Origin of the sequence: Hymenobacter montanus (genome assembly GCF_014699115.1) — a bacterium.
In the GTDB taxonomy this organism is placed as follows: domain Bacteria; phylum Bacteroidota; class Bacteroidia; order Cytophagales; family Hymenobacteraceae; genus Hymenobacter; species Hymenobacter montanus.
On record NZ_JACXAD010000032.1, the window covers coordinates 1 to 52,692 of the forward strand.

The window sequence follows — 52,692 nt, forward strand, 5'->3', positions numbered from 1 at the left end:
ACGGCCACCAGCTTCTTGGGAATGGTGCATTTCGTCTCAGCCCTGTTATGGCTTCGTTAATTGTCCGTACAACCTAACCAAACTGCATGTTCTGCATGGCTCTTGTCGCAAGCCACATGGCGGCGAGGGTGAAACCGATGCGTTGCCTTATGCGGATAACATCTTGCAGAATCAAAGTTGCTACGCCGATCCTGATGCACGTCCCCATCTGTTTTTGCACACGGGTGACCAAATTTATGCCGATGATGTAGCCAGCATTCTGCTACATATGCTTGATGATGCAGGAAAAGCACTTTTTAACTGGGTAGAAGACTTGGGGTCGTTACCATCCGCTATTCTGCCAGACCCTGACCCCCAACTCTATCCTACTCTTGACCCCGATCCACTTTCAGCTTTAACGTTCGCTAGCGAAACTACTGAGGCTCCTCTTCCCGAAGACCCCAGCTTCAAATTTGACCGGGATGCTAATTATAGTATTCAGCCAGGACAACGGCTGAAAACAGTACAGAAACTAGCTGGTTTTTCGCTAGATGTGGCCGGGGATAGCCACCTGATGCGTTTTTCTGAATACGCATGCATGTATCTATTTGCATGGTCAGATGTGCTCTGGCCAACTAATACAAACAATTTATTTCCATTCGATGGCGATGCGTACAACCGTCTCTCAAAAGACGATTTTCCTTCTTTTGAAGAAGTCTTGCCTTGGGCTGTACAGCGCAAAAGTGAGACCTTAGGTGGAGGTGTTACAGTTGAGGTAACTGTTGGTGATGAAAATGATAAGAGAGAGTCCTTTGAAGATGAGCGGAATCATATTTTTAAGTTTAGGGGAAGGTTATCTAACGCCCGCCGTGTATTAGCGAACGTACCTTCATATATGATGTGCGACGACCATGAGGTAACTGATGACTGGTTTATCAGCAATCGGTGGACTAAGCGTGTCTACAGTACAGCTTTGGGATGTCGAATTCTGCAAAATGGAATGTCTGCCTTTGCTTTATTTCAGGGTTGGGGTAATAAGCCAGCGGATTTTATAGGAGCGAATACTTTGGGTAGCGCTTTGCTAACTCAGTTCGGGACGCTAGCAAACGAGCACGGTAGCCAACAATCAACATGGCAGGCGATCCGCAGTAAAATAATGCCTGCTTTACGTACTAGCACGACCCAAGAACAAGGAAATATCAATGGAATCCCGACAACGGAGTTAGATGCATCCAATACCCTGTATTATGACTTTCGCATCTTATTCAGCAACTTCGCTTTACTGGCTATTAACAGCCGTACTGAACGCGGCTTGCCCCAGTATACTGTGCCACGATTGGGGCCTGCTCTGCTACACCCCGAGGCCCTACGCCGCCAAGTAAAACAACAGGTGAATAACCTGCCTAGCAATATTCTAGTTACCCTCGTTATCTGCCCAGCCCCTGTCATTGGACATGCAATTGTTGAGGGTTTCTTGCAGACTAAATTGCAACGCGGTCTTGATAACTACATTGCGGAGCGTGCTACGGGTTCAAACCTGTCTCCATTGCCTCCTGGGCTAATGCCGCCCACGTTCCAACCTTTCACAGTACCAAATCCTTATCGAAGGTTACCTCTACCAGTAGATTACCTGCAGCCTATAGCTAGTCTCAGCGACGAGGGCGACCGCGAAGGTTGGTCTTTCCACCCAGAGTGCATGCAAAGCTTATTGAAAGAGTTATCGGTTTGCAAGAAAGTGATTTTATTCTCAGGAGATGTTCATTATGGCTTCTCAGTAGCAGTGAATTATGAGCGTCCTGCTAACAACTCAACACCAGGGTACCCTGAGCATGCCTCCTTTACACAACTAGTGTGCAGTTCCATGAAAAATGCTGCATTAAAGACCTTAGCAGCTGGCAGTGCGAGTTCAGTGGTTATGCCTTTAGAAGCGCATTATGCTGGTTGGAATACTCCCGGTTTACATTACATAGATTGGCATTACTCAATATTAGGGTCAACCTTAGATTTTCCCTTACTCCCTCGTCAAGGCAACTTTCATTTTTTAGAACTGACTTATCCTTCATTACAAATAATTGATCCGCCTCAATGGAGGTATGATATTCATTTTGCCAAGGATAATCGTTCAGCTGCGGACCGTTTTAACTATTCATCATCTGGAGTCTCCTCTGGATACAATCCACCTAGTAATGTTCTTCTAAAGAGGCTCTATGACATGCAGTATGAGCGGCACTTACTGATGCAAAATATTGCTATTGGACGTACACAAATAGGTCAGGTAAGGCTGAATTTAAATACGAATAAAGTCTATCACAACTTTTGGTTTAAAATACCTACGCAGCAAGACGCTGCTCCTCCCGGCCCAATCACTAAGCACGAACTGGATATTGCTTCCGTATAGATATGAGCTATTCAAACATGATTGGCCTGCTGTTGCTTGATGAGACATCTCCTATAAGGTTCGGAGTACTTCTATTCGGTTTCCCACTTCTTATAATGTACATAGCAGCATTGGTGCTTCTACTAAATCGCAAATAGTACGCGGGACGTGTGGCTGCTTTTGTATTCGCTATTCTTTTAGCAATGTTAGGGAAACAAGAAATGCAACTTGCTGATAGTCCACTAGGGAAGTTCATTGTTCTATTTTTTATTCCAATTATAGTCGGATTATGCTCCCTGTATTTTTTTTCTCTAAAACCGCCTAAATAAATAGCCAGATGCTCTACTATCAATCAGCAGTACAATAATTTCTTCGACAATATTTTAACTTAAAATACCTACTCCATTGTTACTGAACGAAGAATCTCCGATAACATTTGGCCTGTGGCTATTTGGAATTCCAGCTCTCGGACTATACATCGGCTTTCTAACTTTATTAGTAAACCGTAAATCGTTCGGTTGGCGTGTAATTGGTTTTATAATGGCCATTGCAATAGCCCTGTTTGGACTGTTTTTATTTGAGGACTTAAGATGGTGGAGCGCCATTCTTGTCTTCACCCCATTGCTATTCGGTATCTACGGCGTGTACTTTCTGCCTAGGAAGCAGCTTAATCAATAGTATTTGCATCATGCCATGAAAAAAAATCTGCAAAAATCCTTGTTGCAAGCAATTCTGGAAGTAGTTCGTCCACTGACCGTACTTGGCTCCAACCAAGAAACCGTACGAGAATTTTTTCACGGCTTAGGGTGGGACGTTGCAGAGCTACTAGGTACAGGCCTATCGCCTCTCATGACGGTGCTAAACAATGTGAGCCAAGAACTCACAGGTACTGAACAAGCGTTAGCGCTCAGCAGGACAACATCTATAACAAATTTCTCATCGCTACGTGCTGCTCTGCGATCGACGGGAACATTGTTGGATTCGGTGAAACAATTGAGCAATTTAGCGCTTCGTGGCAATATAGGTAACCAGTTCTATACTGATGTTTTACAAAAACTCGCAACTATTTACTTACTCAATAACGCCGGAGGGTTTTATTGTATATGTGCAATAGCTGGGATCATTAAACCTGATACAGTTAGTATTACTCAGAATGGTAAACTAATCAAGTATGTCAGTTCTATCCCGGTTTTCTCCTTTGATAAACTGCTGGATTTTCTAAATGATCCTTCCCAACGAATGGCAACTGAATACTGGCCAAACGGGGACAGTGACTTCGCAACTATTTCTAGTACCAGCGCAATTGCGCAGAAGCTTTTACCTCATATAGTTGGTTTATTCAATGCGCTAGGGATACCTGCTTGGCAGGGAGGAAGCAGCGCGACTTCGCCTTTATCTGCTGATGCTACCGCCACACTTGCCAGTACTATGCATGTGGCAACGAATATTCGAGCGCCAGGGGGAAGTGTAGAGCTTGGTTTAGGAGCGGGTCTGTTAGCAGTTGAACAGCAAGGCCCAGGCATCTATGTTGCGCCCTATGGAGCTGCAAATTTAGATGCCCACGTACATGCTTGGCTGCTCCAACTGGCCGTATCAGCTGAAGTGGAGGGCATTATGATTACAAGAAATGGAACTCAAATCATAAGTGATAGTACACTGACAGAGGTTCATATGGCTTTGAGAGCCACTCAGCCTATAGATCGTAGCCAGGTATTAGGCAACCAAACTGGTACTGGCCTGCATCTAGGCAGCCTGCAGGTAGGAGTAAGTTTTGATATTGTGGCGAGCGCGCGGTCGGTTGAGGCATACGTCAGCTTGATTGACTCATCACTCATTTTGGCACCGGATGAAGGCGACAGCTTTCTAAAGCAAATAGTCCCAACTAGCGGCATAGATATAAAGTTTAACGCACTTCTAGGTTGGTCAAGTACCAAAGGCATCTATTTCGGCGGCAGAGCAGGATTAAAAAACACGACGCAGGTAAATGCAAAGGGTGACAATCACTTTCTTAAAATTACCTCGATTGACACTGCTCTGCTGCTTACTGACAAGCTCGCCGTCAGCATAGCAATTTCAGGTAATGTGACGTTAGGACCCGTTAAAGTAACAATAGGCGAAACGGGACTACAAATGAGTTTGGCTTCGGTGCCAACAGGAGGCAATGCAGGGCCGTTTGACGTGAGCGTAGGCTTTGTAGCTCCCACAAGCTTTGGCATCGAAGTCACATCCGACACGCTCAGTGGCGGGGGCTACCTCTTGCTCGACCCGGCCCACCACCAGTACGCCGGGGTAGCCAACCTCAAGCTCAAGCTAGGCCAGGAAATCAACCTCACTGCCCTGGGCCTGCTCCAGACCGAACTGCCTGGCAACCCCGATGCCTACTCGCTACTGCTGCTGATTACGGCCACCTTCCAGCCCCTGCAGCTCGGGCTCGGGTTTACCCTGAACGGCCTGGGCGGCCTGCTGGGCGTGAACCGCGCTACCAACACCGACTTCCTGCGCGGGCTGGTGCGCGGCGGCCAGCTCGACCGACTGCTGTTTCCCCCCAACGTCCTCGACAACCCCGCCGCGGCCCTGGCCCTGGTCGACGCGGCTTTCCCCGCCACGGAAGGCCGCTACGTCATCGGCCTGCTTGCCCGCCTGGGCTGGGGTACGCCCGCCTCCCTGCTCCGGCTCGATGTGGCCCTGCTCGTCGAGCTGCCCGCCCCCGTGCGCCTGGCCATTCTGGGCGTGCTCGAGGCCACCTTGCCCAGCAAAGACCGCGACCTGCTCAAACTGCGGGCCGACTTCCTCGGCACGGTGGACTTTGGCGCGAAGCGGGTGGCCTTTGATGCCACGCTCAGCGACTCCCACCTGCTGGCCTTCGCCCTGAGCGGCGACCTGGCGTTTCGCTTCTACCAGGGCAAAAACCCCCTTTTCCTCGTCTCGGCCGGGGGCTTCCACCCCGCCTTTCAGCCCCCGGCCGGCGCGGGCCTGGCCGGGCTGCGCCGGCTTACCCTGGCCCTGGCCCGTGGCGACTTGCGCGTGACGCTCACCAGCTACTTTGCCGTCACCTCCAATACGGTGCAGTTCGGCGCCCGCCTGGAGCTGTACTGCCGCATTGCCAAGGGCCTGCACGTGGAAGGCTACTTCGGCTTCGACGTGCTGTTTGCCTTCAACCCCTTCCACGTGCAAGCTCACGTCGAGGCCGGCGTCGCCATTAAAGCCGGCAGCTACGAGCTGCTAAGCCTGCACCTCTCACTTGACGTGACCGGCCCCGGTCCCTGGCACCTGTGGGGCAGTGCCAGCTTCAAAATCTGGTTCGTGCGCATCCACGTCGACGTGGACGCCACCATCGGCAGTGGGCAGCCCGAGCCCACGCTGCCCCCTGCCGACGTGCGAACCCTGCTGGTGACAGCCCTGAACGGGGCGGCCAGTTGGGAAGTGGAGGCCCCGAAAACGGCCCTGCCCGGCGGCGTGGTGCTGCGCCCGGTGGGCTCCACGGCCGCCCCGTTCTTCCTCGACCTGCGCGGGGCGCTGGTGCTGCGCCAGCGCGTGCTGCCGCTGGGCGTGGTGCTCAGCCACTACGGCCGCAGCCCGATTACGCCCGCCACGGGCCGGCGCTTCGACCTCACGGCGCTGGTGGTGGGCACCACCCCGTATCTGTTCGCCACCGACAAGGCCGTGGAAACGGTCCGCGATTTCTTCGCTCCCGACCAGTTTCAGCAGCTCACTGACGCCCAGAAGCTCTCGGTGCCCTCCTTCCAACTGCTTCCGTGCGGCTTGCGCCTGACCAACCTGGCCGGGCTGGTGGCCGACCTCCGGACCACGCGCCGGGTGGTGGAGTATGAGCACCAGCTGCTGGACGGCACGAGTGGGGGAGCCACCCGCCACAAGCGCTCCCTCAGCCCGGCGGCCTACCAGCAGTTGGCCCGGGGCGGGGCCCTGGGCCAGGAAGTATGGGCGGCGCGGCCCTCGGCCCGGGCACCCCAGCCCGTGAGCTGGGCCGAGGATACCTACGTGCTGATGCACGCCGCCACCCTGGAGGTCTACGACCCGGTGGGGCACGCCCGCTTCGCCACCCAGGTGGAGGCCGAGCAGTATCGCCAGGCCCTGGTGGCCGCTGCGCCCGCCCTGGCCGAGGAGGTGCTGGTGGTGCCCGAGTATCAGTTGGCGCTGGCCTAGGCTATCTAATGGGCGATATGCCAGTCACGCTTCTTCCGAACGTGTCCAGAATTAGCGGCCATCCCCTGATCAACACACTTACCAATTAACCTCTACTCTATGCCTTTTTACATTTCCGGGGGTGGCCCTGTTAAGTTGGCTTCCGGCCACAACAGTGGTAATGGATACTATAGTGTATGGTACGACCGCCTGCATACTTCCTATGCGACCGAGTTAAACAACTGCTACACGGTTTATGACAATGATCCCACCATCTGGCACCATGCAGATGGACTAGTTGACACGTACAATGATCCTGATTCGCCGGACATCGTGGTATCGTGGGATTACAATTTCGGCGGATCGGTATTAGCGACCCGAACCAGAGGAGGAGGGAATCCTACAAGATGCACCCTGGGCATTGCTGTTGTTTATTATCTCAGCCCCGGCACTTTGCGGATGTATGCGAATGGAGCTGTAGGGCAGCTTTACCTTCGAATAGATAGTGGCCCTTTCTCACCCATCACGCTAGTCCGAGATGAGCAAGGTACTAAATATGATATTACCGGGCTAAGCCAAGGCACCCATGAAATTCAGCTAAAAGACAGCTCCACACCTGCTTGTTATGCTTCCAGGTCCGCAGATGTGACGGTGGGCGTCCCCCCTGCACTATGCGTGCTGGCTATCTCAGATGTACGTACCACGCCCCCAACCGCTATCGGAGCAACGGACGGCACCGTGGAGGGCATAGTTAGCGGTACGCAAGGAAGTGCTGTGCTAGCGGAATTATGGCAGGATGGAACGTCGATTTATTCGTTAAATCTGCTAAACAGCGATTTAGTGAGAAATAATTATCGCTTCAGATTTACGGGAGTGGCGTCTGGCCTCTACAGTTTGACTGCCAGGACCAGTTCAGCTTGTATATTCCCCCGGAGTGATGCCAACAGCTTGGATCTAACAGTGCCCCCGCCTGACCTTAGCATAGGCGACCAGCTCACGTTCCTGCCCTGGGTGCAGCCCGCGCTACTCAACGGGATACTTGCACAGAACACACAATCAGCCAACCGCCGCCCGACCCTAGATCTGAAAGCCACGCTGGCCGTTGACAACAGCGCACAAAATACGCTAACCGTAGCCGAGACCACGGCCGAGATTTACGGGCCCGGCGATGTGCTGGGCATCAACCAGCGAGCTATTTTAGCTACCGTGCCCCAACCCGGGGCGGAGGGTTTCTCGCCCCTGCAACTGGCCGCCATTGACTTTAAGGAAGAAGACCTGCCCTGGCGCTACAGTATGCTCATGGCGCCGGCCGTGGCTGCCACCGCTACCACCGATGCGGTCGCCGCCGCGCCCCTGCCCTGGTGCATGCTGCTGGTGCTGCGCGCCGACGAGTTTGAAAGCCTGCCCTTGGACGGCCGGCCCTTGCCCAGCATCAAGGTGAAGGCCAGTGCCCGGGCCGTTACCCACGTGTATCCCAGCACCGATCCCCAGCAACAGAAGCTCTGGGCTCATGTGCAAGCTAATGCCAGCTTGGGCGCTCCCGGTACGCCCGCCACCGGCACCACGCCGGCCCTGCCTCCCACGCTCCCCACGGCCACGGAAATCGATGAGTTCCTGAACCGGACCCTGCTCCGGCAGCCCGACCTGGCCTACTCGCGGGTGCTGTGCCCCCGGCGGCTGGAAGCCAACACTGCTTACCAAGCCTTCCTGGTGCCCGCCCTGGAAGCGGGCCGCCGGGCCGGCTTGGGGGGGGAATTCGATGCTATCCACCTGCGAACCTCCGCCATCCCGGCCACGCCGGCCACCACGGACGCCACCTTTCCGGTGTACTTTCAATGGAAGTTCACCACGGGTGCCGAGGAGGACTTTGAGTCGCTGGTGACGCAGCTGCACCCGGCGAATGGGGTAACCAGCGCCGCCACTGCTCCCAGCATAGGCGTGCGCACGCCCACTAACAGCTACGTGCTGACCATGCCGGCGCTGCTCGTGGATGAGGATGCGCCCCCACCTCCCCTTCCCGCGGCTGCCCAGCAGCTGGCCGTGGCTCAGTACCTGTACAGCCAGCTCGTGACCGGCCGCCGGGTTGGTGGCCGCCCGGTGCTGACGCCCCCGCTCTACGGCCGGGCGTACATGGTAACCCCCGGTCTGATTCCACCTACCACGGCCGTTGCCCCCAGCTGGAAGCACACCCTCAACCTCGACCCGCGCTACCGGGCCCTGGCCGCGCTGGGGGTTCAGGTGGTGCAGGACAACCAGGAAGAATACGTGCGCCGGGCCTGGGAGCAGGTGCAGGACCTGCTACTGGCCAACTACAAGCTGCGCGGTGCCCAGTACGGCCTGCGCACCACTGCCGGCCTGCGCGAGCAGCACTTGCCCCTGGATGCGGCGGCATCGAGCAGCAGCGGGGCCACCAGCTCGGCCCGCCCCTCACCCACGGCCGTTGCCGACAGCAGTACTAGCTTTCCAGACACCCCATCCGAGCCCGGGTCTGGGATGCGCTTGGCCGATTACGGCCTGCACCTGACCGGCCTGGCCTTAAGCCGGGTGCGGATAAGCGCGGCTACCATGGCCGCGGCGGCAGCGGCCAACCCGCTGGCTCCCCTTCCGACGAAAGTAACGGTACGCGAAGCCATCCGGCGCAGCAGTACGCCGCTGGCGGCCTTCAGCCCCACGTTTCGGCGCATCATGAAGCCCTTCGGCAACTACCTGGCGGGGGAGGCTGGCCGGCCCCTGCGCCCCACCCAGAACGCGCCCGCCGTTTTACCAGCCGACTTGTGGAAGCCCGGCACCGGCCTGGGCCAGCGCGACGCAATGCTCAGCCAGCTGGCCACGGGGCAACTCACGGCTGCCCCGGCGCGCGCCGAGCAGGTGCGGGCCTACCAGTTTCTGGATGATAAAGTAGACGCCTTGTTGGCCAGTGGCCGGTCCCCGTCGGCGCCAGCCCTTGATGGCCCGGCCAATGAGCGTTTCAGGCAAGCCTTCGCCAGGTTTCGAACCCGGAACCCGGCCGCGCCATTGAACCCGAACGAGGTGGTCCACTTCCACAAGCCCCAGTACGTCCGTCCCACGCTGCCGCTTGATGCCATTAAGGAAGATGTAGTGGCGGGTACGCAGCCCGGCCCCGTGTTTCAGGCCAGAATCAAGCAGGCCAGCCCGGTTGTGGCTGTTCCTTCCGTCAAGGTGGACGGGGATTTTGCCGCGCCGGACTTTGATGCCGACGACTTCTACGTGAATGCGGCCGCGGGGCGCGTCGATTCTGGGGCCGCTGGCTTGCTGGCCGACGATTCGCCGCCCGCCCCCGTCCCAGCGGGGCTGCCCGTCATCAAGCAAGCCAAAGTGACGCCGGTATTCCGCGATGCAATGGGGGAAGCCCTGCGGCAGCGGCACCCGGAGCTGTTTGTGCCTGGCCTGGGCGATTTCCCAGCCGGGGGCGTGGCGGTGCTCAACGTAAACCAAGCGTTTATCGAAGCCTACATGGTGGGTCTCAACCACGCGTTGGGGTCGGAGCTCCTCTGGCGCGGCTTTCCGGTTGACCTGCGCGGCACGTTTTTTCAGCAGTTCTGGGACGTGAGCGAGCACTTCAACACCACGTTGGCGCCCAACCAGGTTCCCGGCGCCGCGCAGGAAGCGGCAATGCTGGACATCAAGCCCCTGGACCTATGGATTAGCAACGACTTGGGTACTAATGCCCCCGCGCCCCGAACTGGGGCCGCGACTTCCACGCCACTGCGAATAGCCGTGCGCTCGGAGCTGCTGCGCCGCTACCCCAACCTGGTGCTGGCCTTGCAGCTGAAAACGGAGCTGACAGCCGATCCCGCCCTGATGCGGTACCCGCTACAGCGCCTGTTGGTGGGCCAGGACATTGCCGTCGTAGCCTTCGATGTTGATCAGGCCACGGCCGAAGCAAGTTATTACCTCGTGCTGATGGAACGGCCCGGCCAGCCCAAGTTTGGCCTGGATGAGCTGGCTCCGACCGCCGACCGGCCGAGGCCACCCCAGGTTCTTATTAGTAACCCGTTGATTTGGAATGACTTTTCGTGGGAGTACCTCGGCACGGCACCCGGCCAGATCGTGGCCATCAGCCCCACCGGCCGGCCCCACGCGACGGCGGAGCCCAGACCGGTCGCTTACCTCAATGATAGCGCGACGGTCGCCTACGCCTTGTTCCAGGAGCCGATTATGGCGACCATCCCCTTGAGTGGCCTGGTGGACTAAGCCCAGCCAGCAATATCTCTTCCCCTTCGTTAACCGCTTTAACCTCCGTTCGCTCTCCAATGCCGGTCCCGACCCTTCCCGCGCTGCCTGGCAGCCTCGATGCCCACTTTCCCATTCTACTGCTGCCGGTAAGCGTCCAGGTGAAGTTCGTAGAGCCCGCGCCCGGCACGTATGAGCTGCGGGTGCGCATCTACCCCGACCAGCTGGGCATCAGCACGCACGAGGCGGCCCTCACGCCGGCCGAGCAGCAGGCCGGCGTGCAGTATTGGAGCCTGGCCCCCGCCGCCGATACGGCCCCGGGCCTGCACGACCTCGCCCATTGGCGGGCGCTGGTGGCACGCTTTGGGGCGCCCCGCTCGCAGTGGATCCTGCGACAGACCGTGCCGGCCAGCTACCGCCATCAGGTGCCCAACCTACCGATGGAGCCTATTCCGGACTTAGCCGAGGCGCGCTGGACGCGCCCCGCCGAGGCGCGCGGGCTGCCCCACCACTTTTCGGTGCTGCTCTATACCCAGGCTACGTCTTTAGCCCAGGTGGCCGAGGGGCCGGTAAAGGACTTGCTATATCCCGCCCCCCGGACCTACGACCCCCAGGCTGTACCGCGCCCTACTACCGAGTTTTTACAACTGGCTAAGGTCGTGGAAGGCAGCGCCCTGGTAAACCCAAGGCTGGCCGTTGGGCTGGACCCCCAGGCGGCGGCCGACCCCGCGGGTTTGCGCGGAGTGGATGCGGGCAATAAATGGACGGTTAATTTTGAGGAGGCCGTGGCCAAGGGCATGGCGGTGCGTGTAGCACTAACGGCGGAGGAATATGCCCAAGGCTTTGCCCGCCTGGTGGTACTGGGTGTCCGCGCCGATGGCGCGGCCGCCGGGCAGCAGGAGTTGGAAGCCCTGCTTACCGAGCATTACTACACTGATGGCCTCCGGCTGGTGCCGCAGGGTACCCCCACCAACAACACCGACGCAGTGGTGGCGGATAGCCCACAGGAGCGTAGCGATGCCGTTCACATGCATCGAGTCGAGGGGCGAGAAGGCACTGGCTACAGCTCACAGGAGCGCAGCGATGCCGAGTTAACCTTCGACCTGCTAACCCAGCCGGCCCGCTTCGCGGCCGCCACGCCCTGGGCGGCCCGCCCCGACGGCCAGCACCTGGCCCGAACCCTGGGCCTGGGCGACGGGGCCCTACCCCCATTGATGGGGGCCCTGGCCCACGACACCGGCGAAGCCCTGACCATGAACCGCGCTCTGTGGCCGGCTACGTATGGGTATTTCCTGGAAGAGATGCTGCGCCCCCTGCTTTCGCCCGCGGCGATGGCCTGGACCCGCACCTTCTTTGAAACCTACGTGCTGGCCCGCGGTGGGGCACCGGCTCTGCGGGTGGGCCCGCAGCCTTACGGCGTGCTGCCCACCACCCGGTTTTCGGCCTGGGAGGTGGAAGCGGACCGCCCCGACCATGCCTATGCGGCGCAGTTGCAGCAGGTGCTCGCGCAGTTCGATGCGGCCTGGACCGAGCGCCTGAATCCGCAAACCGGCCTTTACCCCGCGCGAGTAACGGCCGGTAGCGCAGCCGCCAACTTTCCGGCACCACCACCCGCGGGCCGTAACGTGCTCACGGCGCTCGGCCTTGACGCTACCTCTACGGAATATTACCAGCGCTACCTCATCGGCCCCATCATGGCCGAGGCCCTGAATGCCGACGCGCAGGCGAATGGCACCAGCCCGGATAGTCCCAACAGAGACCAGATCTGGGCGGACGCGGCCCGCACGAACGGCCATTACGACGCCACCCAGAACCCACTCTACCAGGAGTTCGCTCGCCTGCTGGACCCCACCAACGCGGCGGGCCTGCAACGCACGGCGGCCGGCGACCCCGTGGCGGCCCCGCCCATCTTTGGCTATACCATGCAGAGCACGTTCATGAAGCTGGCCGATGCCTTTGCCGATGAGCCGGGCCCCCGCCGCGGCGAAGGCGTGCTATTCGATCATGAGCCGTTGTCGGAAACAGCCCCGGTGGCGGCCTTCGCCGGGGTGGTCTCGGCGCATCAGGGCCACAACTACATCCACTGGCTGGCGACGGCCTCGTTCGACGAAATTCGTCTGGAAAACTTCACCAGCTGGGTGGATGCCAATGGCGGTAATGATGCCTTTACCCCGCCCCGGGCCTTGTTCTACTACCTGCTCCGGCAGGCCGTATTGCTCGAATACTGGGCTGCGGCCAAAGTGGCGCTCGGGTTGCCAAACGCGAATACCCCAGCTAACTCTCTTGCCGATGACGAGCTGTTCAACATTCTAACTACTAACGAGAAACCGCGGTGGGCGTGGCTTTACGATCCCGCGCCGAATAGCACGAGTCCCCTATACACTGTGCTACGCACTACCGGCTCGAACCTCGACCGCTACCTTACGGAGATAGCCCAATTGGCCACCGTGCCGACCGCCCGCCTGGAGCGCCTGCTCGCCGAGCACCTCGACCTGGGCAGCTACCGCCTCGATGCCTGGCGCCTGGCCCCAGTAACCGAGCGCTTGGACGCGCTGCGCCAGACTTCGCCCACCGGCAGCCACCTCGGCGCCTTTGGCTGGCTGGAAGACCTCCGGCCGGGCGACCACTCGGTGGCCAACGCCGCCGGTGACCGTAACGACCCCGACAACCTGGGCTACATCCACGCACCCAGCCTGACGCACGGCACCACCGCCGCCATTCTGCGCCAGGGATATAAGTCGCGCCAGAGCACGGCTAACGCCACCGACCCCGCGGCCCGGCGCATGGCCGTGGATTTATCGTCGCGCCGGGTACGAGCAGCCGTGGCGCTGCTCGATGGGCTACGCGCCGGCCTTTCGCTAAGTACGCTGCTGGGGCAGAGCTTCGAGCGGGCCCTGCAGCAGCACGACGGCCTGGCCAGTAACGGCCAGCGCTACGGCAGCTTCGTGGAGCAGTTCCGTACGGCCTTTCCGCTCGCCGACGAACACGCTTCGGCGCTGGGGGCGGGCCAGAGTGTCCCGCAGGGCCTGCCTCCGGAGCAGGCCGCCCATCAGGTAACGGATGGTGTGGCGCTGCTGCGGGCGGCAACGGCTCTCCAAACCTATCCTTATGGAGTGGCCGTCCCCAGCCAGGTGGCTGACCCCAACTTCGCGGCTTTCGTGGTAGCCCAGGTTACCCGACTCACCGATGACCTCGATGCGCTGGGCGACCTGGCCGTGAGCGAGGGCATTTACCAGGCGGCGCGGGGCAACACCGGGGGGGCCGCGGCCGTGCTCGAAAGCATAGCCAAGGGCCAGTTCCCCTTACAGCCCGATATCGTCCACCCCCCGCAACGGGGCCTCACGCTGACCCAGCGGGTGCTGGTGCAGTTGCCCGCCGCGGCTACTTTGGCTAATTGGCCCAGCTCGCTCACGCCCCGGGCGGCGGCGGCCCCCCGGCTCAATGCCTGGCTGGCGCAGTTTTTTCCGAATCCGACGCAGCTAACCTTTGGCGTGGGCTACCGGAGTGCCGGCGAATGGGTAGCACCAAGCATCGTGTCGGTGGAACTGTCCGCCATGCAGCTGCAACCGTTGGATTTGCTGTACCTGCTGGATGAGAAAGCCTTGCGGGAAGATTCGTCCCTGGACCGGCTGCTGGTTTACGCAACCAGCCAATCTATGGCGCTGCCGAACCCGGGAGCCCTGCCACCCGATGCCCGCCTGGCCATTAACTATACCATTGGTACGGCTGAGCCAGCCCTGCGCCGGCTGCTGCCGCTGCTGGCCCGGCTGCGCCAGCTGGTTGGCAGTACCCGCCCGGCCCGGCCCCGCGACCTGCTGGCGCCTGGTACCCTGGTGGCCCTCAACGAGGAAGCCGGCATCGACATGATTGGCTTAGGAACCCGGCTAACCGCCAGCCAGACCGCCCTGGCTGCGCTGGTCCCTCCGACCAACACCAGCACCCTTCTTACGGTAGCCGAATTCTATCGGGCCGCTTTATTTGGCGTAACGGAAGCCCTGCCGGCCCTGACGCCCAACGCTAATTTAAGCACCGCGACCCTGGTGGTGCGCCAAGCGGTCCGTACGCGCTTGGCCGCCGCAGACGCTGCGTTGAGTTCCGCGGCTCCCGCGCCCCCCATTACCGTGGCGGCCCGCTTGGAACAAGCCGCGGCGCTGTTTGGTCCCGCTTTTCGCCCCGATGTAGAGTTTGCGCTGAGCGATGCCGACGCCCGACAGGCTTTCGACGACGGCACTACGGCCGCAGCGGCCACCAGTCTGTTGCGACATCACTCCGATAAGCCACTGGCTTTGGTAGAGTGGCTGCACGGGCTGGGAGCCGTGCGCGAGCCCCTGAACCAGCTGGATAAAGTGCTGCTGATTCAAAGCTTGCTGCACCCCGACGCCGCGCCCGGGCTACCGTTGCGGCCCGCGCAGTTTTTGACCGTAGCACCCGCGGCCAACCAGCCCGACTACTGGCTGGGGCTGCGCTGGCCCGATACGTACGCGCCCCCCGGCGATGCGCTGTCGCTGGTGCAATGGCTGCCGGATGCCTACGACGCCTTGGGTACCCAGTGCGCGCTCTGGCTCGACGAATGGACCGAAACCCTGCCTCAGGCTACGCAGTCCACGGCGCTTACGTTTCACTACGACCAGCCCAATTCCGAAGCCCCGCAAACCATGCTGCTGGTCGTGTCGCCCCGTCGCAACCCCGGCACTTGGTCAACCGATGACCTCCTCGGGGCCGTCAACGAGACCCTGGACCTCGCCAAGAAGCGTACGGTGGAACCCGATGCGCTGGTCTTTACGCCCCTGGCCACCGTGCTGCCCGCCGTAGTAGCTCCCGTAGCCCAGCAGGCCGTTACGTTTACCCTCGACCTGGGCCGCACCAACAATACAGCGCGTTTCTCGGAAGAGCCCTTGACGGTAACCGCATAAGCAATAATATCCTGGCAAGGAGTTCAGGGCATTGCGTCTTTTTTCTACAATCGTATTTCCTATGGCTTATTCTTTTGTTCCACCCCAGAGCGCGGCGGGGGTGCACGCGCTGCTGGCGACTAATCGCCTCGAAACCCGGCCCCGCAGCCCCGAATTCAACCGGGCGTTGCGGGCCGAGATTCGCGACCCAGCCTGGTTGCTGGCCCGGCAGTGGCAGCTCCACGAATTCCAAGCCGAAGACCGGGGAACTCCGGCCTTCACCGAGGTAGTCCTGAATGAGTTGCCGCTGAGCCGGCTGGCGCTGCCGGGCCGCCCCTCCCGCCCCTATTCGCCCCGGAACCAGCCCCTGGAAGCCGCCGTCGAAGCCCAGCCCCGGGTAGTTGGGCTGGGGCTGTGCCTGCAAATGGGCCAGTACTGGCTACGCCAATTACGGATGTTGCCCGCGCTGGTCGCCGCTACCCCGGCCGGCCGGGCCGCCGCGCTGGCCGTTTTCCCGCAGCTCTATCCATTGCGCGCTTCAGCAGCCGACGCGGCCCCGGTAGCCTATGCCCAGGAGGCCACCACCAGCGAGGCCCTGGCCCTGCTTCAACTAGCCGGTGACGCCGCGCTGGATGGCTACGCATTGTACCAGGCCCTGCTGGCCCCCCACCGGGCGGTGCTAGCGCCGGCCCTCGGCGATAACGAACTCCTGGCCGTGGCCATCGCGGCTTTGCCGCTAACGCAGGCATTGCCAACGGCCGCCCTAGCGCCGCTCACTGCGGTTGTGAGCCCGGCGGCGCTTGACGAGCAGGCCCGCCAGTTTGTGCTGGCCTTCCACCGCTTGTACTTGCTGGGCGAGGGCAGCACCAGTTGGTCGACCGAAAACATGGCTTACGACTTTGCCGTGGGCACCACCGGCGCGACCGGCTTGGGGACCAGCAACTACCCCGGTGGAGGAACGCTGCCCTGGTATTCGGCCGACCAGCAACCGGCGCTGGCGGGCTCACCCGCTACTCCGGCCGCACCCATCACCCGCACGTTTTTGCCCACCGAAGTGCAGTTCCCAGGCGCGCCGGCGGCTCGTTGGTGGGAGTTTGAAGACCGACGCGTAGACTTCGGGCAGGTGACCGGCGACCCCTCAGACTGGGGCCGGATGCTGCTGCAGGAGTTTATGTTTCTCTACCAGAACGACTGGTTTTCAGTACCCTTTTCCGCACAGACCGGATCGGTTTGCGCCGTACAAAGCATTAAGGTAACCGACGTGTTTGGCCGGCGCTACGCGATTCAGCCCGCCGGCGCGGGCCAACTCGCCGAACAATCCGGTGGCAGCCGCATCGACAACGACGAAGGCCGCTGGTCCTTGTTTGCCCAAACCGACCCCGCCCGTTCGGGCCCCGCGACCGCCCCGACGCTCTACCTGCCAGCCGCCGCGCTGGCCCCGTTGGTGAGCCGGCCGGTGGAGCAGGTGAGCTTCTGCCGCGAGGAAGCCACTAACCTGGTCTGGGCCGTGGAGAGCATTGTGCCGGATGGCTTCGCCGGGGGAGTCGACGGCAACGCGGCCGCCGCCCAGGTAGCCGAGACGCTCAGACGTCTGGCACCCACAGCACCTCCTGCTCCCGACGCGGCGGCCCCGGCTTACACCTACCAACTGGCTGGCTCGGTACCCGAGAACTGGCTGCCCTTTGTGCCCACATTTGACGTGGCCTCGGGCCTGACCGTGCTGGAACAGGGTGTGCTGCCGCGCCAGGGCTTAAGCCTGAACCCAGCGGCCCCCGAGGCCGTGGTGCAGCCACGCACCGCGTTGCTGCAACTGCACCCCAATGAGCGGTACCAGCTTCACGAACACGAAATCCCTCCTACTGGTGTGCGGGTAGACGGCAGCTGCTACCGCGTGCGCTGGTACGATGGCCGCACCGTGCTCTGGTTCGGCCGGCACCGGGGACCTGCTCAGCCGGGTGGGGGCTCCGGCTTGGTGTTCGACCAGCTCAAACCGGGACCACGATAGGCTTTTATTTTCTGTTCCTTCGTTTCACTCAACTACTTCGCAAAATGGCTCTCAAAGACTTCGACCAACTTGTCACTGAAATCAACACGGCAGTGCATCCCAATGGGCCACAGGGAAAAACCACGGCTCTCAGCCTCGGCACCGTGCTCAAAAGCCTGGCCAAGGAGCTGACGACCTTGCCGCAGGAAACCGCGTTGGCCGCCACTCACAAAGCGGACCTCGACGCCAGCGGCCGGGTGCCGGCCAGCCAGCTCCCTAGCTTCGTGGATGATGTGGTAGAAGCGGCCAGCGTCGCCACTTTGCCCAGCGTGGGGGAGGCTGGCAAAATATATGTGGTGCTCGACACCAACAGGGTATATCGTTGGTCGGGCACGCAATACGTGGCGGTTGCGGCGGGTGATGGGGTGCAAAGCGTGGGCGGCCTGACTGGAGTAGTAACGCTGGCACAACTGGGCCTAAACCTGGTGGACAACACGCGGGACTTAGCCAAGCCCTTATCGGAGGCGACTTTAGCCGCGCTAGCTGGTAAAGCCGACACCAATGACCCCCGCCTGCTAAGCATCCAGGCCGTAGTTAATTGCCTGGCCGTGCGCATCAGCACCAACGCCACGCGCACGCGGACCTACTACACGGGCGTTGGGAGCGCCGCCGCCGAGAATGCCGACGACGGGCTGGTGCGAGCTCTGGCTGCTGCGCTGCCGGGGGAGACCGTACAGGTAACCACGCCCATTGTCATGCCTTATGCGAACATCTACAATGCCGTGCTCAGAATGCAGCCGGGCACTATTCTTGACCTGGGCGGCTTTGATGTGACGACGGTGCAGCGGCAGGATGGCGTGGGGTTTGGTGCCGGTAGTTACACCGTGTACGGCCGCAATGCTACCATCTACAGCACCGGAGCTGGTTCGGCGGGCTTCACTTGGCCTGATGGCTCAGCTCCTACCATCCGGACCTACGAGGTACACCTCGTCAATACCGGTACGGCTAGTGCCATCCTGATGCGCTCGGGCAACCTGTTTCACCGCGGCAGCGTGGTCGTCAACTCAGATACAACGGGGGCAATCGGTGTTAACCTCTACAGCCAGGCGGCCCGCTACGAGCTGGTCGGCGACATAACGGTATCCAAGGCCTGCTGGGGCATGGCGTTGGTAGAGGGCTGCGAAGGTCTGATGCGCGGAGGTCGTTTCGTAATGACCACCCCCACGGCTTGCCTGGCTACCCTCTACAATGGTGGTAAACTCGAGCTGATGCAGTGCGTGGTGGACGTGACAGCCGGCCCTACTACCAGCGGCGCCCGTCTTCAATCAGCCACTGCCACTTTGGTGCTGACGGACGTGACCGTACTGGGCGGCAGCGTGGTGGCCAACAGCACCACGGGACGGGTAGTGTTACGTGGCAGCACCGTGCTACCTGCTGCCTACGGGGCCGACTACCTGCGTGGACTGGGCCTGACCGTAGTAGACGAGCGCCCGGCCACTGGCGTAGCACACCGCAGCGGCACGGTTCTCACATTTGAGCAAAACGCCGAATACGACCCCATCTCCACTGGCACATTCAGCGTCGATGACAGCACCAAACGCATTGGGACCGTGGTAACGGCTTACTTAACGCCTACGGCCACCGCGCCTACCCTATCCGCCCCCAGATTTCAGTCGAAAGACAGCTTCGTAGCCGGCAAAAACCTAATGTATCACTTCAAGGTCGGAGCCAACGGCTCGATTCAATATACCATCACTGTTTTGGACTAACGAGCCTTTAGACTGACCACCACGTTCTAACTGGCTTGACGGCCCGGGTATTGGCCTCTGCTCCCCCAGCGCATGCTCAGAGCATGTTCTGGCGGATGACGGCAGCCTGCTCGCGGCGCGCCTAAAGCCCTGCTTGATCTTTTTGTGGCAGCGGGGGATAGAATTGCCCTAAGCTCGTACCCCAGGGTTAATTAAGAACCGGTAGGATGAGAACGGCCCGGGCGCGGTTAAGACGCGCGGCTGCCTAGTTTCGCAGCTGTGATGTACGCCAGTGCCACTTTCCCTACCCCTTCTGAGAGCATATCGCGTTGAACGTATCTGAAGCATCTGGACCACGTATCGCTATTTGATACGCCATTGGTAGAGATCATTCAGCACGCTCAATACGATGTGCTCTTTTTACTTAGTGCCCGCTTCGATTGCTCATGAGCCGCTACGCTACTACCGATCTGCACGGCTGCCTGCACACTTTTCGCTACTTGGTAGAAGAAGAGTTGCGTCTGACCACTACCGACGAGCTGTACGTGCTGGGCGACTACGTGAATAAGGGGCCCGACAGCCGCGGCGTGCTTGACTACCTTATGCAATTGCAAGCCCTGGGCTACCAGGTACACTGCCTACGCGGCAACCACGACCAGGCGCTACTCGATTCGGCGCGCCACCGCTGGCGCTGGGATTGGCTGGGGCCGCGGGGCCGGCTCCCCACCCTACGCAGCTTTGGGGTGCAGCGCCTGGCCGACATTCCGGCGCGCTACCTGGACTGGCTGGCCGCGCTGCCCTATGAAATCGAGCTGCCCGATTTTCTGCTCGTGCACGCCGGGTATGACTTCGCGCTGCCGGCAGCCGACATGCGCCGCGACCATGCTACCATGCTCAACATCAAAAAGTTTGTGTTTGACGCTTCGCGACTGGCGGGCAAACGGCTGCTGCACGGCCATGTGCCCACCCCCACCGCCCAAGTGCGCAGCAAGGCTGCGGCCCGCCCCGGAGCGCTGGGCCTAGATACCGGCTGTGTTTACCGCCACAACCCGGAATTAGGCCATCTCGCCGCCCTTGATCTGGATACCTGGGAGTTGGCGTTGGTCGCCAACCGGGAGCCCGCCTACCCAATCGGCAAGCGTTAAACCAGCAAGCGGACCCGAAAGCGGCCGGCCTTTGAGCTTAAAGCAGTTTTCGGAAAGGAATTAAAAATGTGCTGGTCCATTTTTTAATTCTTCATTTTTAATTCCTAAAAAACCGTACCCCGACTGGGAAATTGCTCTAACCACCATATATTCAGCGACTACCGCCCGCCGCACGAAAGCCTGATAAAGGTTATCGGGCCATACCCTAAGCGTGGATTCGCAGGTCGGCAGGCAGCAGTGGGAGCCGGTTATCGGCCGCTTGGTCGTAAAAACATCGAGTGGGTGCCGTGTAACAACCCGTGCGCTTACGCGGCGGGCAGTTGATGCTGGCGCTCAGCCCAAGGAGGGAACGATAGTTGGCTGCTCTGGTAAAATTCAATCAGAAACTCTGGTTACCAAGCCGCAACTGGGGAAGACTGCGGCGGTAGGTGGGGATACGGCAGCCAAACTAATGGGGCGGGCAATTAACGAAAATAGCGGCAGAAGTAGCCGAGCCGAAGCAGCGGCAAGTTGAACGGCCGGAACCTTCCTTTAATGACTAAACAAGGACGGAAACTGCCCACTCGGCTGCTCATAGTTCGCTGATTTATCATTCTGCTAAGCCATCAACTCCCGTTGATTGTTACCTTTGGGCTTATGCAAACAGCCGCCCCCGCCCGCCTTCTCGACACCGCCGTTTTCGACCTCATTGCTCAGGAGAAAACCCGCCAGACGCACGGCCTGGAACTCATTGCCTCCGAAAACTACGTTTCCGAACAGGTGATGGCCGCCCAAGGCTCGGTCCTCACCAATAAGTACGCCGAGGGCTTGCCCGGCAAGCGCTACTATGGGGGCTGCGAAATTGTAGATCAGGTAGAACAGTTGGCTATTGACCGGGTGAAAGAGCTGTTTGGGGTGGCCTGGGCCAACGTGCAGCCCCACTCCGGCGCCCAGGCCAATGCGGCCGTAATGCTGGCCTGCCTGCGGCCCGGCGACAAAATTCTGGGCTTCGACCTAAGCCACGGCGGCCACCTTACCCACGGGTCGTCGGTTAACTTTTCCGGCAAGCTCTACCAGCCCAGCTTTTACGGGGTGGAGCGCGAAACGGGCCTCATCGACTGGTCGAAAATCAAAGACATCGCGCGCCACGAGCGGCCCAAAATGATTATCTGCGGGGCCTCGGCTTACTCGCGCGACTGGAACTACGCGGCCCTGCGCGAAGCCGCCGACGAAGTCGGTGCCCTGCTGCTGGCCGACATCTCACACCCTTCGGCGCTCATTGCTACCGGCTTGCTGAACTCGCCGTTCGAGCACTGCCACATCGTCACCACAACCACCCACAAAACCCTGCGTGGCCCTCGCGGCGGCCTCATCATGCTGGGCCAGGACTTTGACAATCCGTTCGGCCTGAAGACGCCCAAGGGCGAAATCCGGCCCATGTCGGCCGTGCTCGATGGAGCGGTGTTTCCCGGCACCCAGGGCGGACCGCTCGAGCACGTCATTGCCGCCAAAGCCGTGGCGTTTGGGGAGGCGCTGAACGACGACTTTAAAGCCTATACCCAGCAGGTGGCGCGCAACGCCCAGGCCCTGGCGGCTGGTTTCGTGGGCTTAGGCTACGACATCATCTCGGGCGGCACCGACAACCACCTCATGCTGATAGACCTGCGCTCAAAAGGCATCAGCGGCAAGCTGGCCGAGAACACCCTGGTACGGGCCGACATCACCATCAACAAAAACATGGTGCCGTTCGACGACAAGTCGCCGTTCGTGACCAGTGGAATCCGCATTGGCTCGGCCGCCGTAACTACCCGGGGCTTGGGCGAAGCCGACATGGCTCGCATTGTGGAGCTGATTGACGAAACCCTCACCCACCACGACAATGAAACCCGCATCGGGCAAGTCCGGCAGCGAGTAAATACCTGGTTGCAGGACTATCCGCTATTCGCGTAGCCGCCGGAAGGAATGGCCGATGGAGAAAATAAGGGAATGAAAACGTTGGTCTCCTCGCCAACCGGCCATTACCCCGTACTTGGTTGTTCCGCTTTTTCAGCCCTTCGCTCATCATTCCTTTACCTCGACCTGTAGTGCAACCGCAACCAAACAAACCGCTGGGCGAACAGCATGAGATGTCCTTCATCGACCACTTGGAGGCGTTGCGGTGGCATATTATTCGCGCTGCTATTTCGGTAGTGGTGTTTGCCACCGGAGCTTTTTTCGCCAAAGACTTCTTGTTTCACGACCTGATTCTGGGCCCATCCCGACCCGATTTCTGGACGTACCGCATGTTTTGCAAGTTTGGCGAGCTGGTGCACGCGCCGGACTTGTGCATCAACAAAATCGGCTTTGTCATTCAGAACCGCGAGATGAGCGGGCAGCTCACCATGCACATCAGCACCTCGTTTATGGTAGGCATCGTGCTTGCCTTTCCGTACCTGTTCTGGGAGCTCTGGCGCTTCGTCAAGCCCGGCCTCTACCCCCACGAGCGGGAGAACTCCCGGGGCGCCGTGTTCTTCGTGTCGGTACTGTTCATGGTGGGCCTGCTGTTCGGCTATTACATCGCGGCGCCCTTGAGCATCAACTTCCTGGCGGGCTACGTGGTGGACCCCACTATCGAAAACCAGATCGACATGCAGAGCTACCTGAGCACGCTCACTACCATGAGCCTGTCGTGCGCCTTCGTGTTCGAGCTACCCATGATTGTGTTCTTCCTGGCCAAAGCCGGACTGGTGTCGCCCGAACTCATGCAGATGTACCGCAAGCACGCCATCGTAGTCATCCTGATTATAGCCGCGGTGATTACTCCGCCCGACATCTCGGCCCAGATTATTGTTACCATTCCCGTTCTGCTGCTCTATGAGCTGAGCATTCACATTGCCCGCGTGGTACGGCGCGGTGATACCGCCCGCCTCAACGCCAAGTTGGCCCGGCAATCCGGCAATGACGGAGCCGTGCTGACGCGATAAGTGCTTATTCAACCCTGCTTTCGACTAAATAAAACACGCTCGGTTCCCGCCTGGTACGTCCACTAGGCGCGGCCGGTGCTCTAGTAGCATGCGCCTACTTGCGGCTCAGGCAACTACCTAACCCAAGTTGCGGAATAGGCGCGTCGCGGCTCTCAACTACCGGGCCTCGTTGAAGTACTATCAACCTCCCGCCGTGACGCGGCTATTCTGCAACTCGGCTTACCTATGTTCCCAGGCGTATCAGCCGGCCAAGGGGCCCGGGAACCTGGACTGTAATAAATCCGGAGCTGGACCGTTAATCTGCCGATCTGACTTACTCTGGAACCACAGCGGAATGGTTGAGTAACTCGCATCATTACTGATTGATTTTTTTTCAATAAAATAAGAATTAGTATGCAAAGACTTCAGATTTTTTATAGGTCAGATAGACAAATAAGAGCGAAAAGACTAAATTCTTACGGAATATTCAACTAGCTAGTTCATTTAATTGATCTGCTTCAAAATAGTATTAAAGCACGATGTTAACTGCGCAGTGTATATCTTTGACTAGCACTAGGTAGTCAATGATGACGCGGCTTTGTTCTTTACTAATGCGGCTGCTAGCCAGTGGTGTTTTGCTCGCCCTCGCGCAGCAGGCAGTGGCACAGCCATCGCCTGCTGTTACCGACGCTATTCGCCATAAATTGGCAACCCACATCCCGGACACTACTCGCCTGCGCTTGCTCAATGAAATGTGCTATGCCTTGCACAACGAGCACCCGGACCGCGCCGCGCCCTACGGCGAGGCTGCGGTGGCCCTGGCCCGGGGCCTGCCCACTCCTGTGCAGACCCCGGGCCTGTTGCGCAGCCTTCTGATCCTGGCCAACTGCTACGCCAACCTTTCGAATGGGCCCGATGCCCTGACCCTGCTGTCGGAGGCGGAAATCCTGGCCCGTAGCTTACGCAACACCAACGCCCTGGCTCGCCTCTATACGCTGCAGGGCCGCATCTACCACGAGCGGCAGGATTCGGCCTTGGCCTGGCAGCACTACCGACGGGCTCTGCAACTAACCACGCAGGCTGGCGCCAGCGTCGCTCCCCGTACCCGCATGGTGCTGTTAGGAAACATGGGCAACCTTTCCTTCGCTCGCCAGCAATACGGGCAAGCGCTGCATTTCGACTCGCTGGCCCTGGGCCTGGCGCGGCTCGAAGGCGACTCGGCAGCGCAGTCGAACTATCTTTCCAGCCTGGCCACCTACCACCTGCAAGTCGGAAACCTGGGGCGGGTCAAGCGGCTGCTTACCCAGGCCCTGGCCATTAGCCGGCGCCAGCGGGCCGGGCGCAACCAGGCTCGCCAGCTGATTTTATTCGCTAAGTATTACAGCCAGGCCTATGAGCCGGAGCGGGCCGCCGCCGCCACCCGGGAAGCCCTCAAGCTGGCGCGCCAAAGCAACGACCTCGAGCAGGTGCTGGACGCGTACCGCCTCTTGTCGGCCGAGGCCGCCAAAGAAGGTAATTACCTAAAGGCTTACGAGTGGAACCAACGCTACGTGGCGCTGAACGATTCGCTGAACAGCCGCCAAACCATGCGGGCCCTGGCGGCGGCCCAGGTTAGCTTCGAAGCCCAGGAACGCGCCCGCCGCCTGCGCCAGCTCACCCGGCAGCACGAGGAGCAGGTGTGGCACAGCCACTTGTTGGGCGGCGCCGTAGCGGTACTCACCATCGGCTTGCTGATTTCAGCGTGCCTCTACCGCAACCTGCGCCGTAACCGGGCCGCCCTGGCCGCCAACAACGCGGCCCTGGAAAAAGCTTCCTCTGAATTACGTAGCGTGGCAGTGTTCAAGGACAAGCTCTACGCCATTGTGGCGCACGACCTACGCGGCCCCGTCACGGCCTTCGCCGGGGTTACCAGCCTGATTAACTCCTACATCGCCGACAACGACCGCGCCAGCCTGGCCCAGTTGCCGCAGCTGGTCGGACAAGCCGCCGACAGCCTCAACCATTTGCTTGACAACGTATTGAACTGGGCCGTAAGCCAGACGGGCGAGTTGGATTGCCGCCCCGCGCCCTTGCTGGTGGCGGAGCTGTTTGCGGAATGCCAGGCCCTGTACCAAACCACCGCCGCCGCCAGCCGACAGCAATTCACCATCGCGGCTCCCCCCGACCTGCTTTTGATGGCCGACCGCAACATGACCCGCACCATTCTGCGCAACCTGGTGGGCAATTCCCTGAAATTCATGTCAGCCGGAGGCCACGTGCACCTGGAAGCCGCCCCCGACCCGGATGACTGCCGCATGGTGCTGCTGAGCTGCACCGATACCGGGCCAGGCATGAGCACCGCCACCGTTACCTCGCTCATGAACGGCCCGGCCCTGCCCGAAACCATGGACTCATCCCACGCGACTGGCTTAGGGTTGGGGCTGGTTCTGTGCCGCGCTTTCGTGCACCGACACGGTGGTACCCTGGTTATTCAGAGCCGCCCCGGCGCGGGCACCAACGTAACCGTGAGCTTACCAGCCGTACAGTGTCATAAAGTAAGTAGTGGTTTGATGAATGCGTAAGGACAGCAAAATGGCCCGCTGCCTTCGTACAAGCAGGAGAGCGGGCCATTTCACCGCCGCCCTACCAGATTACCACCCGGGCCGAGTCGGGCCGGTACAGTTTTTGGCCGGGTTTGATGCCGAAGGCTTCGTAGAAAGCCGGCACGTTGGCCACCGGACCATTCACGCGGTATTGGGCTGGCGAGTGAACGTCGGTGAGCAGTTGCGTGGCCAGGCGCTCGTTGCGCATGTGCATCTGCCAGCCCAGCGCGTAGCCCAGGAAGTAGCGCTGCGTAGGCGTCAGGCCGTTGATCTTCTTGCCCTCCTTGTACTGCCGGGTCTTTTTGAACGCATCGAGCCCAATGACGATGCCGCCCAGGTCGGCGGTGTTTTCGCCGGCAGTAGCCTTGCCGTTGATGTGCAGACTGTCGAGCAGCGTGTAGCCGTTGAACTGCTTCACGATGCCATTCACACGCTCGTTGAAGCGCCGGCGGTCCTCCTTGCTCCACCACTCGTGCAGGTTGCCATGAGCGTCGTACTGGCTGCCTTCATCGTCGAAGCCGTGGGTGAGCTCGTGGCCAATGGTGCTGGCGCCGGCGTAGCCGTACACCAGGGCGTCGTCGGCAGCGGCGTCGGCCAGCCCAGGCACGGCGAAGGCCGCGGCGGGCAGCACGATTTCATTGTTCGCGGAACTGTAGTAGGCGTTGTAGGTCTGCGGCGTCATCTCCCATTCGGTGCGGTCGACGGGCTTGCCGAGCTTATCCAGCTCGTAGCGGTACCCCCATTGGTTGGCGCGCATCACGTTTTCAGCTAGAGAGCTGCGGTCGATTTTCAGGGCTGAGTAGTCCTTCCACTTGTTGGGGTAGCCCACTTTAAGAGTGATTTTGCGGAGCTTATCCAGCGCGGCTACTTTGGTAGGCGCGCTCATCCAATCCACTCGCTGAATGTGCTCGGCAAAGGCCGCTACCACGTTTTTCACCAGGGTGTCGTAACGGGCCTTCGTTTCGGGTTTGAAGTACTCTTTCACAAAAAGCTGGCCCAATGCATCCCCCAGCGCATCTTCCTGCTTGGCCAGCACCCGCTTCCAGCGGGGCCGCATGGCCGTAGCGCCGTTCAGCACCGTGCCGTAGAAACGAAAGTACTCATCCTGAAACGGCTGGCTGAGGTCTGAGGCAAAGGCGCGGGCTACCTTCCAGGTGAGATAGGCCTTCCAATCGTCCAGCGGCGTGGTGCGGAGTACTTGGCCGACGGTTTGATAGAATTCCGGCTGGCCCACGATGACCGTGTCCGGATGGGTGAACTCCAGCTGGCGCAGCCAGGTATTCCAGTCGACGCCGGGCGTTAGCTTATTGAGCTGCGCGATGGTCATTTTGTGGTAGTTGGCGTAGGGGTCGCGCAAAGCTTCGAGCTTGCGGGAAGATTTAGCCAGGACCGTTTCCAGGGCCATTACCCGGGCGGCGTTGGTCCGCGCCAGGGTCGAATCCTGGCCCAGTAGCCGCAGCGTAGTAGCCACGTGCCGGAGGTACTCCCGCCGGATGTTTTTGGTGCGCGAGTCGGCGTTGAAGTAGTAGTCACGGTCGGGCAGGCCCAGGCCCGCTTGCCACAAATACACCGCCATCTTGTCGCTATTTTTAGCGTCTTGCATCACCGCCAGGCCAAGGAGGGCATCCACGCCCAGCGGAATTTCGTGGGCGATGACTCCCGGTACCTCAGCCACCGTTTTCATGGCCGCGATGCGAGCCAGCTCCGGCTTGATGGGCGCCGCTCCGAGCTGGTTGGCCTTCACCGAGTCGATGCCTACGGCCCAGAAATCCCCGATTTTCTGTTGATTGCTGCCGGCCGGGGCGTTGGCCGCCGCGGCCTCCATGCTCGTTTGGCGCAGGCGGGCGTAAATATCCTTTTGTACCTCGTTGCTAATGCCCCAACTGCTCTCCGAAGCCGGGATGGGGTGGTCCTTGAGCCAGGTACCATTGGCGTACTGAAAGAAGTCGTCGCCGGGCGCCACGGTGGTGTCCAGGGCGGCGTGCAGCAAGTCCGGCTGGTTATCCGCGCTGGCCGTTTTCAGGGAGTTCGATGGACAGCCGGTGATAAGGACAGTCAGCAGAGGCAACAGAAGCAGGTTTTTTCTCATGCGGGGAAATTGTTGGATCCCGCTATAGATGTCAAAGTTCTCCCGAAGTTGCAAATGGGGATTCCCTCGGTGAGTTCCGTGCCAACCCGCTCAACCCTATAGGATAAACCGAGTGCTTAAAAAGCTGCTGGCCTGCTCGTTCACGATTTCATTCAGGATGCGCTTGTTGGCCTCGGTTTGCTTGGTCGCTACCACCGTGCGGATGCTGAACGAGCGCAGGGCATCGTGTACCGACAGGGTGCCCTCGGCCGAATCTTTGCGGCCGGTGAAGGGGAAGGTGTCGGGCCCGCGCTGGCACTGGGCATTGATGTTGACGCGGCTCACCTGGTTCACGAGCTGGTCGACCAAGTGAGCTACTTCGCACGAGTCGCGGCCGAAGATGCTCACCTGCTGGCCGTGGTCAGAATCGATGATATACTGAATAGCTTCGTCGACGTGGGCGAAGGAAGCGACCGGCACCACCGGGCCAAACTGCTCTTCGCGCCAGAGCTTCATGCCGGCCCGCACGGGGTATACTAAGGCAGGGTAGACCAGCGGGCCGGCGGCCGTGCCCCCGCCTTCGTTCACGATGCGGGCTCCTTGCGCCTGGGCATCGGCGAGGCACTCGGCCAGGTAGCCGGGCTTTTGAGGCTCGGGCAGCGGGGTGATGTTTACTTGCTCATCCCAAGGCATGCCGGGCCGGAGCTGGTTGATTTCCGCGCCGAGCTGCTGTACAAACTCTTCGGCAATGGCCTCGTGCACGAAAAACAGCTTGAGGGCGGTGCAGCGCTGGCCGTTGAAGCTCAGGGCCCCCAGCAACGATTCTTTAACTGCCACCTCCAGGTCGGCGTCGGGCAGCACGATGGCTACGTTCTTGGCATCGAGCCCAAGAATGGCGCGCAGCCGGTTAGACTTGGGGTGCAGCTTCTTGAGCGAGTCGGCCACCCGGCTGCTGCCGATGAGGCCCAGCACGTTGATCTTACCCGACGCCATGAGGGCCGGCACAATCGTGTTGCCGCGGCCGTACACGGTGTTCACCACGCCCTTGGGAAACGCCTCGGTGAAGGCTTGCAGCAGCGGGTAGTGCAGCAGGGTACCGTGTTTCGGCGGCTTAAAGAGCACCGCGTTACCCATAATCAAAGCCGGAATGAGCATGCAGAACGTTTCGTTCAGTGGGTAGTTGAAAGGCCCCATGCAGAGCACTACCCCCAAGGGCGAGCGCCGAATCTGGCCAATGATGCCTTCTTCGATGATGAACCGCGACGAATCCCGGTCCATTTCCTTGAGGGCGTCAATCGTGTTGCGGATGTAGTCGATGGTCCGGTCGAACTCTTTCTCCGAATCGGCCGCCGACTTCCCGATTTCCCAGAGCAGCAGTTGCACGATTTCCTTTTTGCGGGCCACAATGAGCCGGGTAAAGTGCTCTACGGCCGCAATGCGCTCGCCTACGCTTCGGGTGGGCCACTCGCCGCGGCCGTGGTCGTAGGCGCGGACGGCGGCCTCGAGGGCCCGGAGGCTTTCGGCCTCGTCGAGCAGCGGGTAAGATCCGATGACGATGGGCAGCAGGCTCCCGTCGGGCTGACGCAACTGAATGGGTGAGAGCACTTCCTGGGTGGGGCCGGCCCACTGGCGCAGCTCGCCATCGAGCAGGTACTCGCGCTGGTGCAAGGGTTCGGGCCGGCGCCAGGCGGCGGGAATAGCGGCCTCGTCGGGCGGGAACAGTTCGGTGAGGCTGGTGGTAGTGATGGGCATAGCAGGATTCTGATTGTGCAGCGCGAACGTACGAACAAGTACCTGGCTACGAAAATGTGCTTACGCCGGCCGCCAGCAGCAGGGTTTGCGGGAGCGTAGGCGAGCGACGCACGCAGAAGCCGTATGTTAAGGCGATAATTAGAGCGGTTCTCCAGTCAGGGCACCGTTTTACAGGGATTAAAAAAACTGACCAGTAGATTTTTACTTCCTTTCTCCTATGCGAAAAATGCTCTAGCTTTTCATTATGCCACTCCGCCTGCTGCTCCTGCTCAACTTCGCCACTGCCGCCTACCTCACCGGTCTTATTTGGACGGTGCAAGTGGTGCATTACCCCGGCTTTGGCCTGGTGCCCAAAGAGGCCTGGGCGGCCTTTCACGCGGCCCACACCCGCCGCATGAGCCAGGTAGTGCTGGTGCCAATGGTGGTCGAGCTAGGGCTGGCCCTCTGGCTGGCGTGGGCGGGACGAGCCGCTCTGCCCAGCGGAGTCGGCTGGTGGAGCCTGGTACTGGTTTTACTGATTTGGGCCGCCACCTTTTTCATCTCCGTACCTTTTCATAACCGCCTGGCTCAAGGATACGACTACATTGCCATCGATGGCCTCGTCCGCACCAACTGGCTGCGCACCTTAGCCTGGACAGCGCGGCTCGTCCTGCTAGGCTGGATACTGGGGCGCTAGCGAAATAATCAAGGCACAGGACCGGGCACTGCTCTGATTATTTCGCTAACGCCCCCAGTTCCGGCAACGAAGGGGCACTAGAGGTCCCGCGGCGCTGGCAGCTGCCTTACGGCAAGGGTACCGCTAGCTAAGCTGATTGGCTCAGCTTCCTCACCCTGCTGGTTTACTGCGCGGGCCGGCTTTTCTCACGGACCGCCCGGAACTCCGAGCTTTCTTTCCACTGCGGGAAAGTGGTTTCGCTGGCTAGGCGCTGGCCCACCCGAAACAATAAGCGGGCGTCCTGCTCGGCCCCACGCAGGTCCCACTGGGGGTCGTACTGGTCGGCGGGCTGGTGGTAAGCCTTGTCTTCGAAGTCCTTACGTTGTTTCTCCGCGAACTCTTTGCCGTGGAGGCGGCTTTCAAACTGTCCGCTGGCGTACAAGGCCGGAATGCCGACTTTGGCGAAACTGAAATGGTCGGAGCGGTAGAAGCCACCCGTTTCGGGATGCTGATAGGCGATGACGTAGCGATTTTGTTCCTTGGCGGCAGCGCGGGCGTAGTCGTCGAGCTCTGACTGGCCGTAGCCGGTGATGGTCACGTCGCGCATGGGGCCAAAGGCTAGCAACTCGTCCATATTAATGTCGGCCACGGTGTTGGGCACTGAGAACAGGGGGTGTTCGGCGTAGTACGCGGAGCCTAGCAAGCCCTGCTCTTCGCCGGTTACGGCCAGGAAGACGATGCTGCGAGCGGGCTTCTCTTTAGCGTGCACGAAGCCATTGGCAATGGCCAGCAGGCCGGCACAGCCGCTGGCGTTGTCGAGCGCGCCGTTATAAATCGAGTCGCCATTGATGGCCGGGCCGATGCCGAGGTGGTCCCAGTGCGCCGAGTAGAGGATGTACTCATTGGGCCGGGTGGTGCCGGGCACCACGGCCACCACATTTTTAGAGGTCTTACGCGTGATTTTATTGTGCAGCGTAGTGCTGAAGTTCAGGCCCAAGGGGCGGGCGCGAAAGCCCTGCTTGTTGGCGGCGGCGTAAGCCTCCTCGTAGCTTTGGCCGGCAGCCCCAAACAGCCGCTTGGCGGCGTCAAGGGTCAGCCAGCCTTCCAAGGCGACTTTGCTGGCGCCGTGGTCGGGCGTTTGGGGGTGCAGCTTGGCGCCGCCGTTGCTGCTTTGCACCACCGTCCAGGGGTAAGAGGCGGGCTTGGTGTCGTGGATGATAAGGATGCCGGTGGCACCATGGCGGGCCGCCTCCTCGTACTTATAACCCCAGCGGCCATAGTACGTCATGGCCTTGCCTTTGAACATGGTGGTGTCGTTGCCGGCATTGCCGGGGTCGTTTATCAGCACCACCACGGTTTTGCCCTTGCAGTCGAGTCCGGCGTAATCATCCCACTTATACTCAGGAGCCACCACGCCGTAGCCGGCAAACACCAGGGGCGAATTTCGGATGGCCACCGTGGGTTTTTCCTGCTCGGTGAGCACCATGTAGTCGGTGCGGTACTTCAAGGTCAGGCTTTGACTCTTGCCGGCAATTGTGGCCGTAGAGTCGGGGGCTCCAGCTATTTCCACCAGCGGCACCGGCTGAAAATAGGTGCCATTAGGGCCGGGCTTGAGGCCGAGCTTTTTGAATTCCGCGGCCAGGTAGCTGGTGGCTTTTTCCTCGCCCGCGGTAAACGGCCGCCGGCCCTGAAACTCGTCCGACGCCAGCACCTTGATGTGCTGGCCGATGAGGGCGGCCGTGATGCCATCGGCGGGGGCGGCCACGCTGGCCGTGTCGGTGGGGGCAGCTTCTGTTTTGTCGTCGGCTGCCGTTGTCGACGACGATTTGCCCTGGCAACCGGCTAGTAGTAGGGCGGCGGTGACCGGTACCAGCCCGCCACGCAACGTTGATAAGCGCATGAAGTAAAAAGTTAGGTTATTCGCTGGCCGCAGCCCCAAGCAACACGCTCAGTGGCAACCTGCAACCCAGGGTCGGGACAGTTGCCGCGAATGTAAGGCACAAATCTCCGGCTTACCATTCCGCTTTCCGCAACTTTCTGGCCTTCTCCAATTCGCTCGTCAGCCCAGCCCGGCGGTGCCCTCCAATGGCCCAGCGCAAACCAGTAATTCGGTCTTCACGTAGCAAAATCTCCGTAAAAGCCCGGCTCGCAACCCGTAGTAACCCGCAAGCAGGGCCGGGCAGCCCTGCCGAAATTTGTATCCTCAGCGTTCAAGGTTCAAGCTACCGCTCTATGCTGGTTGTTCATCACGAAGCTTTACCAGAGGGCTACCTGCTCGTTTTAGCCCCCGACCCGGCCAGCCCGTCGGTAGTGGAGCTGGCTCATCACCTGGGCCGAGCCTGTGGGAGTGGCAAACCCGTAGTTTGGGTTAATTGTCGTTTGCTCGATGCGGTTTCGAGCCTGACGGCCCAGTTATTGCAGGCCTGTCACCACCGCCTACACCAGCAGCGGGGTCAGTTGGTGCTGTGCCGCGTGTCTGAGCACCTGGCGCAGTCGCTCCGCCAAGCCTTCCACCAAACCCAAACGAATGCTAGCGCGGGCCCGACGTACCCTCTCGACGGCACTGCCCCGCCAACGGGCCCAGCCGAATAAGCCAGCTTCTCCCGCTTGCGGTTGTCCAACAATTCTCGCGTATTGATCATGCCTTCTTCCTACTTTACGTCCCTACCTCCCGGCCTCAACTCCGAACAATGCTTGCTCTGGGCCCGCCGCGAGCACGTGGCGAATTGCGCCGTTGAGTTTCTAATCACCCACAACCGGCCACTCGAGGGCCCCATCCTTACCCACTTGCAGCACTACGTCAACGGCGAAATAAGTTTGGGCCAAGCCATTGGCCGTATTGTCGACCACTTGGCCCAGTCGCCCGGACGGACATAACTCAATCGTCAGCCCTGCCCGACCGTCCCCGAAAAAAAAAGGAGTCCCGACAACCCGCAAGTTCTTTGCCGGTTGCCGGGACTCCTTTTTAGGAGAAGCTAGCTACAACGCTTTGGCATTGAGGTAGTTCTTAGCCAGCTCGTTCAGCTTCGTGTCCGTGAGCTGCTCTTCTTCCAGGGTCTTGCGAAGCAGGTCGGCAGCCTGGTCATGGCCCAGGCGCTCGGCGTAGTGGGCGGCGGTGCCGTAACCCGCAATTTCGTAGTGTTCGATGCGCTGCGAAGCGGCAATCAAAGCGGCATCCATTACTTCGTCGGTAGCGCGTTCCGACATGGTTTCCTGGCCTTCGGCAACCAGCCCGGCCATGGCTTTGCAGGTATGGCCATCAAGGTCGAGGTCCAGCGCCTTGCCGATGCGGGCCAGGCGCTCTATCTGCTGCTCGGTTTCGCGTAAGTGCCGCTCGAAGCCCGCCCGCAGGCGGCCGTCCTTCGCTTTTTCAGCCATCATGGGCAGGGCTTTAACCAACTGGTTCTCGGCGCTATACAGGTCCTTAAGCTGCATCTCGAACAGGTCGTCGAGGGTTTCTAGTTTGTCAAACATAATAAGAAGAGATAAGGTGTGGAGAGAGTGTTTGCACCCGTGGCGGCAGGCCTAAAACACCGCCGCCCGGCTGGGTACTCTACGTCTTAGCCGCTGCCATGGCGACGAGCACTGGTTCCACCCCCAGACCTTCCCTATCCTTTCACCCTGGTACTTATCTAATTTCTATGCGTTGATAATCAGCATACTGTTGCAAAAATCATTCGGTTATCAGTAATGCAAAGCGAAAAATACGGACTCAAAAAATACGTATTTTTTCGAAATCCTAAGGGTAGCCTCCCCTGGCAATGGATAACCAAGTGGCTACGACCAGCTCCAAGCCCGAGGCCTGACGACTCTCTATGAAAGGGTGCCCAGCAGGAAGAAAAACAGCAGCTGCGTGAGGTAGACCAGCGGCACCAACGGGTTGACTCTGGTGAAATGCGCCCGGCTAAACAACATTTGCAGCACGCAGGAAAAGATAAACCAGTCGCGGAAGTTTTGCAGGGGGATAACGTCGGCGGTCCAGTGCCAGAAGTGGTACTGGCTGGCCACGGGCTCTATGCACAAGTCGAAGCCGACCATCAGCAGGGCCGCCAGGATGGTGCGGGGCAGTTCGGAGAGGGGCAGGTAGCGGGCCAGATGTCCGCACACATACGTCAGCACCAACCAGTTGAGGCCAATAGCCAGGGGCACGCCGGACACCTGGTAGCCCAGCGTCTGGCCGTAGGAGTAGTGCCCGAAGAACCGGCCGGTGAGTACCCCAATCACTTCGGCGGCAAAGCCGAGCAAGCTCACCGAGAAGCAAAACCCCCAGAAGTTAACACCTTGCTCCCGCTCGAAAGCGAACAGCAGCGCGGCCGTGAGCAGCAAGGTAAGCGGCGTGAACCGCAGGTAAAACTCCGGGTTTTTCGAGAAGGCCAACCCCACAAAGCCCGTGATGTGAAACAGCAGCACGAGGCCCTGGGCTACGCGCAGCCGACGGATTTTCGCGGCCGGGAGCGGCTCAGTATAGTCAACCATATGGAATAATGTGGGTCGAAGAATGTAGCGTGAGGGGGTGAAACGGAAAAGCAAGTCTTCCCGACGGAAAACGCGGCCTTGCATCACTCCTTATCTAGGCAGAGCGGGTCACTCTTCATTGATTAAAGACGAAACTATTTTGGCCGACAGCAGGCACAGCGGAATGCCGCCGCCCGGATGCACCGAGCCGCCGCAAAAGTACAGCCCCTCCAGCTGGCCCGAAAAATTAGGATGCCGCAAGAACGCCGCCAGCGCGTTATTCGAGGAGCTGCCGTAGAGCGCTCCGCCAAACGACGAAGTGTCGGCCGCGATGCCAGGGGGCGTCCAGACTTTCTCGGCCGCAATTAAGGGCTCGATGTCGGTCCCCAACGCGGCGGTTAACTTGCCGAGCACCGACCGACGCGTTTGGGCCGTCAGCGCCTCCCAGTCCTGGCCTTGGTCGTGGGGTACGTTCACCATCACAAACCAGTTTTCGTGGCCGGTTGGCGCGTCGGTCGGCGTTTTTTTAGAAGTAACGTTGACGTATACCGTCACGTCGTCGGCCACGGTTTGTTCCTGGAAGATAGCTTGAAACTCCCGTTGGTAGTCTGCGGAGAAGAAGATGTTGTGCAGGTCCAGCTCCGGAAACGCGCGGGTGATGCCCCAGTAAAAAATCAGGGCCGAGGACGAGCGGGGTTGGCGGAGGGTGCGCTCGGGTGCGGGCTGACGGGGCAGCAGGCGGCGGTAGGTGGGCACGACGTCCATGTTGCTCACTACCCGGCCAAAGTCGTACACGTCGAGCGCGGTGCGCACGCCCGTGACGCGGCGGCCGGCGGTAATGATTTCCTCGACCGGCTCGTGGTACCGGAACGTCACCCCAAATTCCTCCGCCAACCGGGCCAGGCTGCTGGCAATGGCGTAAATGCCGCCTTCTGGGTAAAACGCGCCGATGCCGTGCTCCAGGTGCGGAATCATGCTCAGGGTAGCGGGCGCCTGGTAGGGGTCCGAGCCATTATAAGTGGCGTAGCGGTCGAACAGCTGCACCAAGCGCGGGTCGGCAAAGGCCTTTTCGTGGCGCTGGTGCATGGTGCCCAGCAGGCCCAGGCCGGGCACGGCGGCCACGGCTTTCAGGGTTTCGGTGCTGAGGTAGGTGCCGGCCTTGTGCAACGACTTGTGCAAGAACGTGCCCGCCGTGGCTTCGTAGTTCCGGCCGCTGCGGGCCAGGAACCGGGTAACCGCCGCCGCCGGAGTACCCAGCGTGGCTTCTACCTCGGCCGCGAAGCGCTGCGGATCGGCCCACGACCGGAGCCGGGTGCCATCCGCAAAAAAGTAGTTGGTGATGGGGTCCAGGCGCTCGTAGCGAAAGTAATCGGCCGGCTCGCGGTGGGCGAGCCGAAAAATATCGTCCACCAGTTGCGGCAGCGTGAACAGCGAGGGTCCGGCGTCGAACCGGTACCCACCCGGCAGGCTGAACTGGTGCATCTTGCCCCCAAACGTGCCGCTGGCCTCGAACACAGTTACGGCGTGCCCCGCCACTGCCAGACGCACCGCCGTGGCCAGCCCGGCCACGCCCGCGCCGATAATGGCCACGGGTTGTTTAGCAGATACGACGGCTGCCCGTCGGCCTTTGATTTGCTTCACAGAGTACAAATTGATTTCGGAAGCAACAGCCCCGCTGGTACTGAGGTTCTGGCGCAGGAAAAGCTGTTCGGTTAGCGGCGCAGGAGCAAAACACCGTCAGGTACGGACCGAACAGCTTTTTCCCCCATCTACCGGCCTATTCCACCGCCAGCACCAGCCCCTTCAGGTACGCACCCTCCGGGTGAAATAAGCTTACCGGATGGTCGGCAGGCTGGGTGAGGCGGTGCAGAATGCGGGCGGGCCGCCCGGCCTCGATGGCCGCGGCCAGCACGGCGCCCTCAAACAGCTCTGGGCTCACCACCTGCGAGCAGCTGAAGGTGAACAACAGCCCTCCTGGGGCGAGGTGGGCAATGCCGGCCGCGTTCAGCCGCTTGTAGCCCATCAGGGCGGCGTGGCGGGCGCCCATGTGCTTAGCGAAAGCAGGGGGGTCGAGCACCAGCAAATCGTACTGAGCCGAGTGGTTTTTGAGAAAGCCCAGCACGTCGTCGGGGTAGGCGGCGTGGCGGTCGGCGTGCCGCGAGAGCTTGGCGTTGCGTTCGGTAAGGGCAATAGCCTTTTTACTGGAATCGACGGAATGCACCAGCTCGGCCCCGGCGGCGAGGGCGTACACCGAGAAGCCCCCCGTGTAGCAGAAGGTGTTGAGCACGCGCCGACCGGGCGAGTAACGAGCCAGCAGGGCGCGGTTGTCGCGCTGGTCGATGAAGAAGCCGGTCTTCTGGCCGGTCTCCCAATCCACGGCAAACTGGTGGCCATTCTCGTGTACGAGGTGCTCGGTGCCGGTGCTTTCGCCCAGCAAATACCCGTTTTGGGCGTCAGGCGCGGCGTTGCCGGGCACGGTCTCGGCGCTCTTGTCGTAGATGGCCCGCAGCTTCGGGCCGAACACGGCTTGCAGGGCCGCCGTAATGGCCGGGCGGGCCCGGTACATGCCCACGCTATGGGCCTGCACCACGGCTACGTCGCCGTATACGTCGACGATGAGGCCGGGCAGGCCGTCGCCCTCGGCATGCACCAGGCGGAACACGTTGGTATCGGCCGTACCCGTGAGGCCCAGGCGCTGACGCAGCTGGTAGGCCTCGCTCAGCTTCTTCTCCCAGAATTCGGGCGTGGGCAGGGCGGCTTGCGGGCCAAAATCCAGCATTCGCACGGCAATGGAGCCGCCCCCGGAAAAGTGCCCTACCCCCAGCAGCTCCCCGTCGCTGGCCTCCACGCGTACGGGGTCGCCTTCTTGAGGGTCGCCCTTCACGCGGGCAATGGCACCCGAGAACACCCACGGGTGGCGGCGGCGCAGGGAGTGGTCTTTTCCATTTTTGAGGACGATGACGACGGGATTCAGCATAGGCCGGCAAAGGTACGGCGCCACTTTCACGAACTTTGTCCGGCTTTCTTGCCGCGAGTGCCACCAGGTAGGGCTACTTTCCAACTCGCGGCTCACTCCGGCGCGGGCGCTGTACCAGAAATCAGTTTTTCGGCCGTGTCGGTACCGCTCACCCCCTACCAGCGCCCCGACGTGAGAATAGTGCCTGACATGTAATTACGCTTTGCCAAACCACCGCCGGTAAATGGGCCGGCGCCACGCGAACTGCGCCCACATAGCCGGATACAGTAGCACATCAAGCAGCGGCGAGGCCGTGCGGTACTCCAGGCTGTCGATCACCACGCTCGAGCCGTTGGGCCCCGGCTCAATCAGGTGGCGGTGCCGCCAGTAGCGCAGCGGCGGCGGCAACTGCTGGCCTTCGTCGACGAAGAACAAGGTACCGTCCGGCAGTTGGCCGTCGTCCACAATCAGGGCGGTCCAGCGCAAACGCTTTACCAGCAGGTTAAGCTCGATGTCGACGTGGTCGCCGGTGCGGCAGCCGTCGAAGCGCAGCACCCGCAGCCGGGGAAAGGGCGGCGCCAGGGCTTCGAAAAGCGCCCGGGTGAAGCCGGCCATGACCTGGGCTGGCGGCTGGACCACGGCGGTGCGGAGGATGAAGTGCATAGATCGACGAGAGAAAGAGGCAGCAAGGCCTATTTCGAAGGCTAGACCACGGTGGTCGGAGCGCGAGTCCGAAAAGGAAAGGGGTGACGTTGATGAAATGTGGGCTAGGGCAGAGGTGAGACCTTCAGGCGACTGGGAAAAGGCCGTTGAGATAGGCGCTGACTTGGGTATGAAAAGCCTGGAAACTAGTGGAGCGGCTGGCGAGCCATTCGATATCCATTCCGGCGGCGAGATGCTCTACGATAGGATTGGAATGCTTGGTAGAGCATTTCTTGGTATTGTAGACAGCAAGTTTAGCTTCGGGTCGGGGTTGAGTTTCAAAGCTTTCATTTTTGGTGGACTTGGGGTGATCCAACCGCCTCTTCAGGTACCATAACCAGTGCTCTATGCATTGTACAGGTATCGATAACATAGCCTGAGCATCGTGCTCCCGCAGGCGCCGCTGCATCTCGGCTTGTTTTTGTTGAAAAGCGGTGACGTCGTAGTCGTCCAAGTCGCGCCCTATGAAAAAACAATGCTGTCGGTATTGTGACAACCCTATTGCACAAACCTCATCAAACTGGGCATCAACCTGGTGTTTGTTAACTGCCTTATAACGGCGAGCAAAATCAGCGTCGTATTCAAAGCGCCACGGCGAGTTGGCCGTTACGGCAACCAAGTAGTGATGTAAAAACAACCGTTGTGCGTCATCTTCTCCAAAAAACCCGTAGCGTAAGATACTCATGCGGGTACCCCTCCTAAAAAGCCCGACACCCAATGTTCGCCCAGAGAATCGATATAGCGAATGGGCTTTTTGCCTTCCGCTACTAGCCGCTCGTTAGTCTCGTTGATGAGGTCGCCTGCGTTGTGAATAACCGTTTCGCCCTGCTCGCGGTCGAATACCGAAATACATTCGGGAATATCGGCGAAATGATCCACCACATACGGACTGTGTGAAGTGAGGATAATCTGAATGTCACGCAACCGTGCTAGTTCGAAGATAAAGTCCATCACCTCCTTAATGCGGCGGGGATGGATGCCTTTCTCGGGCTCCTCTAGCAGCAGTAGCTTTGGCGGGTTGGGCTGGTGCACGATGCACAGAAGGGCGAGAAAATAGAGGACGCCTTCGGAGACTTCTTCGGCCCAATAGGAATTGCGTTCAGAATCAAAAAACTTAATTTTTAGATTTCCTGAGAAAACAGGGTCTGGCGGGGTAGAAACCGATACAAGATTACCTACACATTCAGCAAAGTCTTTCTTCAGTTGACCGAATCGAGCATCATCATTCTGACTAAGTGTATTGAGGAAGTTAGCAATATTTGCTCCCCTTGCGTCAAGAAAGGGTTGGTTAGAAAGAGGATCACTCACCTTAAATAAGGCCGGCTCAATTTTATAGACAACAGCATTCCTTAATCTCTCCCAGAGGCGGTAGAATACGGAAGGAAAAGCCTTGAAATCAGGCTTGGCAGTACTTAGGTCCAGTGCTTTGCTAGAGTTAAGAAATGTATTTACAAATGCTGCTTTTAACTCAGTTATTACCTCCTTTTTACTAATGTGGTATTGGCCCTGAACAGAATAGTTAACCTCACAAAACTCCTCATCTGATACTTGTTCAAGCAGTTGAATCCATATCAGTGGAGTAAAATAGTCTGGTTTAGCTGCTCTAGGCAGGTTTTGCTCGTACCATTCAACGGATAATTCCTGCTCAACAGGATAAGCGGCAATCCGATTAGACGCAAACTCTATCCCCTTCAAAAAATTCGACTTCCCCGAATTATTAGGGCCGATAAACAGATTGACTTGCCCCAGCTTTACCGAGGCGTCGCGGATGCTGCGGAAATTCTGAATGCGGAGGGACGTAAGCATAAGGCGAAGGTATGTAGGGAGAACGGGTAGCGCCGCATTCTAGCGCTGGCTCATTGAACGATGCTCAAGCAACACGCACTACGCCAAGGTGCATCGCTACCTCAGTAACCGCTATTTAACCCAGCAGCTCCTCAATGTCCGCCCGCGTGAGCTGCTTAATTACGGCCTCATCCGTCGCAATCAGCTCGCTTACCAGGGCCAGCTTGCGGCGCTGCAAGGCCAGGATTTTCTCCTCCACCGTTCCTTGGGTGATGAACTTGTACGTAAACACCGGGCGCTGCTGGCCGATGCGGTGGGCCCGGTCCACGGCCTGGGATTCCACGGCGGGGTTCCACCAGGGGTCGAGAATGAAGACGTAGTCAGCAGCCGTGAGGTTGAGGCCCACCCCGCCGGCTTTGAGGCTGATGAGGAATATTTTCAGGTCCTCCGTTTCCTGGAAGCGGGCCACTTCAGCGGGCCGGTCGCGAGTAGCGCCGTCGAGGTAAGCGTACGGCAGCTGGCGCTCGTCGAGGGCCGCCCGCACCAGGGCCAGGTGCTGCACGAACTGGCTGAATAATAAAACTTTATGCCCCTCAGCTACTACGTTGCGAATCATGCGCAGCACTTCGCGCAGCTTGCCCGATTCGTGGTTGTAGTCCTCGTCGGCCAGGCGCGGATGGTTAGCAATCTGGCGCAGGCGGGTCAGGCCCTGCAGGAGCAGAAACTGGGTGCTGGCCGGACCGTGCTCATCGAGGTTACGCAGAATCTTGTTGCGGTAGAAGCTCTTGGTTTCCTCATAGGCATGGGCCTGCTCCTCAGTCATCTGGCAGTAGCTGAGCTGCTCGGTTTTTTCGGGCAGCTCCTTGGCCACCTGGGCCTTGTGCCGCCGAAGAATGAAGGGCTTGATAAGGGCGTGCAGCCGCCTGGTACGCTTTTCATCCTGGTCTTTCTCAATGGGCTTGAGAAATTCCTTGCGAAAGAACGCCTGCGTCCCCAGCAGGCCGGGGTTGATGAACGACATCTGCGACCAGAGGTCCATCGTGCTGTTCTCGACGGGTGTGCCCGTCAGAATGAGGCGGTGCTTGGACCGCAGCTGCCGCACGGCCTGCGAGGTGGTACTCGATGGGTTTTTGATGGCCTGCGACTCGTCCAGAATCACGTAATCGAACTTGTAGCTGGCCAGCAGGTCGGTGTCGAGGCGCACAATGCCGTAGCTGGTCAACACCAGGTCATAGTCGGCAAACCGGTCGGGATTTTTGTCGCGGTAAGTGCCGGTATAGGCCAACACGCGCAGGCCGGGCGTAAATTTCTCTGCCTCATTCAACCAGTTGAAAACCAGGGAAGTAGGCAGCACCAGCAGGGAGGCCGCCCCCTGAGCTTCGCCACTTTCGCGGCGTTGCTGTAGCATAGCCAGAGTCTGGACGGTATTGTGCGTCAGCACAAAATTATCCGTCACGTATAACCGGTCAGGCGCATCCACTGAGATGCACTGGGCGGGCATGACGCCCACCAACTCCACTGCTTTGATGCCGCGGTAGGGCTGGTATTTGGTTTTAGGACGGTACAAAGCCGCTTTGCGCCTCAGCCGGAACGGCTGAATATGGGGCGGCAAGCTCAGCGTGAGAGTGTAAGCAAGCTGCCCGGTGCGTTTCTCTCCCAAGTGGGAGTACGATGGCGCCCTCGCGCTTTGCCTTATGGTGCCACCCAGCGATTGCACCAAAAATGTGACCCCCGCAATCAGCTGAGGCGAAATGGAAGAGAACCGGCATACGTCGCCCCCTGCCGACACGTAGCCGTCCGAATCCATCAACCCCTGCAATATGGCCAAACGCGTCGCCACATCATTGTAGAGGTAAACTTCGGGAATGAACTTGGTCAGTGACCCTTTACCTTGCAAGCCCAGGCGCCGAATGTGCTGCATCAGCTCATTTGTCCAGCCGGCCACGTTTTTCACAAACGTATAGTCGTAGCTGAGGCCCTGCCGACGCATGGCCAGGGTGGGCGGCAACTCCCCGGCCACGTAATTCACAATTTCAGCGTCGCTGGTTGACAGCCCAGTGCTGTTTTGCCGAAAGCAACCGTCGCCCAGCAGCAGGCCCATAAAATAGGGGTCGACGGGCACCGACTGTGGGTCCAGCTCTACGGGTTTCACCATCGGCACAAACCACTTCGGGTTGCCGTGGCGGTCGTGCAGGTCGGCGCTTAATTCCCGCAGGGTCTTCACCTGATAGGCCTGGCCCCGGTATTTCTGTACGGGGCTTCGCACGGCCCACAAATGCTCGGCGCAGCACTCCGCCGTGGAGCCGTCAGTAAAAGTGACGCGAAAAATTTCCTTCTCGCCTTGGGGGAACACGCCCGTTATTCGGGAGGTATGGCCCTGCGAGTTGATGATGGAATCACCGAGGCGCATTTGTCCCATCGGCTTCCAGCCGGTAGGAGTCAGAATATTGGCATGTAGCGGTTGGGCTTTCCCCAGGCCCATGTCGTCGGCCAGGCAGCCGCCAAAATGATAGTCCTGCACGAAGCGCAGCCAGTTGTAGCCGGCCTTTTGGTAGGGGCGCAGCTCGCCCAGGAAGCCAGCGGGCAGGGGGTGGTCCTCCACTTCGGCGAAGTCGCGCAGCTTGGCCAGCTTGCGGCCCATGCGCACGGTGGCCAGCTCGCTGCTCTGCAAATCGGCCACCAGGGCCAGGTGGTGGCGGCGCAGGTTCAGCCCTTCAGCGGTTTCTTCGCCGAAGGCAAACAGCTCCAGGTAGTCCGTAAACCACTCCTCGGGGATGATGGCAATCTGGCCATTGGGCAGCTTAAACTCGCGGCGCCGCTGCAAAATGTGGCCGCGCAGCCGAATAAACGGTACCTCAATGTCCCCAAACCGTACCGTGCCCCTGACATCGAACCAGTCACCAGCTTCCTGAATACCCACATGGACGCTCGTTGGGCCGATGAAGTAGCTTTTGGTGGCAGTAGCCGCGGCCTCTATCGTGTAGCCCAGCTCGGTTAGGGCCGGCGTATTGTCGGACAGCCATTTAAACGCCTCCCCTTTGGGCAGCGTGGCGTGGCCATTCTCTACCGTGAGCTGGCGCTCGCGCAGCTCCGCCACGGTGGCCTGCTCCTGCTCCTGGTTGCGCAGCAAGCGGTGGAACACATAGCTGTCGGCCGTTTTCTCCAGGCGCACGCTCACGGGTTTGTCGGTGCCCAGCGCCATAAGGTGAGGCCCGTAACGGAAGCTCAGCTCGAAGTGAATCTGCTCGGTCTCGGTACCGGTGAGCAGGGGCACCGCGGGTTTGGGCAGCGGGATCCGGCCCCGGCGTGGCGGCCCGGGCGGGCGCACGGGAACCTCGGGCACCGGCGCGGCGGGCAGAGCATCGCTGAACGTAAGCCGGGGGCGCGCCACGTAGCGCTCCGAGCGAATGTCGAAGCCCCGGGCGTGGACCTCGAACGATTCCATGAGCGGGGCCACGAACTTCTGGAAGTAGCTCTCTTCTACTTGCCGGGGCACGACAATGAATTTTTTCTTCAGAAACGGCAACAGCTTGCGCCCATCCACCTCGGTGCGGAAGGAGTAGAGCAGATTACCCAGCAGCAACCAGGCCGGCTGCAGGCACACCAGCACGGCGTCCTTGTACTGGAAGTCCAGCCGCTGGCTCTGGTACTGAATGGTTGGGAAGTAATGCGTGCCGTCCTCGTTGCGCCGGAAGTGAAACAGGATAGAAGCCTTGGCCGGGGCCAGACCGATTTCGCGCCAGGTGGGCTCCCCATCACGCCCCATGATGAACACCCGCTTATTGGCCAACTGCGCCAGGATGCCCGCCATACGCTTTTGCACGTGTCGGGAAATAACCTCCTGCAGGGGCTTATCGCCCTTTTCGGCGTGGTAGACTTTCAGGAAGAATTCGGCCGTGGCGATTTTACGGGGCCAGAACTCCTTCACCACCGCTTCCTGCTGAATCTGGTCGCACAGCTCTACCAGCTCGAAGTCGATCGCGTCGAGGCCCGCGGCGAACTCGTGGGCGTTTTTGCCCGAAACGGTTTGGTGCTGCAGGGTTAGCTGGCCCCGCGGACCAAGCTGCACCACGTAGGCGGCGAACAGATGGCCGAGGAACTCGTGCTCGAACAGCGAGTAAACAATTTGAAATGGCTCTGCGGTAGAAACTTTCATAACCGGACATGCGGAAGGCGCAAGGTAGGGCTGAAAGCGGAAATAGGCACGGGAAAACTTCGCGACCGATGTACAGAATTACGGCCTTGCAGCTTCGGCGCCCGGGAAGGCAGCGGGTGCTACAGGTTCTCGCGCACGTCCAAGTTGCTCGCATTCAAAGCGGGCCGAATGCTGACGGCTAAGGTGATGAGAATGATGGACAGACAGATAAATACAATGTCCGCCGCCTCCATCTTCACCGGGTAGGCATCGACTACACTCGTGGCCATGCCCATGCTTACGAAGCCGAAACGCTGCTGGAGCCAGCACAGGGCCACCCCAACCACCAGGCCCGCGGTGGCACCCACCAGGGCCACGATGGCCCCCACCAGCAGAAAGGTGCGCCGCAAGGTGGTCTGATTAGCTCCCATGGCCAGCAGCACCGAAATGTCTTTCTTCTTATCGATGACGAGCATCGACAGCGAAAAGAAGATGTTGAGCGAAGCAATGAGCAGAATAAGCGTGAAGGTGATGAACACGAACAGCTTCTCTATTTTGATGGCCTTGAACAAGCTCACGTGCTGCTCATCACTGTCTTGCACCTTGAAGCCGGGCCCGAGCATGTGGCGCAGTTGTTCTTTCACTTCATCAACCTCGAAGCTTCGGCTCACCTTCACGTAAAGAGCCGTGCGGCGGGAGCCGTAGCCGAGCAGGCGTTGCGCAAAGGTCAGCGGCACGAAGATGTAGCTATCGTCGATGTGCTGCTCGATGAGAAAAACGCCCCCGGCAATTATGTTCTGCTCATTGAAGGCTTTGTCGGGATTAAGGCTCAGGGTTTTGCTGCCGGGCGTATTGCGCGGATACAGCAGCCGCATCGGCGTCAGGCGGTTGTTGAGCGTGATGCTCAGCTCGTGCTGTACGCCGGCCCCCACCAGGGCCAGTTCCAGGCTGTCGCGGCGGAGGCGGTGGTCGCCCTCCCGAATGTTTTCGTCGATTGGGCTCTGGCCAAAGTAGTTGTCGGAGAGGCCGCGCATCTTCACCACCATCTGGCGGTCGTGGTACTGCAGCAGGGCATTGTCTTCGATGACTTCAGTGAGCAGGGCCACGCCGGGCATCTTTTCAAGCTTCAGCAGGAACGCGGGGGCCACGTCGAAGGCCTTGCCCTTGGTAGCCGAAATCACCAGGTCGGGGTCAGATTTGCCGTAGAGGGTGCGGACCAGGTCTTCCAGCCCGTTGAACACCGACAGCACGATGATGAGCGCGGCCGTGCCCACCGCCACCCCCACCATCGAGATGTTGGAGATGATGGTGATGATGTTGCGCTTGTTCTTGGAGCGGAAATAGCGCTGGGCAATGAGCAGGGGAACGTTCACGGGCGGGCGTTAGCGGCAGCAGGCAAGGCGAGGCATTAGCTGGCCGGTCGCATCAGCCCGTCCATAAAGTCTTCCAAGCGCTTCAGCCGTCCCTCGTGCTGTTTCAGCACCACTTCGGTCAGGTCCTTGATGTCCTTTTTCATGCCCCGGATTTCATCCAGGAAGATGATGTTGAACTGGTCCTGGCGCTCGTTAAACTTTTCCTGACGGTCATTAAACTTCTCCTGACGGTCAGTCCATTCCAGCATGCGCTGATTGAACAGGCTTTGCCGCTGCTGAAACTGCTGGCTGTCCTGCCGGGTGCTGCGCACCTCCCCCACGAGCTGAAGCAGCAAGTCATTGGTGGTGACGGCCTGAGCATCCTGCCGCTCCAGATGGTTGAGTAGCGCTTCCATAAGCTTCTGAAAATTGTGAGGGTCCATTGGCGGAGAAGTTAGCGGGCGGTAAACGAACAAAGGCAGGAACTAAGGTACGGGCTTTTGCCGGGCAACCACGGAGCCAATTCGCTAGGCCTGCTTCTACTTCCAGGCCTTCACAATCAGGCCGGTACCCGAGTCGTGCACGGTGCGGGCATCGAACCAATTTAGCAGCAGGCAAAACGGGAACGTGACCAGGTAATAAAACGGCAGCAGCAGGAAAAACAGGCGCGACTTGCCCAGCATCAAAATCGGGTACTTCATGCTGAGGCGCCACGATATCTGGCCGGTCTCGCCGTAGGCGTAGCGGGCCTCAATGCGCTCGAAGCCGGCCGTGCGCAGCTTCTGCTGGATTTCGCGGATGTTGTACCCGTCGCGCACGTGTTCTTCGATGAAGCTGGTTTCGCCATCGTCGTGCACGTCGGAGCCACCTTGGTCGCTGGGCGTGGAGATGAGCAGCAGGCCGCCGTCTTTCAGCGAGGCGTGAATGTTGCGGAACACCTCCACGTCTTCCAGAATATGCTCCATCACGTCGACCGAGAGCGCCAGATCAAAGGCATTAGGCTCCTGGTAGAGCACCAGATCCTGCACGGCAAACTGCACGTTACGGCGCCCAATCTTCCGGAAAAAATCGTTGGAATCGGCCACCTGCTCGTCCTTTACATCCACGGCCAGAATTTCCCATTTGGCGCTTAAGCCACTCAGCCAGTACGTGTACTGGCCGTAGCCCGAGCCCGCGTCCAGGATGTTCAACGGCTCCTGAGTACGGCCTTTGGCCCAGCGGCGCAGCTCCCGGTGCACGTGCCAGGTACGTAGCAGCAGCAAGTCAAGCAGATGATAAAACAGTCGGCGCAGCCACGGCGTGCGGTTAAATACCTGGCCGAGCGTCTTCTTAATGGGGTCGTAGTACAAGGAGTAAATGTGAAAATGTACCGATGGGAAAAAGTGAAAACGTACTGATGATTTGCTGTGGGCTGGTTATTTCCACATTTTTCACATCACCTTGTTCTCCACATTTCAGGAAATTATTCCCCCTTGAAAAGGCGGGGTCGGCGCAGCGGGTCGGCAGTGTCGTCGGGCTCCTCCTGGGGCGCGGGCGGGATGTCCAGCGTGCTCAGCACCTGGTCCATGTGCGCGGCATAAGCAGCACTGTCGTCGTGGAAGAAAATAAGCTCGGGTACTACCCGGACCGTCTGGCGGATGCGCTTGCCCAGGGCCTGGCGAATGGCCTTGGCGTTTTCGCGGATGAGCTCAAGCCGCGCTTCCGCATCGCCGCCCAGCAGCAGGCTGAGGTACACGCGGGCCTGGCCGAGGTCGGGCGTCACCTTCACGGTGCTGATGCCCGGTGCTAGCCCACCCCCAAACAGGTGAGGCAAGTCGCGCTGGAGCACGGCGGCCAATTCCTGCTGGAGTAGGCTGGCCATTTTTTGTTGTCGTTTGCTTTCCATAATCAGCGGCAAAGGTAGGTTTATCGTTCTTCGTTTGTGCTGGCTCGTTTGCGGGTTGGGAGTGTCGGCAGGTGCCAACATGTACGACTATCTTCAATCTTTACAGTCGGAAACGAGAAACCTACCATCAGCAACCTAAAATTTGCTTCGCTTTTTCAAAAGTTCCCTTCCGGCGCAGCTGCTGGCCTTGCTGATACTAGCGTTCGCCCTGCGCCTGCCACTGCTCTGGTTTGGCCTGCCGCTGACGGCGGCTGAGCTACGGGCCCTGCTGGTGGGCGAGCGCCTGCACGGCGGCGCCATGCTCTACCGCGATCTTTACGAGGGCACCGCCCCGCTGGCCGCGGCCCTGTTCGCCGGGCTCGACGCGGCGCTGTCCCGCCCCGTAGGGCTCTACCGGGCTTGCGCCCTGGGCTTGCTGCTGGTACAAGCCTTCCGCCTGAACCTGGTTTTTAACCGTTACGAAGTGCACCCCGAGCGCGGCTACATCGCCGCCCTAACCTACCTGGTGGTGGGCAGCGTAAGCATCGATCTGGATGCGCTCTCGCCGCTGCTGCTGGGGCACACGTTTATCATTTTTGCCCTGAGTGCGCTGCTACCCACTTCCCGCGAAGGCTACGACAACCGCCGCTTGTTTCGGGCCGGGTTTCTGATTGGGGTGGGGGCCCTGTGCTACCTGCCGCTGACGCTGTTTCTGGTGGTGGGCTTGTTTGCGGTAATCATTTTCGCGGCCAATTCCTTTCGGAGCTCGCTCTTGCTGCTGTGCGGGTTTTTCTTCCCTTACGCGCTAGTAGCCACGTTTTTCTTTTACACTGGCGCCCTGCCGGGTTTTGTGCAGTTCCACCTGCAGCCGGGCCTCACCGATTTAATCAGCAGCGGGCTGCCGGCCGGCTTGCAGCTACGCCTGCTGATCCTGCCCGTGCTGGTGCTGGCCCTGGCGCTGCTACGGTCTTTGAGCACCTCGCTGGGGTTGGTGTTTCAGGTAAAGTTTCGGCAGCTGATGCTGGTGTGGCTGGTGGTAGCCATTGCTACGGCGGCCGTGGAGCGGGGCACCGCGCCCGGGGTACTAGTGCTCACGCTGCCGCCGGTGGCCTACTTCAGCCTGTTTCTTTGGCAGCGCTCCCAGCGCCCCTGGCTGCTGGAGCTGCTGCTACTGCTCATCCTTAGTGCCGCCGTGGGGCTCCGCTACCGGGCCCAGGTGCCGGGACTCGAAGCCTTCCTGCGCATGCCCGCCGAAAGCCGCTTTGGGCTGCGGCCCGACCCGCGCTACGCGGCGCTACGCGGCCAGACCTTGCTCATTCTCGGTCCCGACGACCGCGCTTATTTCAACAACTATCCCGCCACCCCTTATCTGGACTGGGCCCTCTCCCAAGCCGACTTCGGGCATCTGATGGAATACGCCGCCGTGGTACGGGTGGCCCAGCAAATAGGCCCTGCGCCGCCCGCCTACTTGCTGGATCAAAGCGCTCAGGTGCCCCGGCTCAAGCGATTGCTGCCCGGCATATTTGGCGCCTATGAGCCCACGAGTACCCCCGGCCTGTACCAGCGTCGGCCTAAAAAATAATCGGCTTCAAGGGTCAGGAACTGGCTTGCCACGAGCGAATAAGCCGCGGCTCTCCTTCCCTAATCCCCACTGAGCAAGACCCAGGAGGGAGCTGAACTACTATTAGCTAAACGGCTCCCGACCTACTAAACCCAGCACCAGGGGCGGCTGCGCCGTTGCGTGGGCACGTTGCGCAGGAACCCGGCTAGTGGCTCCAAGTCCGTCAGCAGCGAGGTGAGTACAATGGTGCGCCCATCCACGAAGCGCAGGCGCAGGTAATCGTACTTCGCCCAAAAAGTGCGGCGGGCCCGGCACGTCACCCGCTCCACCCCGGCCAGGTCGCGGCGCTCAAAGGCCTGGCGCTGGCCGGCTTCGTACACCTCCAACCGATTGTGGTCGGGCTGAAACACCAAGGTGGTTTCGTAGTTCAGTAGCCAGTACCGCAGGTGCAACAGCAGCGCGGGTCCGCTCAGCGCCAGGGTAAACAGCACGAAGCCCAGGGTCAGGCTCCATTCAAATTGACTGGTCGTCGGGCTGTTCAGCGCCACGGCTGGCAGCACGCTCAGCCCGGCGCCCAGGGCCAGCAGTGGCCAGAAGAGCAGCTGCAAGTGCCGCGCGGCCGTGATTTGAAAAACGCGAGTACGCCTGGAGAAAAGTCCCGTCAGCCAGCGGGCGGCGCCCAATACCAGCAGGAGCCCGGCCGCCGCTTCGAGCAGGGAGCGCAGAAAAGAAGCCTTCATTGCCGGAGCTTATGCCTGGTACCGCTAGGCGCTGACCTGCACCCAGGCCTCGTTCTCTTTGTGCGCCCGCAGCCGGCCGAAGCTGGTCAGCGCCAGCCCGTGCTCCGCAAATACGCGCAGCACCTCTTCCCGGCCCTCCGGGGCCACGCACACCAGCAGGCCACCCGAAGTCTGCGGGTCGCAGAGCCAGGCGCGCTGCTCGTCGCTGATGGCGCCCACCTTGTGGCCGTAGCTGGCCCAGTTGCGGCCGGTGCCGCCGGGCACGCTGCCTTGCTTCAGATACGCTTCGGCGGCCACGATACGGGGCACTTTCGAGAACTCGATTTCCGCCGTCAGCCCACTGCCTTCGCACACTTCAGCTAAGTGGCCCAGCAGCCCAAACCCGGTTACGTCGGTCAGCGCCGTTACCGTGGACAGCTTGCTTAACTCGGCGCCGATTTTGTTCAGCTGCATCATTTGGGCCGGCGCGATGGCCGCGTCCTCGTCCCGCAGGATGCCCTTTTTCTGCGCCGTCGTGAGAATGCCTGCGCCCAGCGGCTTGGTCAGGTACAGCTCCGAGCCCGCCGTGGCCGTGTTGTTTTGCTTGAGGTCAGCGGTGGCCACCAGGCCGGTCACGGCCAGGCCAAAAATGGGCTCCGGCGAGTCGATGCTGTGCCCCCCCGCCAACGGAATGCCCGCCTCGGCGCAGATGCTGCGGGCTCCTTCCAGCACCCGTCGCGCCACTTCGGGCGGCAGCTTATCCACGGGCCAGCCCAGCACGGCAATAGCCAGCAGGGGCCGCCCGCCCATGGCGTACACGTCGGAAATGGCATTGGCCGAGGCGATGCGCCCAAAATCGTACGCATCGTCGACGATGGGCATGAAAAAGTCGGTCGTCGAAATGACCGCCTGCCCGCCGCCCAGGTCATACACCGCCGCGTCGTCGCGGCTGGCGTTGCCCACCAGTAGCTTTTCGTCGCGGGGCTGGGCAATGCTGGTGTGCAGCATTTGGTCGAGTACGGCGGGCGCGATTTTGCAGCCGCAGCCCGCCCCGTGGCTGTATTGGGTGAGCTTATAGTCTGTTGTAGGAGTCATGAGAAAAAGAAAAGCGGTTCTGCCCGCTGGTAATGGACCACAAAAGTCCGCAAAGAGTTTGGGAGCCACCCGCGGGGCGGTCCTTGGCATCGGTACAGCAATCAAAAAGAGGAACGAAGCTTGGAGCACCTGGCCACCCAGCTTCGTTCCTCTTTTTTGCTTACGAAAGTCCGCAGGCAGTGGGCGGGCTTACTTCACCGCAACCGGCACCTCGAGGTTTTCCCAGCGCAGCACCAAGCCTTTGGGCGTCACTTCATAAGCTAGGCGCTCCGCCATGCTGGCGGCTTTGCGGGGCGTCACCATCACCCGCAGCGCATCTTGCTTTTCGTCGTACTTAAACGCGCCCCACTGGTTTGGCACTTTGTTGAAAATCACGGTCCACTGCTTCTCCGTTGGGATTACGAAGAAGCCATACTTGCCGGCGGGCAGGGCCTGGCCTTCCACCTTCACCGGCTTGCTGAACATGACCGTCGTGGCTTCGTTGGCGCCCGCGCGCCACACTTGGCCATAAGGCACCAAGCCGCCCCAGATCGTCCGGCCTTTCACGGCGGGGCTGCTGTAGGCCACGGTCACGTCGGTCCCGCCTATCTTGCCGGTGGCCGTGGCGGCGGGGCTGGGTTTGGCCTCTTTGGGCGCCTCAGTCTGCGCGTGAGCTATGTTGACAGTCAGCACGGTAGCAAGCCCTAGAGCGAAGCGGTGAAATAATCGGGTAGCAGTCATTGGGTTGAGGTTAAAATGGTTGAAGATTAGCGCCAAGGTAGCAGCTTTGAAAAGCTCCGCCCGACTACTGGACCCGGAGCCTTACGTTCAGACAGTGAAACCCAGCGGAGTCGGGTACAGTTGTATAAGGCGGTAATTTATTTCAACCGTTGCTTGCTCTAAATGCTTGTTCTAACGAATTCAGCGTATCAACAGGAAATAAGACTGCTTTGCTTCTGCCCAAGATTTCCAACTATCAAAGATTTTCATGAGTTAGATTCTTTAGAGCGGTGGTAGACAATGTTTATATTCTTGCCAAGTTGGGAGACAAGGTGCTGGGGAATTTGGCTCAAGGGAGCGCACCTCTGACTCAGCTACAATTAGCCTGTTATTTATCGCTTGATAAGCTTCCCAAGTATCTCGCCTTACATCATCAGGGTTAGAATAAGTCCGACCATCAATCATAAAGGTTGCTTGCATGTTTCCTTCAGGACTCTTCAGATAAAAAATTCTCATTGTGCTCAAGTCTGAGAGATTAACCATAGTTATACTTGTTGCTAATTGGTTTAGAGCAACTGCTTCCGCCATATAATACGTTTGATCGTCTGCTTCTGCTCTTCCGTGACTTGTACAAGAGGCTTAAAGATTGTGTTGTGGTTCAAGCTCTGCGGCAATTGAAGCTCTCATAGTGTTGAGCTGTAGTTCAAATGTATAGAACTTACCGTTTATTTCGGTTTTGAGTACCATAGGTATGACCCGGTAAGCAGGTGCATGAGATTTAGGACTAGCATACCTAATTTTCTATCTCAGGAATGCTATCTCCAAGTTGCCTCCTTATTCCCTGAAGTAGAGCAGTTAGGCTGTGTCTGAAAAGTGGCGCTGCAGGATACGCCGAATACAGGCCAGTTGCGCCATACTGAGAAAGTGCT

The 52,692-nt window shown here is 59.9% G+C and carries 32 protein-coding genes; 14 read left to right on the forward strand and 18 right to left on the reverse strand.

From position 1 onward, the window contains the following. From IC235_RS20410 to IC235_RS20455, 10 genes are all read left to right on the forward strand, one after another. The coding region (locus IC235_RS20410) for a hypothetical protein (RefSeq protein WP_223847451.1) at positions 1 to 2,377 on the forward strand (2,377 nt) is incomplete at its 5' end. 1,650 nt (positions 2,378 to 4,027) lie between these two features. Next, positions 4,028 to 6,520, forward strand: coding sequence for a DUF6603 domain-containing protein (locus tag IC235_RS20415; protein WP_317173619.1), 2,493 nt, complete (start codon positions 4,028 to 4,030; stop codon positions 6,518 to 6,520). 939 nt (positions 6,521 to 7,459) lie between these two features. Further along, on the forward strand, positions 7,460 to 10,714 hold the full coding sequence (locus tag IC235_RS20420) for a hypothetical protein (protein WP_191007067.1): 3,255 nt from the start codon (positions 7,460 to 7,462) through the stop codon (positions 10,712 to 10,714). Between the two features lie 59 nt (positions 10,715 to 10,773). Continuing rightward, entirely contained in the window at positions 10,774 to 15,606 is a 4,833-nt protein-coding gene (locus IC235_RS20425) for a hypothetical protein (protein WP_191007068.1), read from the forward strand. Between the two features lie 61 nt (positions 15,607 to 15,667). Next, positions 15,668 to 17,590: a hypothetical protein gene (locus tag IC235_RS20430; RefSeq protein WP_191007069.1), complete on the forward strand. Its 1,923-nt coding sequence runs from the start codon at positions 15,668 to 15,670 to the stop codon at positions 17,588 to 17,590. A gap of 44 nt (positions 17,591 to 17,634) precedes the next feature. Beyond that, positions 17,635 to 19,338, forward strand: a complete 1,704-nt coding sequence (locus IC235_RS20435) for a hypothetical protein (protein WP_191007070.1) — start codon at positions 17,635 to 17,637, stop codon at positions 19,336 to 19,338. A 425-nt stretch (positions 19,339 to 19,763) separates the two neighbouring features. Further along, the gene (locus IC235_RS20440) at positions 19,764 to 20,462 is read left to right on the forward strand and encodes a metallophosphoesterase family protein (protein ID WP_191007071.1); all 699 of its coding nucleotides are present in this window, start codon (positions 19,764 to 19,766) and stop codon (positions 20,460 to 20,462) included. A 636-nt stretch (positions 20,463 to 21,098) separates the two neighbouring features. Further along, a complete protein-coding gene (locus IC235_RS20445) occupies positions 21,099 to 22,391 on the forward strand; it encodes a serine hydroxymethyltransferase (protein WP_191007072.1) in 1,293 nt (430 codons plus the stop codon). Between the two features lie 134 nt (positions 22,392 to 22,525). Next, complete coding sequence (gene tatC / locus IC235_RS20450) at positions 22,526 to 23,404, forward strand: twin-arginine translocase subunit TatC (protein WP_317173620.1); 879 nt, start codon at positions 22,526 to 22,528, stop codon at positions 23,402 to 23,404. 683 nt (positions 23,405 to 24,087) lie between these two features. Continuing rightward, positions 24,088 to 25,944 carry an ATP-binding protein gene (locus tag IC235_RS20455; RefSeq protein WP_191007073.1) on the forward strand — a complete coding sequence of 619 codons (1,857 nt, stop codon included), beginning with the start codon at positions 24,088 to 24,090 and terminating at the stop codon, positions 25,942 to 25,944. A 61-nt stretch (positions 25,945 to 26,005) separates the two neighbouring features. Here the strand turns inward: IC235_RS20455 and IC235_RS20460 are convergent, their stop codons facing one another. Continuing rightward, the gene (locus tag IC235_RS20460; protein WP_191007074.1) at positions 26,006 to 28,054 is read right to left on the reverse strand and encodes a M13 family metallopeptidase; all 2,049 of its coding nucleotides are present in this window, start codon (positions 28,052 to 28,054) and stop codon (positions 26,006 to 26,008) included. Positions 28,055 to 28,150: 96 nt separating this feature from the next. After that, positions 28,151 to 29,785 carry an NADP-dependent glyceraldehyde-3-phosphate dehydrogenase gene (locus IC235_RS20465; RefSeq protein WP_191007075.1) on the reverse strand — a complete coding sequence of 545 codons (1,635 nt, stop codon included), beginning with the start codon at positions 29,783 to 29,785 and terminating at the stop codon, positions 28,151 to 28,153. 244 nt (positions 29,786 to 30,029) lie between these two features. On the opposite strand from IC235_RS20465, the gene IC235_RS20470 reads away from it, so the two are divergent. Beyond that, positions 30,030 to 30,461: a hypothetical protein gene (locus tag IC235_RS20470; RefSeq protein WP_191007076.1), complete on the forward strand. Its 432-nt coding sequence runs from the start codon at positions 30,030 to 30,032 to the stop codon at positions 30,459 to 30,461. A gap of 163 nt (positions 30,462 to 30,624) precedes the next feature. Here the strand turns inward: IC235_RS20470 and IC235_RS20475 are convergent, their stop codons facing one another. Further along, positions 30,625 to 32,340, reverse strand: a complete 1,716-nt coding sequence (locus tag IC235_RS20475; RefSeq protein WP_191007077.1) for a M28 family metallopeptidase — start codon at positions 32,338 to 32,340, stop codon at positions 30,625 to 30,627. A 332-nt stretch (positions 32,341 to 32,672) separates the two neighbouring features. Here IC235_RS20475 and IC235_RS20480 point away from each other — a divergent pair, with 332 nt between their 5' ends. After that, positions 32,673 to 33,032 carry an STAS domain-containing protein gene (locus IC235_RS20480; RefSeq protein WP_191007078.1) on the forward strand — a complete coding sequence of 120 codons (360 nt, stop codon included), beginning with the start codon at positions 32,673 to 32,675 and terminating at the stop codon, positions 33,030 to 33,032. A 48-nt stretch (positions 33,033 to 33,080) separates the two neighbouring features. Continuing rightward, complete coding sequence (locus IC235_RS20485) at positions 33,081 to 33,317, forward strand: hypothetical protein (RefSeq protein ID WP_191007079.1); 237 nt, start codon at positions 33,081 to 33,083, stop codon at positions 33,315 to 33,317. Between the two features lie 102 nt (positions 33,318 to 33,419). Here the strand turns inward: IC235_RS20485 and IC235_RS20490 are convergent, their stop codons facing one another. The 12 genes from IC235_RS20490 to IC235_RS20545 form a co-directional block, all read right to left on the reverse strand. Continuing rightward, on the reverse strand, positions 33,420 to 33,914 hold the full coding sequence (locus IC235_RS20490; protein WP_191007080.1) for a YciE/YciF ferroxidase family protein: 495 nt from the start codon (positions 33,912 to 33,914) through the stop codon (positions 33,420 to 33,422). Between the two features lie 339 nt (positions 33,915 to 34,253). After that, positions 34,254 to 34,916: a carotenoid biosynthesis protein gene (locus IC235_RS20495; RefSeq protein ID WP_191007081.1), complete on the reverse strand. Its 663-nt coding sequence runs from the start codon at positions 34,914 to 34,916 to the stop codon at positions 34,254 to 34,256. Positions 34,917 to 35,024: 108 nt separating this feature from the next. Beyond that, complete coding sequence (crtD, locus tag IC235_RS20500; protein WP_317173621.1) at positions 35,025 to 36,536, reverse strand: 1-hydroxycarotenoid 3,4-desaturase CrtD; 1,512 nt, start codon at positions 36,534 to 36,536, stop codon at positions 35,025 to 35,027. Between the two features lie 136 nt (positions 36,537 to 36,672). Next, entirely contained in the window at positions 36,673 to 37,872 is a 1,200-nt protein-coding gene (locus IC235_RS20505) for a class I SAM-dependent rRNA methyltransferase (RefSeq protein WP_191007082.1), read from the reverse strand. Between the two features lie 195 nt (positions 37,873 to 38,067). Further along, positions 38,068 to 38,514 carry an SRPBCC family protein gene (locus tag IC235_RS20510; RefSeq protein ID WP_191007083.1) on the reverse strand — a complete coding sequence of 149 codons (447 nt, stop codon included), beginning with the start codon at positions 38,512 to 38,514 and terminating at the stop codon, positions 38,068 to 38,070. A 124-nt stretch (positions 38,515 to 38,638) separates the two neighbouring features. Then, complete coding sequence (locus IC235_RS20515; RefSeq protein ID WP_191007084.1) at positions 38,639 to 39,238, reverse strand: hypothetical protein; 600 nt, start codon at positions 39,236 to 39,238, stop codon at positions 38,639 to 38,641. Then, positions 39,235 to 40,359: an AAA family ATPase gene (locus IC235_RS20520; protein WP_191007085.1), complete on the reverse strand. Its 1,125-nt coding sequence runs from the start codon at positions 40,357 to 40,359 to the stop codon at positions 39,235 to 39,237. Before IC235_RS20520 ends, IC235_RS20515 begins: the two co-directional genes overlap by 4 nt. Positions 40,360 to 40,474: 115 nt before the next feature. Continuing rightward, positions 40,475 to 44,494, reverse strand: a complete 4,020-nt coding sequence (locus tag IC235_RS22715) for an SNF2-related protein (RefSeq protein ID WP_191007086.1) — start codon at positions 44,492 to 44,494, stop codon at positions 40,475 to 40,477. A 119-nt stretch (positions 44,495 to 44,613) separates the two neighbouring features. Then, entirely contained in the window at positions 44,614 to 45,846 is a 1,233-nt protein-coding gene (locus IC235_RS20530; RefSeq protein WP_191007087.1) for an ABC transporter permease, read from the reverse strand. Between the two features lie 35 nt (positions 45,847 to 45,881). Next, entirely contained in the window at positions 45,882 to 46,268 is a 387-nt protein-coding gene (locus IC235_RS20535) for a hypothetical protein (RefSeq protein WP_191007088.1), read from the reverse strand. Positions 46,269 to 46,364: 96 nt separating this feature from the next. Further along, positions 46,365 to 47,174, reverse strand: a complete 810-nt coding sequence (locus IC235_RS20540) for a class I SAM-dependent methyltransferase (protein ID WP_191007089.1) — start codon at positions 47,172 to 47,174, stop codon at positions 46,365 to 46,367. Positions 47,175 to 47,287: 113 nt separating this feature from the next. Further along, complete coding sequence (locus IC235_RS20545; RefSeq protein ID WP_317173622.1) at positions 47,288 to 47,686, reverse strand: ribosome-binding factor A; 399 nt, start codon at positions 47,684 to 47,686, stop codon at positions 47,288 to 47,290. 166 nt (positions 47,687 to 47,852) lie between these two features. Here IC235_RS20545 and IC235_RS20550 point away from each other — a divergent pair, with 166 nt between their 5' ends. After that, on the forward strand, positions 47,853 to 49,271 hold the full coding sequence (locus tag IC235_RS20550; RefSeq protein ID WP_191007091.1) for a hypothetical protein: 1,419 nt from the start codon (positions 47,853 to 47,855) through the stop codon (positions 49,269 to 49,271). A 125-nt stretch (positions 49,272 to 49,396) separates the two neighbouring features. On the opposite strand, the gene IC235_RS20555 is transcribed toward IC235_RS20550, so the two are convergent. The 3 genes from IC235_RS20555 to IC235_RS20565 form a co-directional block, all read right to left on the reverse strand. Continuing rightward, positions 49,397 to 49,990, reverse strand: a complete 594-nt coding sequence (locus tag IC235_RS20555; protein ID WP_191007092.1) for a hypothetical protein — start codon at positions 49,988 to 49,990, stop codon at positions 49,397 to 49,399. Positions 49,991 to 50,014: 24 nt separating this feature from the next. Beyond that, positions 50,015 to 51,064: a selenide, water dikinase SelD gene (selD, locus tag IC235_RS20560; protein WP_191007093.1), complete on the reverse strand. Its 1,050-nt coding sequence runs from the start codon at positions 51,062 to 51,064 to the stop codon at positions 50,015 to 50,017. A 189-nt stretch (positions 51,065 to 51,253) separates the two neighbouring features. Further along, complete coding sequence (locus IC235_RS20565) at positions 51,254 to 51,784, reverse strand: DUF2911 domain-containing protein (RefSeq protein ID WP_191007094.1); 531 nt, start codon at positions 51,782 to 51,784, stop codon at positions 51,254 to 51,256. Positions 51,785 to 52,692 lie beyond the last annotated feature (908 nt).

Bases quoted from the DNA above. Each gene is read 5' to 3' on its own strand.
- IC235_RS20415 (WP_317173619.1), top strand. From the start codon at position 4,028: ATGGCTTTGAGAGCCACTCAGCCTATAGATCGTAGCCAGGTATTAGGC.
- IC235_RS20425 (WP_191007068.1), top strand. From the start codon at position 10,774: ATGCCGGTCCCGACCCTTCCCGCGCTGCCTGGCAGCCTCGATGCCCAC.
- IC235_RS20430 (WP_191007069.1), top strand. From the start codon at position 15,668: ATGGCTTATTCTTTTGTTCCACCCCAGAGCGCGGCGGGGGTGCACGCG.
- IC235_RS20435 (WP_191007070.1), top strand. From the start codon at position 17,635: ATGGCTCTCAAAGACTTCGACCAACTTGTCACTGAAATCAACACGGCA.
- IC235_RS20440 (WP_191007071.1), top strand. From the start codon at position 19,764: ATGAGCCGCTACGCTACTACCGATCTGCACGGCTGCCTGCACACTTTT.
- IC235_RS20445 (WP_191007072.1), top strand. From the start codon at position 21,099: ATGCAAACAGCCGCCCCCGCCCGCCTTCTCGACACCGCCGTTTTCGAC.
- IC235_RS20460 (WP_191007074.1), bottom strand. From the start codon at position 28,054: ATGAGAAAAAACCTGCTTCTGTTGCCTCTGCTGACTGTCCTTATCACC.
- IC235_RS20465 (WP_191007075.1), bottom strand. From the start codon at position 29,785: ATGCCCATCACTACCACCAGCCTCACCGAACTGTTCCCGCCCGACGAG.
- IC235_RS20470 (WP_191007076.1), top strand. From the start codon at position 30,030: ATGCCACTCCGCCTGCTGCTCCTGCTCAACTTCGCCACTGCCGCCTAC.
- IC235_RS20475 (WP_191007077.1), bottom strand. From the start codon at position 32,340: ATGCGCTTATCAACGTTGCGTGGCGGGCTGGTACCGGTCACCGCCGCC.
- IC235_RS20480 (WP_191007078.1), top strand. From the start codon at position 32,673: ATGCTGGTTGTTCATCACGAAGCTTTACCAGAGGGCTACCTGCTCGTT.
- IC235_RS20485 (WP_191007079.1), top strand. From the start codon at position 33,081: ATGCCTTCTTCCTACTTTACGTCCCTACCTCCCGGCCTCAACTCCGAA.
- IC235_RS20490 (WP_191007080.1), bottom strand. From the start codon at position 33,914: ATGTTTGACAAACTAGAAACCCTCGACGACCTGTTCGAGATGCAGCTT.
- IC235_RS20495 (WP_191007081.1), bottom strand. From the start codon at position 34,916: ATGGTTGACTATACTGAGCCGCTCCCGGCCGCGAAAATCCGTCGGCTG.
- IC235_RS20505 (WP_191007082.1), bottom strand. From the start codon at position 37,872: ATGCTGAATCCCGTCGTCATCGTCCTCAAAAATGGAAAAGACCACTCC.
- IC235_RS20510 (WP_191007083.1), bottom strand. From the start codon at position 38,514: ATGCACTTCATCCTCCGCACCGCCGTGGTCCAGCCGCCAGCCCAGGTC.
- IC235_RS20515 (WP_191007084.1), bottom strand. From the start codon at position 39,238: ATGAGTATCTTACGCTACGGGTTTTTTGGAGAAGATGACGCACAACGG.
- IC235_RS20520 (WP_191007085.1), bottom strand. From the start codon at position 40,359: ATGCTTACGTCCCTCCGCATTCAGAATTTCCGCAGCATCCGCGACGCC.
- IC235_RS22715 (WP_191007086.1), bottom strand. From the start codon at position 44,494: ATGAAAGTTTCTACCGCAGAGCCATTTCAAATTGTTTACTCGCTGTTC.
- IC235_RS20535 (WP_191007088.1), bottom strand. From the start codon at position 46,268: ATGGACCCTCACAATTTTCAGAAGCTTATGGAAGCGCTACTCAACCAT.
- IC235_RS20545 (WP_317173622.1), bottom strand. From the start codon at position 47,686: ATGGCCAGCCTACTCCAGCAGGAATTGGCCGCCGTGCTCCAGCGCGAC.
- IC235_RS20555 (WP_191007092.1), bottom strand. From the start codon at position 49,990: ATGAAGGCTTCTTTTCTGCGCTCCCTGCTCGAAGCGGCGGCCGGGCTC.
- selD (WP_191007093.1), bottom strand. From the start codon at position 51,064: ATGACTCCTACAACAGACTATAAGCTCACCCAATACAGCCACGGGGCG.
- IC235_RS20565 (WP_191007094.1), bottom strand. From the start codon at position 51,784: ATGACTGCTACCCGATTATTTCACCGCTTCGCTCTAGGGCTTGCTACC.